This window comes from Gordonia polyisoprenivorans, from assembly GCF_017654315.1.
Classification (GTDB): domain Bacteria; phylum Actinomycetota; class Actinomycetes; order Mycobacteriales; family Mycobacteriaceae; genus Gordonia; species Gordonia polyisoprenivorans_A.
This window is the reverse complement of the sequence record NZ_CP072203.1, coordinates 2,359,265-2,415,149: the sequence shown is the minus strand read 5'-3', so window position 1 is coordinate 2,415,149 and position 55,885 is coordinate 2,359,265. Positions and strand designations below refer to the sequence as shown.

General features: G+C 67.7%; 56 protein-coding genes and 2 pseudogenes (2 of these 58 cut by a window edge). 18 read left to right on the top strand and 40 right to left on the bottom strand.

Annotated features, from left to right (window positions below; genetic code table 11):
* The 3 genes from J6U32_RS10825 to J6U32_RS10815 all read right to left on the bottom strand — a co-directional run.
* Nucleotides 1-1,097, bottom strand: the 5' portion of a protein-coding gene (locus J6U32_RS10825) for an acyl-CoA dehydrogenase family protein (protein ID WP_208795405.1). The gene continues 67 nt to the left of window position 1, outside the view; only the first 1,097 of its 1,164 coding nucleotides appear in the window; it begins with the start codon at nt 1,095-1,097; the stop codon falls past the left edge of the window.
* On the bottom strand, nt 1,097-1,945 hold the full coding sequence (locus J6U32_RS10820) for an NUDIX hydrolase (RefSeq protein ID WP_208795403.1): 849 nt from the start codon (nt 1,943-1,945) through the stop codon (nt 1,097-1,099). Before J6U32_RS10820 ends, J6U32_RS10825 begins: the two co-directional genes overlap by 1 nt.
* Nucleotides 1,946-2,017: 72 nt before the next feature.
* Entirely contained in the window at nt 2,018-2,818 is an 801-nt protein-coding gene (locus J6U32_RS10815; protein ID WP_208795401.1) for an LLM class flavin-dependent oxidoreductase, read from the bottom strand.
* 110 nt (nt 2,819-2,928) lie between these two features.
* Between J6U32_RS10815 and J6U32_RS10810 the strand changes: the two genes are divergently transcribed.
* Together J6U32_RS10810 and J6U32_RS10805 are read left to right on the top strand one after the other, a co-directional pair.
* Entirely contained in the window at nt 2,929-3,399 is a 471-nt protein-coding gene (locus tag J6U32_RS10810) for a PaaI family thioesterase (protein WP_208795399.1), read from the top strand.
* A gap of 182 nt (nt 3,400-3,581) precedes the next feature.
* The gene (locus J6U32_RS10805; RefSeq protein ID WP_208795397.1) at nt 3,582-4,598 is read left to right on the top strand and encodes an alpha/beta hydrolase; all 1,017 of its coding nucleotides are present in this window, start codon (nt 3,582-3,584) and stop codon (nt 4,596-4,598) included.
* A gap of 29 nt (nt 4,599-4,627) precedes the next feature.
* Here the strand turns inward: J6U32_RS10805 and J6U32_RS10800 are convergent, their stop codons facing one another.
* From J6U32_RS10800 to J6U32_RS10790, 3 genes are read right to left on the bottom strand one after another with little or no spacing between them, the layout of a single operon-like run.
* Nucleotides 4,628-5,938 (bottom strand): acyl-CoA dehydrogenase family protein, encoded by a 1,311-nt coding sequence (locus J6U32_RS10800; protein ID WP_208795395.1) that lies wholly within the window; start codon nt 5,936-5,938, stop codon nt 4,628-4,630.
* A 50-nt stretch (nt 5,939-5,988) separates the two neighbouring features.
* The gene (locus tag J6U32_RS10795) at nt 5,989-6,777 is read right to left on the bottom strand and encodes an SDR family NAD(P)-dependent oxidoreductase (protein WP_208795393.1); all 789 of its coding nucleotides are present in this window, start codon (nt 6,775-6,777) and stop codon (nt 5,989-5,991) included.
* The gene (locus J6U32_RS10790) at nt 6,774-7,826 is read right to left on the bottom strand and encodes a phosphotransferase family protein (RefSeq protein WP_244332796.1); all 1,053 of its coding nucleotides are present in this window, start codon (nt 7,824-7,826) and stop codon (nt 6,774-6,776) included. The genes J6U32_RS10795 and J6U32_RS10790 overlap by 4 nt, the downstream gene beginning before the upstream one ends.
* Nucleotides 7,827-7,929: 103 nt before the next feature.
* Between J6U32_RS10790 and J6U32_RS10785 the strand changes: the two genes are divergently transcribed.
* Nucleotides 7,930-8,538 (top strand): TetR family transcriptional regulator, encoded by a 609-nt coding sequence (locus J6U32_RS10785; RefSeq protein WP_244332794.1) that lies wholly within the window; start codon nt 7,930-7,932, stop codon nt 8,536-8,538.
* A gap of 222 nt (nt 8,539-8,760) precedes the next feature.
* On the top strand, nt 8,761-8,976 hold the full coding sequence (locus J6U32_RS10780; protein WP_208796061.1) for an SDR family NAD(P)-dependent oxidoreductase: 216 nt from the start codon (nt 8,761-8,763) through the stop codon (nt 8,974-8,976).
* A gap of 223 nt (nt 8,977-9,199) precedes the next feature.
* Here the strand turns inward: J6U32_RS10780 and J6U32_RS10775 are convergent, their stop codons facing one another.
* The 5 genes and pseudogenes from J6U32_RS10775 to J6U32_RS10760 all read right to left on the bottom strand — a co-directional run bounded on the left by J6U32_RS10775 (nt 9,200) and on the right by J6U32_RS10760 (nt 12,581).
* Nucleotides 9,200-10,051, bottom strand: coding sequence for an SDR family NAD(P)-dependent oxidoreductase (locus J6U32_RS10775; protein ID WP_208795387.1), 852 nt, complete (start codon nt 10,049-10,051; stop codon nt 9,200-9,202).
* 75 nt (nt 10,052-10,126) lie between these two features.
* Nucleotides 10,127-11,278, bottom strand: a complete 1,152-nt coding sequence (locus tag J6U32_RS10770) for a thiolase family protein (RefSeq protein ID WP_208795385.1) — start codon at nt 11,276-11,278, stop codon at nt 10,127-10,129.
* Nucleotides 11,275-11,697, bottom strand: a complete 423-nt coding sequence (locus J6U32_RS27355) for a Zn-ribbon domain-containing OB-fold protein (RefSeq protein ID WP_244332792.1) — start codon at nt 11,695-11,697, stop codon at nt 11,275-11,277. The genes J6U32_RS10770 and J6U32_RS27355 overlap by 4 nt, the downstream gene beginning before the upstream one ends.
* 303 nt (nt 11,698-12,000) lie before the next feature.
* Nucleotides 12,001-12,054: pseudogene (locus J6U32_RS27845) on the bottom strand (acyl dehydratase); the annotation flags it as partial.
* A gap of 74 nt (nt 12,055-12,128) precedes the next feature.
* Nucleotides 12,129-12,581, bottom strand: a complete 453-nt coding sequence (locus J6U32_RS10760) for an FAS1-like dehydratase domain-containing protein (protein WP_208795382.1) — start codon at nt 12,579-12,581, stop codon at nt 12,129-12,131.
* Nucleotides 12,582-13,072: 491 nt separating this feature from the next.
* Here J6U32_RS10760 and J6U32_RS10755 point away from each other — a divergent pair.
* Nucleotides 13,073-13,879 (top strand): annotated as a pseudogene (locus J6U32_RS10755) (IS256 family transposase); the annotation flags it as partial.
* On the opposite strand, the gene J6U32_RS27345 reads toward J6U32_RS10755, so the two are convergent.
* On the bottom strand, nt 13,850-14,011 hold the full coding sequence (locus J6U32_RS27345) for a hypothetical protein (RefSeq protein ID WP_244333054.1): 162 nt from the start codon (nt 14,009-14,011) through the stop codon (nt 13,850-13,852). The pseudogene J6U32_RS10755 and the gene J6U32_RS27345 overlap by 30 nt on opposite strands.
* Before the next feature lie 188 nt (nt 14,012-14,199).
* Here J6U32_RS27345 and J6U32_RS10745 point away from each other — a divergent pair, with 188 nt between their 5' ends.
* Nucleotides 14,200-14,616: a pyridoxamine 5'-phosphate oxidase family protein gene (locus J6U32_RS10745; RefSeq protein ID WP_208795380.1), complete on the top strand. Its 417-nt coding sequence runs from the start codon at nt 14,200-14,202 to the stop codon at nt 14,614-14,616.
* 604 nt (nt 14,617-15,220) lie between these two features.
* Here the strand turns inward: J6U32_RS10745 and J6U32_RS10740 are convergent.
* Complete coding sequence (locus J6U32_RS10740; RefSeq protein ID WP_208795378.1) at nt 15,221-15,502, bottom strand: ketopantoate reductase C-terminal domain-containing protein; 282 nt, start codon at nt 15,500-15,502, stop codon at nt 15,221-15,223.
* A 243-nt stretch (nt 15,503-15,745) separates the two neighbouring features.
* Here J6U32_RS10740 and J6U32_RS10735 point away from each other — a divergent pair, with 243 nt between their 5' ends.
* Nucleotides 15,746-16,564, top strand: a complete 819-nt coding sequence (locus J6U32_RS10735) for an SDR family oxidoreductase (RefSeq protein ID WP_208795376.1) — start codon at nt 15,746-15,748, stop codon at nt 16,562-16,564.
* A gap of 4 nt (nt 16,565-16,568) precedes the next feature.
* Here J6U32_RS10735 and J6U32_RS10730 read toward each other — a convergent pair whose 3' ends face one another.
* The gene (locus J6U32_RS10730; protein ID WP_244332790.1) at nt 16,569-17,720 is read right to left on the bottom strand and encodes a serine hydrolase domain-containing protein; all 1,152 of its coding nucleotides are present in this window, start codon (nt 17,718-17,720) and stop codon (nt 16,569-16,571) included.
* 69 nt (nt 17,721-17,789) lie between these two features.
* Here J6U32_RS10730 and J6U32_RS10725 point away from each other — a divergent pair, with 69 nt between their 5' ends.
* Nucleotides 17,790-18,398 carry a TetR family transcriptional regulator gene (locus J6U32_RS10725; protein WP_208795374.1) on the top strand — a complete coding sequence of 203 codons (609 nt, stop codon included), beginning with the start codon at nt 17,790-17,792 and terminating at the stop codon, nt 18,396-18,398.
* Between the two features lie 76 nt (nt 18,399-18,474).
* Here J6U32_RS10725 and J6U32_RS10720 read toward each other — a convergent pair whose 3' ends face one another.
* A complete protein-coding gene (locus J6U32_RS10720; protein ID WP_208795372.1) occupies nt 18,475-19,680 on the bottom strand; it encodes an amidohydrolase family protein in 1,206 nt (401 codons plus the stop codon).
* A 217-nt stretch (nt 19,681-19,897) separates the two neighbouring features.
* On the opposite strand from J6U32_RS10720, the gene J6U32_RS10715 reads away from it, so the two are divergent.
* Together J6U32_RS10715 and J6U32_RS10710 are read left to right on the top strand one after the other, a co-directional pair.
* The gene (locus J6U32_RS10715) at nt 19,898-21,145 is read left to right on the top strand and encodes an acyl-CoA dehydrogenase family protein (RefSeq protein WP_244332788.1); all 1,248 of its coding nucleotides are present in this window, start codon (nt 19,898-19,900) and stop codon (nt 21,143-21,145) included.
* Nucleotides 21,142-22,314, top strand: a complete 1,173-nt coding sequence (locus J6U32_RS10710) for an acyl-CoA dehydrogenase family protein (RefSeq protein WP_208795370.1) — start codon at nt 21,142-21,144, stop codon at nt 22,312-22,314. The genes J6U32_RS10715 and J6U32_RS10710 overlap by 4 nt, the downstream gene beginning before the upstream one ends.
* 48 nt (nt 22,315-22,362) lie before the next feature.
* On the opposite strand, the gene J6U32_RS10705 is transcribed toward J6U32_RS10710, so the two are convergent.
* From J6U32_RS10705 to J6U32_RS10655, 11 genes are all read right to left on the bottom strand, one after another.
* Nucleotides 22,363-23,274, bottom strand: a complete 912-nt coding sequence (locus tag J6U32_RS10705) for an enoyl-CoA hydratase (RefSeq protein WP_208795365.1) — start codon at nt 23,272-23,274, stop codon at nt 22,363-22,365.
* Nucleotides 23,271-23,852, bottom strand: a complete 582-nt coding sequence (locus J6U32_RS10700) for a nuclear transport factor 2 family protein (protein WP_244332786.1) — start codon at nt 23,850-23,852, stop codon at nt 23,271-23,273. The genes J6U32_RS10705 and J6U32_RS10700 overlap by 4 nt, the downstream gene beginning before the upstream one ends.
* Before the next feature lie 8 nt (nt 23,853-23,860).
* Nucleotides 23,861-24,661 carry an enoyl-CoA hydratase/isomerase family protein gene (locus J6U32_RS10695; protein ID WP_208795363.1) on the bottom strand — a complete coding sequence of 267 codons (801 nt, stop codon included), beginning with the start codon at nt 24,659-24,661 and terminating at the stop codon, nt 23,861-23,863.
* On the bottom strand, nt 24,658-25,650 hold the full coding sequence (locus tag J6U32_RS10690) for an LLM class flavin-dependent oxidoreductase (protein WP_208795361.1): 993 nt from the start codon (nt 25,648-25,650) through the stop codon (nt 24,658-24,660). Before J6U32_RS10690 ends, J6U32_RS10695 begins: the two co-directional genes overlap by 4 nt.
* 27 nt (nt 25,651-25,677) lie before the next feature.
* Nucleotides 25,678-26,322, bottom strand: coding sequence for a PaaI family thioesterase (locus J6U32_RS10685; protein WP_244332784.1), 645 nt, complete (start codon nt 26,320-26,322; stop codon nt 25,678-25,680).
* Nucleotide 26,323: 1 nt separating this feature from the next.
* A complete protein-coding gene (locus J6U32_RS10680) occupies nt 26,324-27,439 on the bottom strand; it encodes an acyl-CoA dehydrogenase family protein (RefSeq protein WP_208795359.1) in 1,116 nt (371 codons plus the stop codon).
* A 551-nt stretch (nt 27,440-27,990) separates the two neighbouring features.
* Nucleotides 27,991-29,169 carry an acetyl-CoA C-acyltransferase gene (locus tag J6U32_RS10675; protein WP_208795357.1) on the bottom strand — a complete coding sequence of 393 codons (1,179 nt, stop codon included), beginning with the start codon at nt 29,167-29,169 and terminating at the stop codon, nt 27,991-27,993.
* 1 nt (nt 29,170) lies between these two features.
* Nucleotides 29,171-30,100 (bottom strand): SDR family NAD(P)-dependent oxidoreductase, encoded by a 930-nt coding sequence (locus tag J6U32_RS10670; RefSeq protein WP_208795355.1) that lies wholly within the window; start codon nt 30,098-30,100, stop codon nt 29,171-29,173.
* Nucleotides 30,101-30,156: 56 nt separating this feature from the next.
* Nucleotides 30,157-31,272: an acyl-CoA dehydrogenase family protein gene (locus tag J6U32_RS10665; RefSeq protein ID WP_208795353.1), complete on the bottom strand. Its 1,116-nt coding sequence runs from the start codon at nt 31,270-31,272 to the stop codon at nt 30,157-30,159.
* A 2-nt stretch (nt 31,273-31,274) separates the two neighbouring features.
* Nucleotides 31,275-32,039, bottom strand: coding sequence for an enoyl-CoA hydratase/isomerase family protein (locus tag J6U32_RS10660; protein ID WP_208795351.1), 765 nt, complete (start codon nt 32,037-32,039; stop codon nt 31,275-31,277).
* 1 nt (nt 32,040) lies between these two features.
* Nucleotides 32,041-32,535: a MaoC family dehydratase gene (locus J6U32_RS10655; RefSeq protein WP_208795349.1), complete on the bottom strand. Its 495-nt coding sequence runs from the start codon at nt 32,533-32,535 to the stop codon at nt 32,041-32,043.
* A 128-nt stretch (nt 32,536-32,663) separates the two neighbouring features.
* Here J6U32_RS10655 and J6U32_RS10650 point away from each other — a divergent pair, with 128 nt between their 5' ends.
* On the top strand, nt 32,664-33,884 hold the full coding sequence (locus tag J6U32_RS10650) for a CaiB/BaiF CoA transferase family protein (RefSeq protein ID WP_208795347.1): 1,221 nt from the start codon (nt 32,664-32,666) through the stop codon (nt 33,882-33,884).
* On the opposite strand, the gene J6U32_RS10645 is transcribed toward J6U32_RS10650, so the two are convergent.
* The 7 genes from J6U32_RS10645 to J6U32_RS10615 all read right to left on the bottom strand — a co-directional run bounded on the left by J6U32_RS10645 (nt 33,854) and on the right by J6U32_RS10615 (nt 40,329).
* Complete coding sequence (locus J6U32_RS10645) at nt 33,854-34,276, bottom strand: hypothetical protein (RefSeq protein WP_208795345.1); 423 nt, start codon at nt 34,274-34,276, stop codon at nt 33,854-33,856. The two genes, J6U32_RS10650 and J6U32_RS10645, sit on opposite strands and share 31 nt — an antisense overlap.
* Nucleotide 34,277: 1 nt before the next feature.
* Nucleotides 34,278-35,462, bottom strand: coding sequence for an acyl-CoA dehydrogenase family protein (locus tag J6U32_RS10640; RefSeq protein WP_208795343.1), 1,185 nt, complete (start codon nt 35,460-35,462; stop codon nt 34,278-34,280).
* A 14-nt stretch (nt 35,463-35,476) separates the two neighbouring features.
* The gene (locus J6U32_RS10635) at nt 35,477-36,721 is read right to left on the bottom strand and encodes a CaiB/BaiF CoA transferase family protein (protein ID WP_338837488.1); all 1,245 of its coding nucleotides are present in this window, start codon (nt 36,719-36,721) and stop codon (nt 35,477-35,479) included.
* On the bottom strand, nt 36,718-37,878 hold the full coding sequence (locus J6U32_RS10630) for an acetyl-CoA C-acetyltransferase (RefSeq protein ID WP_244332923.1): 1,161 nt from the start codon (nt 37,876-37,878) through the stop codon (nt 36,718-36,720). The genes J6U32_RS10635 and J6U32_RS10630 overlap by 4 nt, the downstream gene beginning before the upstream one ends.
* Nucleotides 37,879-37,946: 68 nt before the next feature.
* On the bottom strand, nt 37,947-38,411 hold the full coding sequence (locus J6U32_RS10625) for a MaoC family dehydratase (protein ID WP_208795339.1): 465 nt from the start codon (nt 38,409-38,411) through the stop codon (nt 37,947-37,949).
* Nucleotides 38,408-39,148, bottom strand: a complete 741-nt coding sequence (gene fabG / locus J6U32_RS10620) for a 3-oxoacyl-ACP reductase FabG (RefSeq protein WP_208795337.1) — start codon at nt 39,146-39,148, stop codon at nt 38,408-38,410. The genes J6U32_RS10625 and fabG overlap by 4 nt, the downstream gene beginning before the upstream one ends.
* Nucleotides 39,148-40,329 (bottom strand): acyl-CoA dehydrogenase family protein, encoded by a 1,182-nt coding sequence (locus J6U32_RS10615; RefSeq protein ID WP_208795335.1) that lies wholly within the window; start codon nt 40,327-40,329, stop codon nt 39,148-39,150. The genes fabG and J6U32_RS10615 overlap by 1 nt, the downstream gene beginning before the upstream one ends.
* A 76-nt stretch (nt 40,330-40,405) precedes the next feature.
* Between J6U32_RS10615 and J6U32_RS10610 the strand changes: the two genes are divergently transcribed.
* Genes J6U32_RS10610 through J6U32_RS10600 form a run of 3 tightly spaced genes read left to right on the top strand, consistent with a single transcriptional unit; the run spans nt 40,406 to nt 43,263 of the window.
* Complete coding sequence (locus tag J6U32_RS10610; protein ID WP_208795334.1) at nt 40,406-41,626, top strand: acyl-CoA dehydrogenase family protein; 1,221 nt, start codon at nt 40,406-40,408, stop codon at nt 41,624-41,626.
* Nucleotides 41,627-41,679: 53 nt separating this feature from the next.
* On the top strand, nt 41,680-42,522 hold the full coding sequence (locus J6U32_RS10605) for an enoyl-CoA hydratase-related protein (RefSeq protein ID WP_208795332.1): 843 nt from the start codon (nt 41,680-41,682) through the stop codon (nt 42,520-42,522).
* Nucleotides 42,523-42,525: 3 nt separating this feature from the next.
* Entirely contained in the window at nt 42,526-43,263 is a 738-nt protein-coding gene (locus tag J6U32_RS10600; RefSeq protein ID WP_208795331.1) for an SDR family oxidoreductase, read from the top strand.
* A gap of 977 nt (nt 43,264-44,240) precedes the next feature.
* Here the strand turns inward: J6U32_RS10600 and J6U32_RS10595 are convergent.
* From J6U32_RS10595 to J6U32_RS10585, 3 genes are read right to left on the bottom strand one after another with little or no spacing between them, the layout of a single operon-like run.
* On the bottom strand, nt 44,241-45,902 hold the full coding sequence (locus J6U32_RS10595; RefSeq protein ID WP_208795325.1) for an AMP-binding protein: 1,662 nt from the start codon (nt 45,900-45,902) through the stop codon (nt 44,241-44,243).
* Nucleotides 45,902-46,522: a PaaI family thioesterase gene (locus J6U32_RS10590; protein ID WP_208795323.1), complete on the bottom strand. Its 621-nt coding sequence runs from the start codon at nt 46,520-46,522 to the stop codon at nt 45,902-45,904. The genes J6U32_RS10595 and J6U32_RS10590 overlap by 1 nt, the downstream gene beginning before the upstream one ends.
* A 16-nt stretch (nt 46,523-46,538) precedes the next feature.
* Complete coding sequence (locus tag J6U32_RS10585) at nt 46,539-47,360, bottom strand: enoyl-CoA hydratase-related protein (protein WP_208795321.1); 822 nt, start codon at nt 47,358-47,360, stop codon at nt 46,539-46,541.
* Between the two features lie 143 nt (nt 47,361-47,503).
* Here J6U32_RS10585 and J6U32_RS10580 point away from each other — a divergent pair, with 143 nt between their 5' ends.
* From J6U32_RS10580 to J6U32_RS10565, 4 genes are all read left to right on the top strand, one after another.
* Nucleotides 47,504-48,481: an NAD(P)H-dependent flavin oxidoreductase gene (locus J6U32_RS10580; protein ID WP_208795319.1), complete on the top strand. Its 978-nt coding sequence runs from the start codon at nt 47,504-47,506 to the stop codon at nt 48,479-48,481.
* Nucleotides 48,482-48,558: 77 nt separating this feature from the next.
* The gene (locus tag J6U32_RS10575) at nt 48,559-50,094 is read left to right on the top strand and encodes an acyl-CoA synthetase (protein WP_208795317.1); all 1,536 of its coding nucleotides are present in this window, start codon (nt 48,559-48,561) and stop codon (nt 50,092-50,094) included.
* Between the two features lie 828 nt (nt 50,095-50,922).
* Entirely contained in the window at nt 50,923-51,684 is a 762-nt protein-coding gene (locus tag J6U32_RS10570) for a crotonase/enoyl-CoA hydratase family protein (protein ID WP_208795315.1), read from the top strand.
* A 51-nt stretch (nt 51,685-51,735) separates the two neighbouring features.
* Entirely contained in the window at nt 51,736-52,905 is a 1,170-nt protein-coding gene (locus J6U32_RS10565; protein ID WP_208795314.1) for a thiolase family protein, read from the top strand.
* A gap of 86 nt (nt 52,906-52,991) precedes the next feature.
* On the opposite strand, the gene J6U32_RS10560 is transcribed toward J6U32_RS10565, so the two are convergent.
* The 4 genes in view from J6U32_RS10560 to J6U32_RS10545 are tightly spaced (at most 58 nt apart) and all read right to left on the bottom strand, a layout consistent with a single transcriptional unit that may run on beyond the window.
* Nucleotides 52,992-53,765 carry an SDR family oxidoreductase gene (locus J6U32_RS10560; protein ID WP_208796056.1) on the bottom strand — a complete coding sequence of 258 codons (774 nt, stop codon included), beginning with the start codon at nt 53,763-53,765 and terminating at the stop codon, nt 52,992-52,994.
* Between the two features lie 58 nt (nt 53,766-53,823).
* The gene (locus J6U32_RS10555) at nt 53,824-54,636 is read right to left on the bottom strand and encodes an acyl-CoA thioesterase (protein ID WP_208795312.1); all 813 of its coding nucleotides are present in this window, start codon (nt 54,634-54,636) and stop codon (nt 53,824-53,826) included.
* Nucleotides 54,633-55,370 carry a phosphotransferase family protein gene (locus J6U32_RS10550; protein ID WP_208795310.1) on the bottom strand — a complete coding sequence of 246 codons (738 nt, stop codon included), beginning with the start codon at nt 55,368-55,370 and terminating at the stop codon, nt 54,633-54,635. Before J6U32_RS10550 ends, J6U32_RS10555 begins: the two co-directional genes overlap by 4 nt.
* Before the next feature lie 3 nt (nt 55,371-55,373).
* A protein-coding gene (locus J6U32_RS10545) for an alpha/beta fold hydrolase (RefSeq protein WP_208795308.1) crosses the window boundary here: on the bottom strand, nt 55,374-55,885 show its 3' portion. The gene runs 349 nt beyond the window's last position; only the last 512 of its 861 coding nucleotides appear in the window; its start codon lies off the right edge, out of view; its stop codon occupies nt 55,374-55,376.

Sequence of the window (55,885 nt, the reverse complement as noted above, 5' to 3'; positions counted from 1 at the left end):
ACCCGCTGCAGCTCGAGCGAGCCCTGTGCCACCTCGTAGAACTTCGCCTGGCGGTAGAGCCGCTCGACGGCCATCTCCTTGCTGAGACCGTAGGCCCCACACACCTGCAACGCGGCACTGGTCGTCTCCGTGGCGGCGCGCGCGGTCACCAGTCGCAGCGCGGCGATCGCTCCGGCGAGCTCAGCCCCCTCATCGAGACGACGAGCGGTGTCGTAGAGGGCGGCTCGTGCCGCGAGCACGGACGCACTCATGTCCGCCAGAAGCGCGCGAATGGTCGGGAACTTATCGCCGATCGCCGTGCCGCGGTGGGTGCGCTGCAGGGCGTATCGCGTCGCCTCGTCCAGGGCGCGCTGCGTGACACCGACGTTGAGGGCCGCGATCCGCAGCTTGCCGAGCGCCTCACCAGCGAGCATGACGCTGAAGCCGTCGCCCAGGGCGCCGACGAGGCCCTCTGCCGGGACCCGCACACCGTCCAGCCGCACCGGCCGGGCCTCAGCGGCGCCGTATGCGAGCACCTCGACCGCGTGCTCGGGCTGCCAGCCGGGCTGTTCGGTCTCGACGAGGAAAGCGCAGGACGCCCCGGACTCGTCGACAGCGAAGACGAGCGCGATCTCGGCGACGCCCGAGTACGAGATAAACGCCTTGGCGCCGTCCAGCACCCAGCCGTCGCCATCGCGCCGGGCCCGGGTGGCGAGCTGCTTGGGGTCCGAGCCGGTCTGCGGCTCGGTGAAAGCCCACGAGGCCACAACGTCTCCGGCGATCAGGCGCTTGGCCCACTTCTCTCGCATCGCCGGTTGACCGTGGTCGAGCAGCGCTCGCGCGACCTGGATCGTGGTGCCTGGGTAGAGGGCAGCGACCGCCGATGTGTAGGCGACCTGCTCCAGCGCGACGATGAAGGCCAGCACGGGCGCCCCGCCACCGCCCTCTTCCTCGGGGAATGAGAGGCCGATGAGGCCCAGGTCGCGGACATCGGACCAGGTCTCGGGCGAGAAGCGCTGCGTGCGGTCGAGCTCGGCGTCTCGCTCGGCGAATCGGCGCCAGGCCTGCCGGCGCACGCTGCGTGCGAGCTCTTGCAGCTCCGGTTCGAGATAGCTCATCAGGTCTCCTTCTCCACCGTCTTCGCAGTCGCCATGTCGGCGTCCTCGACGGTCGTCAGCCAGTGCCGGCCGTTGATCTCGACCAATCGTGGCTGGATCGTCGGTATCCGCCGCCCGGCTCCGGCCACCGCGCGCGCGACGCCCTCCGGGCCCGCCGCGGCGATCAGCTCCAAGTTGTGTCGGGTCGGCGTCATCATCGCGATCACGCCCTGGTCCGCTCCGGTGACGGCGTCGGCGAGGTCGATCCAGAAGGACACGTCCGCCTCGGTGCTGTGGGTGTGCGCGAGCTCCTGCTCGGGCAGGACGGCAATGAAGAAGCGGGTGTCGAAGCGGCGTGGCTCGAACTCGGGCGTGATCCAGTGCGCCCATGCCCCGAGCAGGTCGGCACGCAGCACGAGCCCCCGCGCGGCGAGAAACGCTGCCATCGTGATCTCGCCGGTCTCCAGCGCGCGGCGCGCCTCGGTCCACTCCGCGCCGGCACAGACACCCAGCACCGAGTCGGGACCCGGTCCTGCGAACAGGATGCCGGTCTCCTCGAAGGTCTCGCGCACGGCCGCGACGACCAGCGCACGGGCCTGGTCGGGGTCGCAGTCCCATCGATGCGCCCATTCCGCGGGCGCCGGCCCGACCCACGGCACCGGTTCGCCGTCGGTGGGCTGGACGGAGCCGCCGGGGAAGACGTGCATCCCGCTGGCGAAGGCCATCGATCGCTGCCGACGCATGAGCAGCGCCTCGAAGCCGGTATCGCCCTCACGGAGCACCATGAGGGTCGCCGCGTCGCGGGGTGCGGCAACGGTGCCGTCCCAGGACTCCAGGTATGCCATCAGACGGTCAGGCAACGGTCGCATTGCTCTCCTCCACCAGGGTCGCCAGGTACGCCCACTCCTTCGCGGGCGTGCAGCCCGACTCGACGAGGACGTTCAGGACCACTTGATCCGCGCCCGCTGCGAGATTCTCCTCGACCCGAGCACGAACGTCATCGACATCGCCGTAGGCCACGAGGGCATCGATGAGCCGCTCGCTCGGGCGCCGTCGAGGTCAGCCTCCTCGAATCCCGAGGGGAGCAGATTGGCCCGATAAGCGGGCAGTCGCACCGGGAGGAACTGACTGGCGAGAGCCCGGGCGTCGTCCGTGGACCGCCCGAGCATGACCTTCACCTCCGGGATGAGCCACTTGTCAGGCCCGAGGACCTCTCGCGCCCGCGCGGTGTGCGAGACGGGCGAGCTGTCGGTGTGCGCACCGTCTGTCAGCTCCCGGGCCAGCTCGAGCATTCGCGGTCCGAGCGCGGCGATGACACGGGGCAGCGGCGGGGCCTCGTGGTCCCGATACGGGCTCGCGTCCATGTTCTCGACGTAGCCACGAAGCCGGTGCAGCGGCGACAGCTCCGGCGCGTCCGCGCCGCCGCGGCGCTTCGCGACGATCGGGTGGCTGACACCGACGCCGAGGAGGAAGCGCTCCGGATGCGCCTCGCCGAGCAGCTGCTGCGCGGCCCGCAGTGCGAGCGGATCGCGGGCCCACACTTTCGCGATGCCCGTCGCAACAACCAGGTCGGAGGTGGCGGAGAGGCACAGCGCTGCGAGCGACACGACCTCACGGCCGAAGAATTCCGGGAGCCACAGTGTGCCCCAGCCGTCACGCTCGGCACCTACCGCCTCGCGGGGCGCGGCCCACGGCACGTCGTCGAACGACGCGCTCCAGAGCGCCACCCTGTCCAGCTTCATCCGCATTCCTCCGCGCCCGGCGAACCTAGCCATCACTTCGCTAGATGATATACCTGTTTACTGAAGTCGGGCCAGAAACATTGCGCCCGCAGGACATCGAGGAGAGTGCCGTGTTGAGTCCCGAGGAGGCCCAGGCCCAGGCGCTGTGGTTTCAGGAGCACTGGAGCAAACACGTCCCGTTCAACGTCGAGATGGGCCTCGATATCGTGAAGTGGGAACCTGGCGTGGTCCGGGCGCGCCTGCCGTACGCCGACAAGCTGTCGGCCCACGACGGGATCTTTCACGGCGGTGTGCTCTGCAGCGCGATCGACACGATCGGCTCGGGTGCCGTCGTCGCCGGGCACGACTTCAACCTCGGCAACCGGTTCACCACGGTGGCGCTGAACGTGCAGTTCATGGCCGTGGCCAAGGGGCCTGAGGTGATCGTCGAGGGCACGTGTATCCGTCGCGGACGCCGGCTCAACTTCGCCCGCGGCCAGGTGCTCAGCCTGGAGGGCGAGATCCTCGCCGAAGGGACGCTGACCGTCAACGCATCGGGCCAACGACCCCGAGTGGGGACCATCGAGGGAACGGCTCACTAACCGGTCGGGCGCCGCGCACCCTTGCCGGTGATGACTACCACTCGGCCCTCGCACAGCCCGATCACGACGAGCTCCTCAGACCACGTCGGGTGAATTATTTATTGCACTAACTTGAATGATTGTCCCTTTTCTATCAGCATGGCCCGTCGTCACAGCGGCGGCACAGGAGAGACGGAGTAGCGATGCGTTCGTACGACTTGAAGATGGATGTCACCGGGACGACGGGTCTGCCGGGTCAGCTGAGTACCGCGGTCACGGTCTACCTGCCGGACCGGATCGACAGCCCACTGGCTGTCCTCTTCGGCTTCCCGGGGGGCGGCTACGGGCGCCGCTACTACGACATCCAGAGCCTGCCCGGCTACAGCCAGGCAGAGCACCACACGAAGCAGGGCTTCGCCTTCGTGGCTTGCGACCACCTAGGGGTCGGCGACAGCGACCAGCCGGACACTTTCGCCCTGACATACGAGAACCTGGCGGCCGCGAACAACGCCGCGGCTCGCAGCGTCGTCGCCGGGCTTCGCGAGGGCACACTTGTGGACGGTATGGGGCCGACCGAGGTCTCGACAGTGGTCGGAATGGGCCAATCGATGGGCGGCTGCCTGCTCACCGTCCAGCAGGCCAACCACGGCACCTTCGACGGCGTCGCCTTCCTCGGATGGAGCGGGACCTTCACCAACTTCCCCGCGCCGGACGGAGGCAGGATCATCTACCCAATGCCGCAGCGGGGTACCGATCTGCGGCCGATCGCTCATCAAGTCCTCGGCGGGGTCGGCCCGGATGATTCTGAAGCCCGATTCTGCTTCCACTGGCCAGACCAGGAGCCGGAGCTGGTGGAGGCGGACCTCGCCACGTTCAAGCCCTATACGGGTGTGGTCCGCGGCGACGAGACAACGCCGTGGGGCAGCGGGACAGTCCCTGCGTGCGCCATCACGATGATGACCGACGGAGCGGTGGCGAAAGAGGCCGCTGCCATAGACGTCCCGGTGATGGTCGCCTGCGGAGAACGGGACGTTGTGCCCGATCCGTGGGCCGAGTCGAGCGCATTCCGTGGATCGTCACAGGTCTCGCTGCGCGTTGTGCCGCGCATGGCCCACATGCACAATTTCGCGCGAACTCGCAAGGAGCTGTGGGACGCCCTCGCGAACTTCGCGCAGGGCGTCCGCCCGAGGCAGTCGGCAACTGCCGACACCGCCGTCTGACCCGCCGGCCGCGGGCCAGACCGGCGTCCTCAGCCCGCTTGCTCCGCCGCCACCTGCTCGGCGAGCGCGTCGGCGTACTTCGCCCGGGCGGCCTCCACCCGGCGCGGCAGCCACTGTGACGGAAGCCCGTCCGCGGCCGGGCTGTGGTCGCGCAGGATCAGCCGCGCCGCGGAGCTCAGGTGGGACTCGGTCGGGCCATCCCAGATGGCGTACCCGGGTGCGAGGGACCACATCTCCCCGAACGGCATCTCGTTCGACAGACCGAGCGCGCCGTGCAGATGCATCGCCCGCTCGGTGACGTCGTGGGCGACCTTTGCAGAGAGCACCTTCGCGACCGCGATGTCGCGCCGCACCTCTTGCGAGTAGCCCTTCCCCTGGTCGATGCGCCAGGCGGTGCGCAGCACGAAAAGCCGGAACTGCTCGATCTGCGCGTAGCTCTCGGTGATCGCCTGCTGCACCAGCTGCTGCTCGGCGAGCGGACGCCCGCGCAGCGTGCGGCTCAAAACGCGCTCGCAGGCCATGTCGAGGGCGTACTGAGCCTGGCCGATCGCACGCATGGCGTGGTGGATGCGGCCGCCCGAGAGTCGGGTCTGCGCGATCTCGAAGCCCTGGCCCGGCTCGCCGAGGAGGCTGTCCGCAGGTACTCGCACGTTGTTGTAGGTCAGCAGCGCATGATCCATCGCCTCCGGCGCCTCGTTCATGTACTGCGTGCGACGAGTCATCTCGATGCCAGGCGTGTCACGCGGCACCAGGAACATCGACATCCGCCGGTACGGGTCGGAATCCGGATCGGTCACCGCAATGACGATGAGAAAGGCGGCCTCCTCCGAGTTGGAGGTGAAGAACTTCTCGCCACTGATCAGCCAGTCGGTGCCGTCCCGGACGGCAGCACAGCGGAACCCGAGCGGATCGGCACCACCTTGCGGCTCGGTCATCGAGAACGCCGAGAACAACTCGCCGTCGAGCAGCGGCTGCAGATACTTCGCGCGCTGCTCGACGGTGCCGTAATGCGCGATGATCTCGGCATTGCCGGTGTCCGGGCCCTGCACGCCGAAGATCGTCGGGCCCCACGAGTACGGCGAGATGATCTCGTTCATCAGGCTCAGCTTGACCTGCCCGAAGCCACGGCCGCCGAGCTCAGGACCGAGGTGGCAGGCCCAGAGCCCTCGCGCCCGGACCTCGTCCTTGAGCGGGTCGATGACCTTCTTCAGCCACTCGGCCGGGGCCTTGTGGTGGTGGTGCGGCCAGACGAGATCCAACGGCGCGATCTCCTCGCGCGCAAACCCCCGCATCCACTCCAGCTGCGTCTCGAATTCGGGTTCCGTACTGAAATCCCACATTGGCCAACCGCCTTCTTCCCTCGTCGTGTGGTGTCGTGTCTCGGAGTCCGTCAGGACATTTGCCGATATGCGCCGCCGTCGACCCGGATCAGCGTTCCGGTGACATAGGCGCTGCGCTCGGAGGCGAGCCATAGGGCAGGGCCGACGAAGTCGTCGGGGACACCGAACCGGCCCATCGGCGCCAGTTTGATCGCCGCCTCCCGCATCTCCGACGGCCAGACCGCGGCGATGTCGGTGTCGACCGCACCCGGCAGTATCGCGTTGACCCGCACCTTCGGCGCAAGCTCGCCGGACAAGGCGACCGTGAGGGCGTTGAGCCCGGCCTTGGCCATCCCGTACACGATCTCGTGGGCTGCCGGCCGGAGCGAGCCGATCGTGCTGATGTTGATGATCGCCCCGCCGCCCTGTTCGGCAATGTGCGCCCCGAGCCGGACCGAGAGCCGGAAGGGACCCTTGAGATTCACCCCGAGCACCTTGTCGTAGTAGTCCTCACTGATCGTCGTGATGCCCTCGTGGAATGGCGACATGCCGGCGTTGTTCACCAGGACGTCGCAGCGGCCGAAGCGCTCCAACACCTGATCGGCCAGACGCTCGGAGTCCTCCCACTTCGCCGCGTGATAGGCGACCGGAAGGCAGCGCACGCCATATGTCTGCTCCAGCTCCGTGGCCAGCGCAGCACACCGGTCGAGCTTGCGACTCGCGATGACGACGTCGGCGCCCGCGGCGGCGAAGCCGGTGGCGATCGCCCGCCCGATGCCCCGACTGCCACCGGTCACGACCGCGACCTTTCCGGCGAACTCGGCCGGCACGGGGACACCGTGGGCCAGGCCCCGGGTCATGCGCGCTCACCGCGCGCGAAGGCCGCAGCGGCCCGGGTAAGACGAGGCACCAGCTCGCCCATCATGTTGTCCGCCTCGGGTACGCCGGCCTCGAGCTTCCGGGCGTAGGTGCCCTCGAGGATCACCGCGAGCTTGAAGAGCGCCAGGCACTCGTAGTACGGCAGAGCGGACAGGTCGCGGCCGGATCGCTCCGCGTACCGCTGCGCCATCTCGGCACGCGTCGGGTAGTGATCGGTGCCGCCCGCCTGGAGCTGGAGGACGGGCTCCTCCCCCGGGTTCGTCCACCGCGCGAGCAGGTGGCCGATGTCGAGCAGCGGGTCGCCGATGGTGCCGGTGTCCCAGTCGATCACCGCCGCGAGCCGGGCCGGGCGGTCGGGTGCGACCATGACGTTGAACGGACTGTAGTCCCCGTGCATGATCGCCGGTGCGCTCATCTGCGGACGGTTTCGCTCGAGCCAGTCGGTGACGAAGTCGAGCTCAGGCAGATCGCGTACACGGTAGCGCTCAAGCTGCGCCAGCCAGCGCGGCACCTGCCGTTCGAGGAAGCCGTCCGGCTTGCCGAGATCCTGCAGGCCGGCCTTCTCCCAGTCGACCTCCGCGAGGTCGACGAGTGCGTCGACGTACGCCATCGCCAGGTCGCGCCGCAGCCCCGGGTCTGACGCGAACGGCTCGGGCAGCACGAATCCCGGCGTGAACCCCAGGATCTTGTCCATGATCAGGAACGGTGCGCCGATGATGGCGGGGTCCTCACCGAGCGCACGGGCGACCGGATGTGGGACCGCCGAGCCCTCCAGCGCCTGAAGGAGCCGGTACTCCCGGGTCATGTTCGAGGCGCTCTTGTCGTTGAGCACCGCCGGTGGACGGCGGAGCACCCAGACCGACTCCCCCCGGCGCAATTCGAACAGGGCGTTCCCGATCCCGAGATCGGTCCCCAGCGGCGCGGCGGTCAGGGGCACCGAGGGATCGCCCAACCGGTCGCCCAGCCAGTCCTGCAGGGCATTCAGGTCGAGCGTCGGACGGTTTCGATCGGTGGTCAGCGGCTCAGTCACGGTAGGTCCTCCAAAGTTGTCAGTCCATGACACTATTGTCTTACACCGACCAATGCAACACTTACTGTCGGATATGATCGCGACACCACGACGAGAGGAAGCCGTGCCCTCGAGCGAAATGACCCCCGAGCCGTTGCGCGCCCGTCGCCGCCGGCTCCTCCGGGACGAGCTGGAGCGGATCGCCATCCGGCTGTTCCTCGAACGCGGCTTCGATGCCGTGTCGGTCGACGACATCGCCGCGGAGGCAGGAATGTCCGGGCGCACGTTCTTCCGGTACTACGCCACCAAGGACGAGATCCTGCGGCGCTACCAGTCAGGACTGACCGACGCCCTGCTCGATGCCTTCACCGTCCAGCCCGCCGACGTCGGCGCGCTCGCGGCGCTTCGCGCCGCGTACGCGACCACCTCCGCCGTATCGGAGGACGAGCGCGAGCGGGTACGCGCTCTGGGACGACTGCTCGCCACCGCACCGGCGGTACACGCCCGCTCGGTCGGCGAGACCCTGCTCGACGACCGCCTTCTCCACGAATACGCTCGGCGCTCTGGCACGCGCGCGGGGGACCTGCGCAGCGCGGTCGTCATCGCCGCGGTATCTGCCGCTGCTCAGGTCGGATGGAACCGGTGGGTCACCGGCGACGATCGCCGCGACCCTGCCGCGTCCGTCACGGCGGCGATCGACGCGCTGGGCCTCGACGAGCGCAGCGGCCCCTGAACGCGCAGTCTCGATCCGCCATACATTGAAGTAACCCAATTCGCTAGATACGCGGCATCACGTCTGGGGAGGGTGTTGATGGGCCTGTCGGACGGCAGGGTCTCACTGATCGCAGGGGGCGCTTCGGGCCCGGGGCGCCGCTGGCCGGGCACTCACTGGTGAGCTCGGTCCGTCGGCGACGCACATCCACCTCGACATCTCCAGCCACGTCGATCGGGACGCATTGATCATCCATGCGCGCAGCACGTTCGGCGACTTGACCGTCGGATCCAGAGTGCCGCCATCGTCCATCACAAACTCATCGAGGACAGTCGCCACGAAGTGTTCGAGCGGGGGCTGGCGGTGAACCTGCTCGGCCCCTACCCCGGGGTGCGCGCAGTCCTGCCGGGGATGCAGCGGTCCGGCGGCGGCGCGATCGTCAACCGCGGATCCGGGTGAACTCGATCCACCCCGGCGCCATCGACTCCCCGATGCTGCGCGTCGGCGATCAGGAGATACCCGCGCCACAAATCCCGGTGCCGCGGTTCGTCCGTCCGACGAGGTGGACCGGACTGCACTTTTCCTCGCCTCCGACCATGTGAGGCCCACAACACGGCGCCGACGTTCCCGTCGACGGCGGCGCGTCGAGTAGCGATAACCCGCGATAACCCTCGCTGTGGCGTCAGCTGCCCAGCTGCTGCCGTAGAGCGGCGGTGTCCTCGCGAAGGCGTAGCACCATGTCCGTGTCGTCGAGGCGCTTGATGGCGAACTCACGGATATGACCTCCCGCGGTGTGCAGGACACGGCCGGTGATGTCCGCGGCGGAATCGGTGCAGAGTCCGACGATCACCTCGGAGACCCGCTCCGGCGAGAGGTCGAGTCCTTCCGGAACTCCCTGCGCGTCGAGGAAGGGCGCGGACATCCGTGTCCGCGCACCCGGGGAAAGCGCGTTCACCGTGATGCCGTGGCCGCGACCGGCGAGGGCTCCCGACATCGTGGCGCCCCAGATCGCGGATTTGGCCGTTGCATAGGCGATCCCGGTGGCCAGGTCGGCGTGCAGCGCAGCCTCGGAAAGGGTGCTAACGATGCGCCCCCAGCCCTGATCCTTCATGTGGGGGAAGGCAGCGCGCATCGTTGCGACGGTGCCGACGGTATGCGTGCGCAGCTCGCGGTCCAGCGCTACTTCGGTGATCTGGTCGAGGGGGACGGTGCCGAGGATGCCGGCGTTGTTGATCAGGATGTCGAGGCGACCGAACTCGTCGATCGCCTTCTGCACGGCGGCGGCACCGCCGGCGAAACTCCCCACGTCTGAGGTGTCCGCGACGGCCCGGGCACCGAGGTCGCGCAGCGATGCCGCGACCTGTTCGGCCTTGGTCGGGTCGGGGTTCGCACCGGCCATGTCCACGCCGGTGTCGTTGACCACGACCGAGGCGCCCAGGCGGGCGAAGAGTGTGGCGTGCGCACTGCCGAGATCACCGGCGGCGCCGGTGACCAGAACCACCCGGCCCTTGAAAGCTGAGAGGGCTGTGTCCATGAGTCCTCCGTGGGTCGGTCGGGGCGAGAATGGACTCCGGCCGCAGTCGCGGGTGGCGACAGCGGCCGGATCGGATCAACGAGACAGGATCGTCACGGCAGACGCGCCCGGCGCACCGTACAGGTGGGCATAGCCGACCTGGGGGTCATTCTGCACTTGCCGCGCGCCCGCCAGCCCGCGGAGTTGGAGCACCAGCTCACGGATCTGACGCAGGCCAGATGCGCCGATCGGCTCGCCGTTGGCGATGAGGCCGCCGTCGGTATTCACCGGCAGCCGCCCGCCGATCTCCGTGAGACCATCGGCGATCCACTGCTCCTGTTCACCATCGGTGCAGAAGCCGTTCTCTGCCAGGTGGAGGATCTCGGAACCGGCGTCGGTGTCCTGGAGCTGCGCGACGTCGACGTCTGAGGGCCCGATGCCCGCGGCCTCGTAGGCGGCCTGCGAGGCGGCCACGGTGGGGGACGGCGTGATCTCCAGCGGCAGCGAAGGCGACTGGATCTCGAACCCGCCCTCGATCCGGGTACGGAGTTCAGAAGCCCGCAGGTAGATCGGCGTCTCCGTGTAACGGTGCGCGATATCGGCGGCGCACAACACCACGGCTGCCGCACCCTCGTCGGGGTTGCAGTACATGTACTGCGTGAGCGGGTAGTTGACCACCGGGGCGTCGAGGATCTCCTGGACCGGGATCGGCTTCTGCCGCCATGCCTCGGGAGTGATCGAGCCGTTGTGCAGGTTCTTCGCTGCGACCTTCGCCAGGGTCTCCTGCGAGATGCCGTGCCGGTGCATGTAGCGGTTGATCTTCATGCCGAAGAAGTGGGTGGTGAGGAACAGGCCGGTCTGGCCATACCACGACGGCAGCCCGACCGACGCGGTGTCGCCCCCGAACGCCCCGCGCGGGTGTTTGTCCATGCCGATTGCGACCGCGATGTCAGCCTCGCCAAGACGGATCGACTGCGCGGCGACCTGCAGCGTGGTGCCACCCGTGGCACAGCCGTTGAAGACGGCACGGACCGGGATGCCGGTCAGGCCTAGCCAGCCCACGATGGCGTCCGGGTTGGACACCTCGTGGCTGCCCACCGCGGCTACCTGGACGTCGGACCAGGAGATGCCGGCGTCGGCGAGCGCCTGCTGGGTCGCCTCCGCGCCCATCTGGAGGCAGAGCTTGTCGCCGTGCCGACCGAACGGGTGAAGACCGACCCCGATGATCGCGACCTCGGGTGTACTCATCGGGCAACCTCCTCAGAGTTGGCGGCCGGAGCGAACGCGTAGGTCAGGACCTCCGTGCCGTCGGGGCGCGTGGTGTAGGGAATCAGCTTGAGCTCCATCGGCAGCCCGAGCTCGAGCTGGTCGACGGTGCAGTCGGTGAGCCGGCCCTCGACGATCAACTCACCCTCGAGCTCGACGTAGCCGACCAGATAAGGCTGGAACGTTTCGAGCGTGTCGTTGCCGTCGTACGGCGTCGGCGGGCGAAAGTTCTGCGAGGTGAAGCTCCACAAGGTGCCCAGTCGCTTGAGCAGGTGAGGCGTGCCATCCGGCTTCGGGGGGAAGGAGAGCTCGCCATTCCTCTCGGATGCGATCAGGGCGGGATACTCGTCCGGTCCGGACGGCATGGTGAACAGCCCTTCGGTCACCGGTGTCTGCGTCATATCTCCTCCGCTGCTGTTGGTGATCGTGGTCAGGCGCCGACCGCACAGGTGGCGGAGCCCGCGAGGACGACGGCGCCGCCCTGGTTGATGGTGGTGAGTTCGAGGGTCGTCTGACCGTCCACGAGATCGGTGACGGCGATAGTGGCGCCGAGGGTGTTGCCCGGCCAGACCTGGGCGGTGAAGCGGACGCCGATCCGGGTCAGCTGGTCCTCGCCGAACCAGTCGGTGACCGCGCGCAGCGCGCCTCATGGTCAACGTGCCGTGGGAGAACACTCCGGGAAAACCAGGGACGTCGCGAGCGAAGGGCTCGTCGGTGTGCAGCGGGTTGTAGTCGTCCGAGCCACCCGCATACCGCACGATGCGCGTCCGGGTGGAATTTTCCACCAGAACGACCGTGCGCGAGGCGCCGACATCGAGGCCGGCGAACGCCGTCACTGGTTTCCTCCCATCGCCACCGTCCCGACGCCGACGGACGTCGAGGAGACGACCGGCGCACCGCTCTCCTCCACGTACTCGGTGATCAGCTCGGAGAAGTGCAGGGTGCCGGCGCGTCCGACCTTCTCCCCCGTGCGGCCATCGCGCGACGTCGCGGGAAGCACCATCCCGACCCGCACGGGCTGACGGAACTCGTAGTGCTGCTCGGCATAGAGGCCGTTACCGCAGGACGCCTTGAATCCGTGGCCGGCTCCGGAGCCGAAACACTCCTCGTCCGGCGTGGGTCGCAGGAGGTACGTGGGATCGAACTGGGCTGAGGCCTGGACGAAGGTAGCGGGCACCGAGAGGGCCGACGACGTATCCGCGTCCCGCTCGGCGTCGTCGTGACCGAGGGCGCGTCGCAACATCGAGACATGCCCAGCCTCGACCGGAAATCGCTCGACCGCCATCCTTACCTCCTTTGGTGCGACACCCCAATTTATATCAAAGATATACCTATTGCTAGCCTTTCGGCCTAGCTCTGGCACAAACACCGTCGTCACCCCGACAGCGGTGCGCCCGGCGGGCAGCAGCTCTATGCGATCACCGAGGAAGCAGCGGCCGCGCCGCACCGGCGTGACCGGCGCCCGCAGCGACCCGACCTCGGCCGGAACCGGGCGCAGGAACTCTACGCCGAAGGAGAGCATCCGACCGCCGTTGCCCATGGCGCGAGACGGCGATCGCCGCGGCGGCCAGGAGAACTCCGTGCACGATGCCCCGACTGTTGCCAGCCTCGAGCCGAATCGGGATGTCCGCTCCACCCTCCGGTCAACACGAGGCCGTCGAAGAGAGTGCCCAGATCAAGCAGCCCCGGCCCTACGTTCGCCAGGCCACACTCCTCAATGCCAGCGACGGGCTGATCGCCATCGTGCCGGCAGTTCGCGCGACGAGACGCCCTTCCCAGAAAGAAGCTGCCGCGTTCGGCGACCGCGACGTCACCGCTGATTACGTGTACATGTGGGTCGACGGCATCCACCTCAAAGTCCGTCTCTAGCAGGAAAAACTGTGCCTGCTGGTGATGATCGGGGTGCGCGCCGACGGCTGTAAGGAGTTGATTGCACTCGCTGACGGGTACCTCGAATCCAGCGAGTCGTGGGCTGATCTGCTGCGCTCGTGTAAACGCCGTGGGATGGCTGCACCCACGGTGGCGGTCGGGGACGGCGCTCTCGGGTTCTGGACGGCGGTCCGGGAGGTGTTCGGCGAGGCACGCGAGCAGCGGTGCTGGTTTCACAAGCAGGCCAATGTGCTTGCTGCTCTGCCGAAATCGGCGCATCCGAACGCGATCAAGGCGATGCAGGAGATCTACAACGCCGAAGATGAAGCCCACTCCCGCGCCGCAGCGCAGCAGTTCGAGAAGATGTACGGAGCGAAGTACCCGAAAGCGGCTGCCAAGATCATCGATGACCTCGACGTGTTGCTCGAGTTCGACCGCTATCCGGCCGAGCACTGGGTGCACCTGCGGACCACCAACCCGATCGAGTCCACCTTCGGGACTGTTCGGTTGCGCACGAAAGTCACCAAAGGTCCCGGGTCACGCGCCGCTGGTCTGGCGATGGCTTACAAGCTGATCGAAGCCGCACAATCGAAGTGGCTGGCGGTCAATGCCCCGCACCTGGTGCAGCGCGTCCGTGATGGCGCCACCTTCGACAAGGGGAAACTCGTCGACCCCGACACCACCTCAGCCGACCACCATGGGGAGGCCGCCTGAAACCTGCTCATCCACAGGTCTTGACAATATCTCGATCCCGAAGTCCTTCGCGATCTGTTTCAACGGAGCCTCGCCCTTACGTGCGACTGCCACGACGTCGTCGCGGAACTCCTTGGGATAGAGCTTCGGCATGGCCGACATCCTTCCAGCGAGGTCCTTCCAGCGAGGAACGAATCCCCACAGGTCAGGTGTCAAGTAAAGCCTGGGGAGTCCCCGTCACCGCTGCCAATCACGCTGTCAGCCGACAGAAAACAGGTGCTGCGTTTCCTGATTGGGAGCGGCTCACAGGGACGTCGCTGATGAAATGGCACACTTGTTCTGTGCCAGATTCTCCTTTGTCAGAAGCCGCCCTTGAGTTCCTCCGTAAGCCCAACCCGGCGGTGATGGCCACCGTCACCTCGTCGGGACTGCCAGTGTCTGTCGCTACCTGGTATTTCGTTGAAGACGACCAGTCGCTCATGCTGTGCATGAATGCCGACCGGGCCCGTCTGAAACACCTCAAGAACAACGGGCACGTGGCACTGACCGTCCTCGCCGCTGACGATTTCGGCACCCATATCTCGCTGCAGGCCCACGTTGAATCGATCGAACCCGACACCGGCCTCGCCGACATCGACCGGCTCTCGCGCCACTTCCTCGGAAAGGACTACCCCGCCAGAGACAGACCTCTCGTCACCGTCCACGCAACCATCGACAAGTGGTTCGGGTGGTCAGAGGGTCAAGCTGCGAAGTTCTAACATATCCACAGTGGGACACATCCGGATTAGCGAGCGCGACAGGACCGCCGTCCAGCAGTGCGCCCGGCTCTTGCGTCGCGACGGCAAACAAGGTCGGCGCGCCCAGTGGTCACTGGCGCGCCCTGCCCACCACTCCCTGAGTTCGCATTACCCGTTGCAAGACACAGCGTTCCCCGAAACATACGACACCCACCGAACGGGACCGGACATGATTTCGACGAGCAACGTCGCCAAGCGGTGACTCGGAAGGAGCCATCGACTCCCTCGACCGCAATCCGCCGCAACATCGCCGACACAGTCGGCTGCAGCCACCATCGTTCCGGGCCGTGTTGTCTCAGATCACCTGTCACGCAGATCAATCGGCACGTGGTCATCGTCGCTGGTCGACGACTCCCAGAAGCCTGTCACTGCTACCAGGTAGGTTGTCACCGACAGGGACGTTGAGCGCCAATGGACCATTCCTATCGAGACGCGGACGCTCCGAAAGCTCCTGACCGTAGCGCAGGACACACTCTCTGCGATCGCGTCGGCTCGTGGTCGGCGCCCTGAGGGCGTCCGCATCGAACCCCTCGCTTGCGTCAACGGCGAAGAAGGGGGCTTGGGATTACCCGGGTCCGTCGCTGGTCGCGAGGAGCATGGTGATCGTGTCGCTGATCGGTGTGGCGATGCCGTGTCTGCGTCCGATGCGGGAGATGACGCCGTTGCGGATGTCCCATTCCAATGGCCGGCCGGCTTCTCGGTCGGTGAGGATCGAGTTGCCCATATCAGCGGGGAACACTTGGAAGCGAGCCAGGACCGTGTCGGGGGTGTCCTTGTCGAGGGCCACACCTTGCCCGCGTGAGACCGCCAGGCATTCGCGCAGGTACGCGCAAGTGAGCTCGTGCACGAGAAGTCCCCGCTTCCGGACCTAGACCGCCGCCAGCGAGCTGTGGCGAATGACTGAGTCGAATAGTGGCGCCCCCCAGCGCGGCGGTGACGTCTTCACTGGCACCACGTCGGATTGACTGCACGTTGGACTCGACTCCTAATAGCACCGAACAGGTGCACCGAACTCGACCCTTGATAGATAACTCATTAAACTAATAGAATCGTCAAGTCGATCATTCGCGTGCCACCGAGGGAGCACTGTATGCAGATCCAGGGGAAGTCCGTCGTGGTCACCGGCGGCGGGAACGGCATCGGACGCGCGCTCGCCCTGCGGTTCGCGGAACGAGGCGCCCGTGGAGTGGTCGTCGCGGACCTCGACGGCGACTGGGCCGCACAGACCGCGGCTCACATCGAGGCCGCCGGCGTACCCGCGCTCGGCTTCTCCGGCGACGTCGGCAACCCCGAGCAGATCGACGCCCTGGTCGACGCCGCCGAGACTGCGCACGGACCGGTCGACATCTTCTGCTCCAACGCCGGCTACACCGACCCCGTCGGCGAGCTCGTACAGACGATCGACGCGTGGCGCCGCATTGTCGACGTGAATCTGATGGCCCACGTCTGGGCCGCTCGCCGGGTCGTGCCCGGCATGGTAGAGCGCGGCGAGGGATATCTGCTGCAGACGATCTCTTCAGCGGCGCTGATCACCGGGCCCTCGGCGGCTGGCTACACCACGACGAAGCACGGTGCGCTGGGGTTCGCGGAGTGGCTCACACTCAACCACGGAAGCCAGGGGCTGCGCGTCACCTGCCTGTGTCCGAACGCCGTCTACACCGGCATGTTCGGGCGCGATCCGGAGGACGACTCGGATCTTCCGGACTCGGGAGCCATCGGCGAGATCCTGACCCCCGAGCACGTCGCCGAGATGACGATCAGCGCCATGGCGGGCGCGGAGCCCTTCCTCGTCCTCCCCCACGCCCGGGTCGCCGACTCGTTCCTGCGCAAGGCGCAGGACTACGACGCCTGGCTCGACCGGACTCGCGGCCGCCTCCAGAGGATGACGGCCGCGAGCGAACGATCGTGACCGATCAGGCCACGACGTCCGCGGCCAGGTTGTTGATGTTGGTGATCATCGCGACACCACGTGGGCTGTAGTCGTAGCCCGACATCGGGTAGCCATTCGAGAGCAGCGCGAACGAGACGCCGCTGTCGGGGTCGCCCCACGCCCCCTGATATGCCGCGCCGCTGTGCCCGAAGGTGCGCGGCGACCCAACGGAGGGCAGCCACATGTCGGGCGATTCCCCTGCGACCATGACGAAGAGCCCGACGCTGGCCGGCTTGGTGCCGCCGCCGTAGATCTGGGCACCGGCCGGCACTGCGGTGATCTGTGGCCGGATCGCCTCGGCGATGATCTCCGGCGTCCAGAGCCTGGCCTCCAGAACGGCCTGATAGAAGAGCGCGAGATCCCCCGCCGACCCGACCATGGCGTGCGCCGGCTCGCCGGCTGCGATCACCTCGGGTCGGTCGAAGAACCAGGGGCCCCACGGATCGGCCTCGGCCGAGGAGCCGTCGGTGCACACCATCGGCGCCACTGTATCGGCGAGCCGCTCGACCGGTGTGGCGAGCTCGAACCCGAGTCCGAGTGGTTCGGCCAGCTCCTGCTGGATATAGTCGGGCAAGGTGCGGCCGTCGGCTCGCTCGACCAGCTCGGCGATGAGCCAGGCCGCCGAGGTCATGTGGAACTGAAGCTGCGAGCCGGGCTCCCAGTCCAGACGCCACTTCGCGAACGCCTTGATACGCTCCGCGCGGTCAGTCATTTTGGGGAAGCCGAGCGGCGCGAACGGAATGCCGGCGGTGTGGGTCAGGACGTGGCGGACGGTGATCCGGCCTTTGCCATTGGTGTCGAACTCAGGGATCAGAGAAGCGATCGTCGCGTCGAGATCGACGCCACCCTCCCCGATCAGCTTCCACAGTGCACTGGCGACGATCGGGCGCCCCACCGACTGCATGAGGTAGCGCTGCGATGACGCACCGAACGACTCGAAGTGGGCCAGCTTCCCGTTCCGGGCGACGGCGAGCTGGGCCGACGGTAGCCTGCCCGACTCGACCTCGAGGCGGACACGGTCCACGAGAATACGGAGCCGGCCGGGGTCGATGCCGACTGCTGCCGGGTCGACGACGGTCTGCGTGGCGGGCGAGTCTCCGGGGGTTGCGGCCCGGTTGAGGGACGTATAGGACACGAAGGTTCTCCGATCTACGACCTGCTACTCTCAGATTGAGAGAAAGTCTCATGGATTGGGGGGTGCCAGATGGGTACTTCGGCCAGTGAGCCGCGGCTCGGGCTCCGCGAGCGCAATCGTGCCCGGACGTACGCGGAGATCACCGACGCAGCCCTTGAGCTGTTCGAACGTCAGGGCTTCGACGCCACGACGGTGGACCAGATCGCGAGTGCGGCCGGGGTCTCCCCCGCCACATTCTTCCGCTATTTCGCCACCAAGGAGGACGTGCTCTTCACCGACGAGGACGCATCGGCCGCCGAGTTGGTCGCCGACGTGGCTGACCGCACCGACCGGCGCACGTCGTCGGTGTCGGCCCTGACCGAACCGATCGTGGCCTTCGCCGAGAAGATGCCAGGTCCGACCAGCCCCCACAGCCGCGAACTCACCACGCTGGTCATGACCACGCCGAGTCTCGCAGCGCGAAGCCTGCGGATACGGCTGCGCTGGGAGCGCGACGTAGCGGTGCAGCTCGCCAACGAGGATGGCCTCGCGACGCCGACGCTCCGCCACACTGCGGTGGCGTCCGCCGCCGTCTCCTGTCTGGCGAGCGGACTCCGGCACTGGCCCAACAGCTCGCCGAGCACACTCGCCCCGCTGGTGCGTGAGGCTTTCGAGCACGTGATCGGCCGAGTCGACTGAGCAACGTCCGATGGCACTCAGGCCGCCGACGACAGATGTCAGCGGCGGCCATAGGCTTGGCTCACAGCACGTCTCCTCAGAAGCCGAGGAGTCGCCTGCCGTTGTCACGCAGGAACAGGCGACGCTTTTCCTCGCCGAGGCCCTCGACCTTGGCATAGAAGTCGGCCGGCTCGCGCAGGCCCTCGGCGTGCGGCCAGTCCGACCCCATCACCAGGCAGTCCACGCCGCCGAGCTTCTCGGCGAGCTCTATCGTGTCGTCCTCCGGATAGGGCACGACCTTGATGTGCTGCTTGAAGATGTTGCTCGGACGGTCGCTGAGCTGACCACCGAGCCAGCGGCCGTTGCGCGCCATGCCACGACTCTTGTCCATGTGGCGGATGAAGTGCGGGATCCACTCGGCGCCGAACTCACTGACCAGGACGTTGATGTTCGGGAATCGGCCGAACAGGTTATCGAAGATCAGAGCCGACAGGGTGTCGGTGATGGGACGCTCGCCATAGGTGTTCTGCCACTGCCAGGCGGAGAACTGGAACGGCGGGACGAGACCCCAGCCCCAGTGCGAGGCAACCTCACTCTGGTAGTGGAACTCACTGATGTGGTAGGCGATCGTGGCGCCTGCCTCGTTGACACGCGACCAGAACGGGTCGAAGTACGGGTCCCCCCGGGAGCGTCCGTAGGCCGGCCCCGGAGACAGCATGATGAATTTCGCGCCGGCAGCGAGGACCCGGTCGAGCTCCTCCACCGCGCGGTCCAGATCCCGAAGGGACAGCATCGCGGGCGCGAAAATCCGGTTCTGATAGTTGAAGCCCCAGTCCTCGTTGATCCAGCGATTGAACGAGGTGATGTTGTCGTACAGCGGGTCAATACCGTCGAGGTAAGCCTCGGCCATCAGGGCCCAGCCGCCGGGGTACATGATCGTGTGCTCGATCTGCTGCTCGTCGAGTTGCTTGATGCGGGCGGCATGGTCGCGGTACTCCGCCTGGATCGGCTCGTAAAAGCGCTCAGCGTCGGTCGCCTCGCCCGAAGAACGGGCTTTGAGCATCTCTACGAGGGAACCCGGGACGTAGGCCTGGTCCAGATTATCGGCCTCCATCGCGTTGACCACGCGGTTATTCGCCAGCAGCACCTTCTTGCCGGACGCAGCCCTGGTCAGGTAGATCCCCGTGTCGACCTTGTCCTTCGGCAGGAAGCGGGTGAAGCAGTCTTCGGCCTCATACGAATGCTGGTCGAAGTCGACCAACTTGTACGGCAGCTCGCCGACGCTGTCCTCAATCAGGGCCATCGTTATCTCCATTTTCTCTTGCGTACCACCCGGGACCACAGGGCCAGAGCGATATACCATCTTGATATGAGAGACACTATCATAATAATCACCATCGCGGAAGCGATCACCCCTCCGGCCCGATCCGCCACCATGGCCTAATCCGCTAGTTAATATTACTATTACAGAGTCAATGCGACGACGTCGCATCACTCCAGTCCGACCCGAAGGAGACACCGTGGCCCACGACGCCCAGACCGGCTCCGGGGGCGCGCCTGATCTGGCGGCCTTCGCCGATGAGGCTCGCGCGTTCCTCGACGCACATGCCCGACGGCGCGACGGCGCCAATCAATTCGAGTGGGGCAAGGGCAGCGACTACGTCGGCTACTTCGGCGACCCGGAGGCCGACGAGCAGGCCGATGTCGCGGCGGCACGTGCCTGGCAGCGGGTGCGCTACGAGAACGGCTTCGGCTGGATCACCGGCCCGAAGGCGTATGGAGGGCGTGAGCTGAGCTCGCTGCACGACTTCATCTACGACCTCGTCGAGACGGAGTACGACGTCGCCGACACCGGCACGCTCAGTGTCATCGGCCTGGGTATGGTTGGCCCGACAATCCTGGCGCACGGCTCCGAGTACCTGCGCGAGACGTATCTGCCCGCGATGTATCGCGGCGACTCGATAGCGTGTCAGCTCTTCAGCGAACCGGCGGCCGGCTCTGACCTCGCCGGCGTGACGACGCGTGCCGTGCGGGACGCTGACGAGTGGGTGGTCAACGGGCAGAAGGTCTGGACGTCGGTCGCCCACCACTCCCAATTCGGCGAACTGCTGTGCCGGACAGATCCAGACGCGCCGAAGCACCGCGGCATCACCGCATTCGTGATGGACCTGTCGCTACCGGGCGTCACCGTCCGGCCGCTGCGCCAGATGACCGGTGGCGCGGAGTTCAACGAGGTCTTCCTCGACAACGTCCGCATCCCGGACTCACACCGGCTCGGAGAGGTCAACGCCGGTTGGAAAGTCGCGATGACCACGTTGATGAACGAGCGCGGCACCGTGGCCGCGGACAGCGGCGGTGCTGCAGCCGAGGCCATCCGGCCCGAGCGCTTGTACGCCCTGATGCAGCACCTCGAAGTCGCAGGCGACCCGGTCGCGCGTCAGGATCTCGCGTCGGTCGCGACCGATGTCCTGGCCGCTCGCGCGCTCACGGCGCGCGCGACCCGCCGGTTGAAGGCCGGCATGGCCCCAGGGCCCGAGGGATCGATCGCAAAGCTCAGTTTCGCGGCAAACCTCAGCCGCGGGGCACACTTCGCGACCGACCTACTCGGCGATCTGGCGACGGCCGACCACGGCGAATGGGGCACTTTCAACTGGAATCAACTCCTGCTGGGCGCGCCCGCATTGCGCATCCTCGGCGGCACAGAGGAGATCATGAAGAACATCATCGCCGAACGCGTGCTCGGCCTGCCGAAGGAGGCGACCAAGTGACGGAGACCATCAACCCCAACCGCGAGGTGATGAGCGACGAGGACCTACGGGACCTGCGCGAGAGCGTCCGGGAGGTCTGCGCTCGGCACGCCGGCACCGAGGAGGCCCGCCGCCTGCTCGACGGCGGCACACAGGAGTCGGCCATGCCGCAGCTGTGGAATGGACTCGTCACCGAGCTCGGGGTCGGCGGCCTGCTCGTCCCGGAGCGCTTCGGCGGCGTCGACGCGGGTTGGGCGGCCCTGCGCGTTGTGCTCGAGGAACTCGGCCGCGGCCTGGCCGCCGCGCCGTTCGTGCCGTCCAACGTGCTCGCGGCCACGCTGCTGCTCTCCGTTGGCGACGACGACGCGCGCGAGGCGTTCCTGCCCGGCATCGCGGAGGGCACGACGGTGGCCACCGTCGCCGTCGGTGAGGCCGGCTCCGGCTGGGACGACTGGACCCGGCCTGAAGCACCGGCCGGCGCCTCGGTGACGGCCGCCGCGGGACCGGACGGTTGGACGGTCTCCGGCCGCAAGCGGTCCGTCTCGTTCGGCGCCACCGCGAACCTCTTCCTGGTCACCGCGGCCACTGCGGAGGGACCCGGGATCTTCACGATCGAGCGGGACGCCAACGGGCTCACCACCACCGCACTCGACACCCTGGACGGGACCCGACCGGTGGCCGACGTCGCGTTCGCCGACACCCCGGCCCGCATGATCGCGCTCGGCGGACCGGCCGGAGACGCCGTCCGCCGGACGCTGGACCTCGGCGGGCTCGCGATCGCCGCCGAGGACGTCGGCGCGATGCGCGCCTGTCTGGAGATGTCGGTGGAGTACGCCAAGCTGCGCACCCAGTTCGACCGTCCGATCGGCAGCTTCCAGGCGGTCAAGCACAAGCTTGCCGACATGCTGGTCCGTGTAGAACTCGCCGAGGCCGCCGTCGAGGAGGCCGCCCTGGCGGTCGACAGCGATGCCGCCGATGCTGCCGCCGGAGCTGTGGTCGCACATGCCTGCGCCGCCGAGTCCTTCCGGCTGGTGGCGGCGGAGACGATCCAGACCCACGGTGGCGTTGGCTTCACGTGGGAGCACGCCGCCCACCTGTACTTCCGCCGCGCCAAGGCCTCCGCACTCGTCTTCGGCGGAGCGACCCGCTACCGGGAGCGGTTGCTCGCCCGGCTCGGCCTGATCGGCTGATCACAGTTCGAAATGCCGGAAGGGGCCGCTCACGCGTTCAGCGGTTACTCAGGGCCGGTCCTTGTGGATCGGCGTCGGCGGACCGACTACTCGCCAGTCGTCGGTCGCCGGCCCCGGGACAGCCACGGAGTAACCGTCCTCGTTCAACTCTCGCCAGTAGGCGTGGTTGAGCTGGTGCAGGCGAAAGGCGCCGTTGAGCGCGGTGGTGAACCCCATTGCGTCGACGGCCTGGTTCACCGAGTCCTTGACGAGGAGCGAGGTAACCGTGGGCAGCCGCGAGATGCGCCGCGCGAACGCGAGCGTGTCCTCGGCGAGCCTCTCGTTGGTGAAGACCTTGCTCACCATGCCGAGACGGTGGGCCTCGTCCGCGTCCAGGGAGTCACCGGTCAGCAGCAGCTCCTTGGCCTTGCGAGGTCCGAACTCCCACGGGTGCGCGAAGTACTCGACACCGCACATCCCCAGCCGGGTGCTGACCACGTCGGCGAAAACGGCGTCCTCCCCTGCCACGATGAGGTCACAGGCCCACATCAGCATCAGCCCGGCCGAGATGACGTTGCCCTGTACCTGGGCGACCGTGATCTTGCGCAGGTTGCGCCACGCCACGGTGTTCGAGAAGAAGTAGTGCCACTCCTGCAGCATTTGGTTCTCGACGCCGTGTCGGGTGCCCCCGTGGATGCCGATCGTCGGGTGAGCGTCCGGCCCTGGAGTCTGCTCCCGGACGCTGATCTCTGAGCCCATGTCGTGGCCCGCGGAGAAGCTCCTCCCCGCCCCAGCGAGTATGACGACGCGCACGACGTCATCAGCCTCGGCAGCGGTGAATGCCTCGCCGAGCTCGACCAGAAGGCCGCGGTTTTGCGCATTGCGAGCCTCGGGCCGGTTCATCGTGATCCGGAGAATCTGGCCGTCGTCGAACGCCTCGACAGTCAGGAAGTCGAAATCGGTTCGGTGTTGATAACTCATCGGCTCTCCTCGGAGCTGTTCTCGACAGGATGTGCGGTGTGGGTGGCGCCATCGCGCCAGAAGTGTGACCAACTGGGATCGATGGCGGGCAGCGGCGGTCGGTGACCGGATGAGCCCCAGCTGTCGAAGCCGACGGCCTGCGGTCGCTCGTTCGCATCAACGGCGTACCAGTGCTGCTCGCGTCGACGGGTGAACAGCCAATCGTCGCCGACGCGGGCGTACTCGTCGTCGTACCGGATCGCCATGACCACCCAGCGGTCGTCGATCTCGTGCTCGGCCCGACAGTAGACGCTGCCGGACGCCGTCGTCGGGCCGGTGCCGTCGTCGGCATCGGGCCCAAGATCGATCCGGTGGCCGCAGATCTGATGGATGGAGCGGTAGAACGAGCGCAGCTGTGGCTCGATGTAGGCGCGCAGCACTTCCCGGCCGCTGCCCTTCCGCCCCATCTCGACGTCGGGCACGAAAAGGTTCACCCAGTCGTCCAGGTTGCGTGAGTCGACAGCAATCGCGTACCGGATGGGCAGCTGTCCGATCACCAAGCGCGCCTCCATGCGGGCCAGCCGGGTCTCGATACCCATGGCTCCCCTCACGCGCCGGGCCGGTCGCGGTCGCCGAAGCCGACGGTTGCTCGATCGATGTCGCCGGCGAAGACCGCGAGCACCTGGGTGCGGTTCTCGAGCAGGACCGCCTCACGCAGGCTCGCGGCGGTGCCGGTCGATCGAAGCATCTCCTTGGTCAGCGCTACACCGAAGGCCGGGTTGGCCGCGACCGTACGGGCCAACTCGATCGCCGCATCGACGACGGTGCCCTGACCGGGCTCGACCAGCCGGTTCACGAAGCCCCAGTCGTAGGCCTCACCCGCATCGAGGCGCCGGCCGGTGAGCAGCAGTTCCGTGGCGCGGGCACGGCCGAGGGCCTGCGGCAGCATCCAGCTCAGGCCCATCTCCCCGCCGGATACCCCGATCCGGACGTTGGCGGCGGCGAAGAACGCCTGAGTCGATGCCACCCTCAGGTCGCACGCGGCAGCCAATGCGAAGCCGCCACCCACCGCCGGCCCGGGCACGGCGGCGACCACCGGGACGGGCAGCTCGTGCAGGCGCACGCTCATGTCGGCCAGACGCTGCTGTCCGCGATAGAGCTCGGCGGACCTCTGTTGGGTGAGATCGACGTTTTCCTTGAGATCGGCTCCGGCGCAGAAGCCGCGCCCGGTGCCGGTCAGAACGACGGCCCGCACGTCGGGAGCCGCCACGACCTGGTCCAGCGCCGCGTGCATCCCCTGTATGAAGGCGTCGTTGATCGCGTTGAGTCGATCCGGACGGTTCAGCGTGATCAGCATCAGCTCCTCGTCGATCCGATCGACGAGGACCGGATCGCTCGCGCCGCTCACGATGTCTCCGTCCCGGTACGCAGGAGCGGCGCGAGCTTCTCGCCGATCAGCCGGATGTTCTGCACGATCTGCTCGTGGCTCATCCCGGGCAGAGCACCCCAGAAGTAGACCTGGTCCACCGGCGCTCCCGCCGAGAAATCGAGGGTGAAGTCGGCGACCTCGGCGGGTGTTCCGTGCACGAAGTAGTCCTGGGAGGTGAAGCCCTTCGGCCGCCGGGTCCGGACAACCTCGACATCGACCGGCTTGAGCGGCGGCAGGTTCTCGTAGCCGATCCGTCCGTGCATCCGGTAGGAGTCGAGCTGATGGGCCAAGTGCTCGGAGATCATCGGCCAGTCGCGCTCCGGATCCTCGCTCGCCCAGGCCTGGACACCACCGCCCATCCGCCCAGAGGCGGGATCATGACCACCCTCCTCGAGACCAGCGCGGTAGTGCTCCCACAGTCGCGCGTCGGGCGCGAGCAGGTACTCCCCGAGACGACCGGCCCGGCGAGCGCCCTTCGGGCCGAGGTAGCCCATCCAGATCGGCAGCCGCTCCTGCAGCGGCCTCGGCGTGACCTTGCCACTCGCCCAGAGATCACGGATCTCACAGGCCCGCGCATCGTTGGTCGTGTACTTCCGAGTGATGTCCGCGCCGTATAGGTCGAACTCGGGGATCCGGTAGCCCGCGCCGATGCCGAGATCGAGCCGACCGCTGCTGAGCAGGTCGACGACCGCTGCCTGCTCCGCCAACTCGGCCGCGGCGTGAAGCGGGGCGATCACGATCCCCGTACCGAGGCGCACCCGCCTGCTGCGCACGGCAGCCGCTGCCAGCATCGTCAGCGGGGCGGGCAGATAGTCGTCGTCGAAGCCGTGGTGCTCGGTAACCCAGACAGAGTCGAGACCGACGTGCTCGGCCTCCTCGCACAGCTCGGGGAATGCGCCGTAGAGCTCCGCCGGATCACGCCGCCAGCGGGCGGGGTTGCGCATGTCGAAGTAGACGCCAACCTTCATGGATTCATACTCCGTTCCGGACAGTCACTAGGGCTGTCCCGGCCGCAGGACGACGAAGAGGCCCTCCGCCTCGGCGCACAGCCTCGCGCCGTCCGTGAGCGTCGCCCGGATGAGGCGCTTGCGGCCCTCTTCACTGACGAACTCGCCCACGAGGCGCAGCGGCTTCTCGATCGGTGTGATCGAGCGGTAGTCAACGTGGAGGTACGCGGTGCGCGCGACCGAACGGCCGCCGCTCTGGGCGAAGCGCCCGAGGATGTCGTCGAACAGCAGCGGCAAGGCGCCCCCGTGCACAGCGCCGTTGCCGCCGAGGAAGTGCCGGGTGAAGGTGATGGAGCACTCCACCCGGTTGTCGTCGGCGTACTCGACGACGGCCGGGGGGACGAGGAGTTGGCCACGCCCGGGCAGATCCTCGATCCGGCCCGAGAGCTGATGGAACTCGTCGGCGGCACTCAGGGCGAGCAGGTCGGTCACGCCGCGCAGCCCGTCGGTGACCCTCGCAACGGTCCGCGCGTCCGGAACGGCCGCTCCCAACGCGTCGAGGAGAAGCCGTGCCTGGCTGATCATCTCGACGTAGCCCTCGGGCACGGGCGGGACCACCTGCGGCTCCCACCAGTCGGGAAGAGAGCGACGGGCGGAGGGCGACTGCGGCGCTTCCCAGATCTCGGCACTCATCTCAGACCCCGATCCGATCCGCCAGGATCTGCCGGTGCAGATCGGAGTCGCCAAGCAGTGCCTGGGAGCTCCGGGCGTGCTTGAGGTAGAGGTGCGCCGGGTGCTCCCAGGTGAAGCCGATGCCACCGTGGATCTGGATGTTCTCGCCGGCTGCCGCCAGGTAAGAGTCCATACAGTGCGCCTTGACCATCGGCGCGACCACCGGACGGTCCGCCTGCCCCTTCGCGGCCGCCCACAGTGCGTAGTAGACGGCCGAGCGCGACGCCTCGAGCTCCATCAGCATCGAGGCGCACTTGTGCTTGATCGCCTGGAATGACCCGATTTTGCGGCCGAACTGCTCACGAGTCTTGGCATACTCGACCGCCATGTCCAGCACGCGCCCGATGCCTCCGAGGGAATCGGCAGCCAGCGCGATGCGGGTGTGGTCGAGCATCACCTCGATCGCCGTCTCCGTGGCGGCGGCGGACCCGATCCGCCGGGCCGGGACACTGTTGAAGGTCACCTTCGCCAGCGCGCGCGTGAGATCCATCGTCGCTGACTTCGTCCGAGTGAGGCCCACTGCGGTGCCCCCGACCTCGAAGACGCCGACGCCGTCCGAGGCCCGCGCGATCACCAGGTAGCTGTCGGCGGCATGCCCGTCGAGGACGTAGGACTTGCGGCCGTCGATGCGCCAGCCGTCGCCATCGCTGGTGGCGGTGGCCGTCACATCTCTGGTACTCCAGGAGCCGGACTCCTCGGCGAAGGCGACCGACACGATGACACTTCCGTCGGCGATGCCGGGAAGGAGCCGTCCACGCGCCGCCTCATCGTCGATGGCGAGCAGCAGCTGCGCCGACATCACGCAGGAGCCGAGGAACGGCGAGGGCAACAGCACCCGGCCCATCTCCTCGAGCACCAACCCGAGCTCGAAGAAGCTGAACCCGCCTCCGCCGTACTCCTCGGGGATCGCAAGACCCTGTAGCCCCAGCTCCTCGGCCATCCGCTTCCATAGCCGCACGTCATAGCCGGTCGGCTCGTCGAACCGCGCCCGCACGGCGCTATCCGGGACCTGGCTCCCAAAGAAGGTCCGCAGGACCTCCTGAAGCATGATCTGGTCGTCATCGAGAGCGAAATCCACGGCTCACATCTTTCCGGAAGGCGCGGTCCGATGGTTGCGAGCCGCAGCTCAGCTCCTGTCGAAACCGATAGACAATTAGCCCCTTTATATACCCTCGACCCGCCGCGACGCCAGGGTCACCCCCCCCCCCGACTCTGGACATGTGGGGTGAATCAGAGTCGTAGTCCAACCACCCATCATTCGGAAGGGACACCCGAGGTCGCCTCGAGCCAGGCGTCGAACTGCGGAGAAGGGGTCCAGACCGGCAGAAGTGCGTCGGCACGGATGCTGCACTTACCGAGTTCCACCGCGCCCCGATGAGGCCCCCGTCGCCCTGCGCGATCATCGGGCGGGCCGCCCCACGGAAGGCGGGCAACGTGCCGTCGAGATTGATCGCCATCCGAGCGCCAGACGGCCAGCTCGACGTCAACGAAGCGCGCGGGTTGCCGAAGGCCTCGCTCACCGCCACGTGGCGAAGCACGAGTCGAGCCGCCCGAGTACCTCCGCCACGCCGAGGCCGATCCCTGAGTCACCTCCCGTGACCAGGCCAACATGGCCCGTGAGGTCGAGCATCAGATCCGCTCGAGAAGGGTCGCGGTGCCCTGGCCGCCACCGACACACATGGTGATGAGCGCGTGGCGGCCATTCACGCGCTCCAGCTCGTGGAGCGCTTTGGTCAGCAGTACCCCGCCGGTCGCACCCAGCGGGTGGCCCAGCGCGATCGCGCCGCCGTTGACGTTCACCTTCGCCATGTCGGCCTTCGTCTCGTGCGCCCAGGCGAGCACCACGGAGGCGAAGGCCTCGTTGATCTCGACGACGTCGATGTCGTCCATCGTCAGGCCATTGCGCTCGAGGATCTTCTGGGTAGCCGGGATCGGACCGGTCAGCATCATGACCGGGTCATTGCCGGTGAGCAGCGAGTCCACGACGCGCGCACGCGCCCTGAGGCCGAGGTCCGCGGCCCGCACGGCTTCGGCGAGCAGAAGCGCCGAGGAACCGTCGGAGATCTGCGAGGAGGTCCCTGCCGTGTGCCGGGAGCCGGCCGCACGGTCCGGCATGTTCACCCTCAGGCCGGCCAGGCCCTCTGCAGTGGTCGGCCGAGGTCCCTCGTCGGTGTCGATCACACGGGTGCCGGTCTGCCGGCCCTCCTCGTCGACGACGGGCGCCTCGACGGGCACAATCTGGTCCGTGAAGCGATGATCTGCGATCGCGGCGGCGGCACGCTCCTGGGAGGTGATCGCGAACGCCTCGAGGTCCGCGCGCGAGAAACCCCAGGCCTCGGCGATCCGCTCGGCCGCTTCGAATTGCGTGGTGAGCTCGTAGTGTTCCTCGTACCGCGGTGTCTTCGCGGGGCCCAGCTCGGGCAGAGTCGAGGCGGTCATGGACACCTGGCTCATGATCTCGATGCCCCCCGCGACCGCGAAATCGGTCACTCCACCGGCGATGAGGCCGTAAGCAAGGGTGAACGCCTGCTGCGAGGAGCCGCACTGGGTGTGGATCGTGGCCGCGCCGGTGGCCTCGGAGAGACCAGCGGTGAGCCACGCGGTACGGGCGATGTTGCCCGACTGCTGACCGACCTGGCTGACACAGCCACCCAGTATCTGACCCACCTCCACGGAGTCGACGCCGGCCCGGCGGATCACCTCGGCGAGGACATCGGCGAACAGGTCCGGTGAAAGCTTGTGCGATAGACCGCCGCGACGCTTGCCGACCGCCGAGCGGACGGCCTCGACGATGACCACGTCACCCATGTCAGTTCCCTCCGATCCCGGAGCGCATCGGGGCTACACCCGGGGTGCGGCCGTTCTTGAAGAGCTCCTCGGACCGGGCACTCAACACTTCGACGGTCCAGGCGCGCTCGCCGGTGGAGATGTTGACCTCGAGCTCGATCGGGGTTTGCAGGTCGAGTTCGCCGGCGTAGCAGGCGAAGACTTTGGCGGAGATGTGACCGGCCTGCGGACTGGCGAGCCAAGCGACGACCGGGCTGATCGTCTCAGGGGCGCGGTTGTCGAAGGTACCCTCCTGCACACCCGGGTAACCCGTGAAGGTGCTGGTCGTCATGCGCGTACGGGCGCGCGGAGCGATCGCGTTGACCGTGACGCCGATCTTCTCCAGCTCGCGCGCCATCGTCATCGTCATGCCGACGATGCCGGCCTTGGCGGTGGCGTAGTTGACCTGGCCGGCCATGCCGAAGTAACCGGACTCGCTGCTGGTGTTGATGATGCGGCCGTAGACCGTTCCGTCGCCGCTCTTGGCCTTCCCGCGCCAGTACTCGGCGGCGAAGCGGGACGGGGCGAAATGGCCCTTGAGGTGGACGTTGATGACGGCGTCCCACTCGTTCTCGCTCATCTTGAAGCTCATCCGGTCGCGCAGGATGCCAGCGTTGTTGACCAAGATGTCGAGCTTCCCGAACGTGTCGACGGCCTGCCTCACCAGGCGCTCGGCGGCGGACCAGTCGGCGCAACTGTCGAGGTTGGCGACGGCATTGCCGCCCGCCGCCTTGATCTCGGCGACGACGTCCTCGGCCGGCGCGGCGTCGCTGCCGCCGCTGCCGTCGCCCCCGACGCCCGGGTCGTTGACGACGACCGAGGCACCCTCCTGTGCCAGGTAGAGGGCGTGCGCGCGGCCGAGCCCGCGGCCCGCTCCGGTCACGATCGCAACAAGTCCGTCAAGAGATCCCATGCCAGTCTGTCCTTCTTCTCAGGTGTACGTGCTTCGCAGGTGTACGTAGTGATTGCTCAGATGCCGATGCGGTCGGCGAGCAGCTGTCGGTGGAGGTCGGAGTCGCCCAGCAGCGTTTGGGAACTCTTGGCGCGCTTGAGGTAGAGGTGCGCCGGGTCCTCCCAGGTGAAGCCGATGCCTCCGTGGATCTGGATGTTCTCGCCCGCGGCGGCGAGGTAGGTATCGACGCAATGCGCCTTGACAAGCGGCGCCACGAGCGGCAGGTCCTCATGGCCGGTCGCCGCGGCCCACAGAGCGTAGTAGACGGCCGACCGGGAGGACTCGAGCTCCACCAGCATCGCTGCGCACTTGTGCTTGATCGCCTGAAACGAGCCGATCGCGCGGCCGAACTGCTCCCGCACTTTCGCGTACTCGACGGACATGTCGAGCACCTTGGCGTTGCCACCCAGGCACTCGGCCGCCAGCCCGATCGCGCTGAGGTCGGCCATCGCAGTGACAGCTGCCGCCGCGGTGCTCCCTGTGGCGATCAGGCGAGCCGGCGTCGACGACAACTCGATCCGGGCCAGCTTGCGGGTCAGGTCCATCGTCGGCATCGGAGTGCGGGCGAGACCCGCCGCATCGGAGGCGACGAGGAAGAGGGCCGGGCCCTCAGTCGTCCGGGCCGCGACGATCAGCATGTCGGCGTATGCGCCGTCCACGACGTACGCCTTGTGGCCGTCCAACGTCCAGTCCGGCCCTGCCGCTGTCGCCGCGAGCGTGACATCATCGAGAAGCCACGAGCCGCTGTCCTCGGCGAGCGCAACGGAGACGACGCTGTCTCCGTTCGCGATGCCCGGCAGCAGCTCGGCCTTCACCCCGTCGTCGCCGATGGCCCCGATGAGGCCGGCCGCCATCACACACGAGCCGAAGAACGGCGAGACAGTGAGGGCGCGGCCGAACTCCTCGAGGACGAGTCCGATCTCGACGAATGTAAAGCCGCTGCCGCCGTACTCCTCGGGGATCGCGATCCCCTGGATCATCAGCTCGGCGCCCATCCGCTTCCACAGCTCGCGGTCGTAGCCGCTCGGGTCCTCGAGCTGGGCTCGGACCGCGGTCTCGTCGGCATACTTGGCGAGAAAGCGACGCAGCTCGTTCTGCAGCGCCACCTGCTCCTCGGCGAGCGCGAACTCCATCGTCATCCCTTCCGAGCGCGGAATGTCTCTGGAACCGCGCGGTACTCGTCGGTGTCGTGTGACTGACTCTCGGCGGCGAGGCCGTAGTGCAGGGAGGTCACCGCGGCCATTCGGAGGTGCTGGTTGAGCACGCTCTTGGTGTCCTGCACCGCCTGCGGTGCGAGCGCAGCGACCTTCTTGGCGAGCGTGATCGCCTCGTCCATCAGCGTGTCCGCGGGGACGACCTCGGTCGCCAGACCGAGCTCGACGGCGACCTCTGGACTCATACGGTCACCGGTCAGGAGGTATCGCTTCGCGCGCAGCAAACCGGCGTTCAGCGGCCATGTGATGGCTCCGCCGTCGCCCGCGACGAGCGCAACCTGGACATGCGGGTCGGCGAGGAACGCCTTGTCGGAGACGAGGACGAAGTCGCACGCCGTGGCGATGGTGCAGCCGAGCCCGACAGCCGGGCCGTTGACTGCCGCCACGATCGGCAGGTGCACGCCGACGATGTCCTCGAACAGCTGGCGGCCGGTGCGCAGCGTCGTGCGACGCAGCCACAGGTCGTTGCCGAGCTTGTCGAAGTCCTCGATGTCGCCCCCGGCACTGAAGGCCCGTCCCGCGCCGGTGAGCACGATGACACGGGCCTCACGGTCGTTCTCGACCTCGCGCAGAGCCGCGGGAAGACCTCGGTGGAGATCGTCGTCGAACGCATTGAGTGAGTCCGGGCGGTTGAAAGTCAGGATGCGCACGTGCCCGTCTGCGTCGATGGTGACTGCGTCGTTCACGTCAGTTACCACCCTCCACGTAGTCGCGCCCGCGGATCAGACGGACCGGGGTGAACACCGCCACGATCTCGCCGCGCTGGTTTGCGACGTCACACCTCGTCGTGACGACACCGCGCTCGCCCTTGCTGGCCTTGCGACTCTCGGTGACAGTGACGATCACGTGCAGGGTGTCGCCGACGTACGTCGGGCCGTTGACCGTGAACTCCATGTGCATGAATGCCAGGCCGGTCCCGTGCAGGACATTGGTCTGCAGAATCAGCCCCTCGGAGACCATGTAGACGAACGCACCGGGCACCAGGCGCCCGGTGTACCCGCCGCCCGCCGCGTGCCGGGCGTCATAAAACAGAGGCTCGTTGAAGCCGCCGAGATTCACGAAGCTCATCAGATCGGGCTCGGTGATGGTGCGATGCGCGGTACGGAAGACGGTGCCGACCGTCATGTCTTCAAAGACGAGTCCTTGCCCCAGCAGGGGGATGCTCTCGGTTACGGTCTCCATGGTGTCCCCTTCCGGACGTTCGCTTGCGACCATCGTCCAATGATGCCCACTGGCGACAGGAAGCAGTTTAAAGATATACCTACTTCTACTATTGACGCGAGTAGGTACGCAACACAGAAGGAGCCACGATGTCCGTGAAGGCACTCGATGGGATCCGCATCCTCGACCTGAGTCGCATCCTCGCGGCGCCATTCGCCAGCCAGATGCTCGGCGATCTGGGGGCCGAGGTGATCAAGGTCGAACAGCCCGGCAAGGGCGACGACGCGCGCCAGTACGGCCCTCCGTTCCTGCACGACAGTCACGACGAGGGTATGTCGGCGTTCTATCTGAGCTGCAACCGCAACAAGCGCGCCGTCACCCTCGACTTCACCACCGGCCGGGGGCGGGAGCTGGCACTGGACCTGATCGCACAGAGCGACATCGTTCTGGAGAACTTTCGTCCAGGCGTCCTGGAGAAATACGGCCTGGGCTGGGACGACCTGCGCGAGCGCTTCCCCAGGCTGGTGATGTGCTCGGTGACCGGCTTCGGGCAGGACGGCCCCTACCGTCATCGTCCCGGCTACGACGGCATCTTCCAGGCCGTCAGCGGCATGATGAGCGTCTCGGGCGTACCCGACGGCCAGCCAGGCGCCGGCCCGATGAAATCGGGCCTGTCGCTCGTCGACATCCTCACCGGCCTCTACACCAGCTCCGCACTGCTGGCGGCTCTACGTCACCGAGACCGCACCGGTGAGGGCCAGCACCTCGACGTCTCGCTACTCGACTGCGGGGTGGCGAGCCTGTCGCACTTCGCGGAAAACTACCTCGTCTCCGGCGAGGTCCCGCAGCGACGCGGCAACGGCGGGTTCGGCGGCATCCCGTCCCAGGCCTTCGAATGCGCCGACGGCAAGCTGATCTTCATCGTCGCGACCACGAACCCGCAGTTCTCCCGCGCCTGCGAGGTGTTCGGGCGTCCGCTCATCGAGGACCCTCGGTTCAACTCAATCGCGGCGCGGATCGAACACCGCCTCGAACTGCTGGGGACCCTCGAGCAGATCTTCCTTGAGCAGCCGCGCGCACACTGGCTCGAGGCGCTCGAGGCGCTCGATGTGCCGGTCGGGCCGGTCAACACCATCGAAGAGACCCTCGCCGACGAGCAGGTGCGCTTCCGGCAGCTGCAGATCTCGATGCACGACGAGAGCCTCGGCGACGTCGCCGGGCTGCGGTACCCCATCCGGATGTCCGCCACGCCCGTCACCGAGTACACGTTCCCGCCACGCCTCGGCGAAGACTCCACGACGATCTACCACGAGCTGCTCGGCCTCGGCGACGAGGAGATTCAGCGGCTCGCTGCCGAAGGCGTCATCTGACGCTCGAGTGCGTCGCGCTGATCGGTGGTGAACCCCGCCGACGCCCCTCGGCCCGGCGCTATCCGGACGATGACGATCCGGATCGTGCCGGTGTCGGCACCGCCCTGGGTGACGTCCAACCGGAGGGCGAGCGAGCTGTTGCCGATCCGTTCCAGCGTGACGTCGTAATCGAGCGTGGTGCGGAACATTTCACGGCGGAAGTCGGAGGTGAGGTTGGCGACAGCGAAGTTCGGCATCCGGAGATCATCGCGACCAGTCGCGTCGAGCACCGTGGTCCAGGCGTCGTAGGCGGGCTCGAGCACGTCGAGCCATGTCAGGTGTTCGCCCGGCTGTCCGGGCACGCCACCGTATCCGGACCGCCGGGTCATGTCGAAGGAGACGCGTCGGCTCACCTCAGTCACGTCGCGGCTCGCGCGGCAGGCCGAGGGTGCGCTCGGACAGCACGTTGTACTGGACCTGCGTGGTGCCGCCGTAGATCGTCTCGGCGCGGCTGGCCAGGAAGATCTGCTGGAGCCGGTTGAGCTGGTAGTCGTCGCCGGTGAGCTCACCGGCCGCGCCCATCGCACGCATCGCGGTCTCTCCCATCCGGGTGTGTGCGGTGCTGGCGAACACCTTGCTGATCGAGGCCTGCACGGTCGGGTCGCCGCCCTTGCCCTTGATGCCGGTCATCAGGCGCAAACCGTTCCACTCCATGATCCGCGCATCGGTCCATGCTTTGACCAGGTCGCGGCGCAGCACAGGGTTCGCGATGCCCCCGTTCCCGACCGCCGCACCGATAATCTGGTCGACCTCGTGCTTGATCCGAAGGTGCTCTGCGAGCAGCGTCGTGCCGCGTTCGGTGCCGAGCGCTCCCATCGCCACCCCCCAACCCCCGTCGACCGGTCCGACGACCATGTCCTTGGAAGTGCGCGCCCCGGTGTAAAAGACCTCGCAGAACTCCGAGCCGCCGAGGATGTTGCGGATCGGCCGCACCTCGACGCCCGGCTGGTCGACCGGTACGAGCAGCATTGAGATGCCCCGGTGACGCGGAGCGTCGGCATCCGTACGGCACAGCACGTACATCCAGTCGGCATAGATGCCGGCCGACGTCCATACCTTCTGGCCCTCAATGACCCACTCGTCACCGTCGAGATGGGCCTTGGTACGGAGCCCGGCGAGGTCGGAGCCCGCACCGGGCTCGCTGAAGCCCTGACCCCACATCTCCTCGACCGCTACGATCTTCGGCAGGAAGCGGGCCTTCTGCTCCGGGGTGCCGAAGTGCAGCAGGGTCGGCCCGAAGAGATCCTGTCCCTGCGTCGTGGCCCGGAACGGCGGGTTCGCGCGGGCGTACTCGAGCTGGAAGACGAGCTGCTGGTCTACGGTGGCCTCGCGGCCGCCGTACTCCTTCGGCCAGCCCAGGCAGAGCCAGCCACCGGCAGACAGCTCCTTGTCCCAGGCGACGCGCACGTCCCACGCCTCGTCGTCCCACGAGAATCCGACACCCTTATGCGCGGCGAAATCGCCGACGAGGTGCTCGTCGAACCAGGTACGGATCTCCTCTTGGAAGTCCTTCAACTCCGGGCTCAGGGTCAGGTCCATGGTTGTTTTCCCTCTCAGGCTGTGGTCGACGAGTCGGACGGGGGCTGGCCGACGATACCGTCGGAAATCAGGCGGTCGATCCGGGCGCGGTCGAGTCCGAGCTCGGCGAGGATCGACTCGGTGTTCTCCCCGATGTCGGGGATCCGGTCCATCCGCAGCTCCCAGCCCGGGGAGACTGGCGGCGGCAGCAGCGAGCGCAGCGGCCCGACCGGCGAGTCGACCTCACGCCAGCGGTCCCGAGCGGCCAGCTGTGGATGGGCGAGCACCTCTTCGGGGTAGTTGACCCGGCCGCAGGCGATGCCGGCGCCATCGAGCAGTTCCAGGGCGGCGTCGGTGGCCATTGCACCCAGGACCTCGGCACAGATGCGTCGGACCTCGTCGCGGTGCGCTGTACGAGCCGTCCCCGTCGCGAACCGCTCGTCGTCGACGAGGTCGGGACGCTGCAGCACACGGGTGGCCAGGCGCGCCCACTCGCGGTCGTTCTGGACCGCGACAACGACCTTGCGGCCGTCGGCGGTATCGAAGGACTCATACGGGGACAGCGTCGGGTGGCTGATGCCGTTCGGGACGTGGCGCCGGCCGCTGAACTGAGTGAAGTAGAGGCTGTAGCCCATCAACTCGGCGATCGAGTCCATCAGGCTGATCCCGATCGCGCGACCCAGCCCGGTGCGCTCTCGCTCGTAGAGCGCCGCGAGCACGCTGCTGTAGGAATAGAGCCCCGCCGCGAGGTCAGCGATCGCGATGCCGGGCTTGGCCGGGCTGTCGGGCCAACCTGTGGTGGCGATCGAGGCGCTCTCGGCCTGGACGATGAGGTCGTACGCGCGGCGACGCTCGTACGGGCCGCCCGTGCCATATCCGGACAGGTCGACGGCGATCAACCGTGGATGCTGCTCGAGCAGGCTCGCCGCGTCGAGGCCCATGGCCTCCGCAACACCGGGCGCGAAATTCTGCACCACTACATCGGCGCTGGCGACCAGGCTGTCGAGGATTTCGCGGCCGGCAGGCGCCTTGAAGTCGAGCGCGATCGACTCCTTGTTGCGGTTGACCCACACGAAGTGGCTCGCCATGCCGTGGACCTCGGCGTCGTAGTAGCGGGCGAAGTCGCCCTCGGGGACCCGTTCAACCTTGATCACGCGTGCGCCCATGTCCGCGAGATGGCGGGTCGCAAACGGGGCGCTGACCGCCTGCTCGAGCGCGATCACGCAGATCCCGTCGAGCGGCAGCGCACCGCTGTCGCCATACATGGTTCCGGTCGTCACGCTCGCACGGCCTCGAAAACCGCGGCGAGGCCCTGGCCTCCGCCGATGCACATCGTCTCCAAGCCATACCGGGCGTCGCGACGGTGCATCTCGTGCGCGAGTGTCGCCAGGATCCGACCACCGGTCGCACCGACCGGGTGACCGAGCGAGATGCCGGAACCGTTGACATTGAACCGCTCGAAGTCGGATTCCGTGAGGTTCCACTCCTCGGTGCAGGCGAGCACCTGTGCGGCGAAGGCCTCATTGAGTTCGATGAGGTCCATGTCGGACAGCTTGAGGTCAAGACGGTCGAGCGCCTTTTCGACCGCCGGCACGGGGCCGATGCCCATGGTGCGCGGCGGGACGCCGGCCACACCCCAGCTCGCCAAGCGGACCAGCGGCCGGAGACCTTGCTTGTCGGCGATCTCCCGGGTGGTGACCAGGCAGATCGAGGCACCGTCGTTCTGACCGCTGGCATTGCCCGCGGTCACGGTCGACTCGGGGTCCTGGCGACCGAGCATCGGGCGCAGTGCGCCGAGCGTCTCCATCGACGTGTCAGCGCGGGGATGCTCGTCACGGGTGATCGTGGTGAGGTTGCCCTTCCGATCGGTGATCTCGACCGGCACGATCTCGTCGTCGAACCGACCGGCCTCCTGAGCGGCGACGGCCTTCTGATGCGAGCCGAGCGCGAAGTGGTCCTGCGCTGTACGGGAGATCTTGTACTCGCGACGGAGGTTCTCCGCGGTCTCGAGCATGCCACCCGGCACCGGGTGCAACTGCCCGCCGGCGGTGACCCGCGCGCGCGCCAGACGGTCGTAGAACTCGACCTTCTCGTCGCTGGGACCCCAACGCAGCGTGGGCGAGTAGAACTCGACCTGGCTCATGCTCTCGGCGCCACCGGCGAGCACGACATCGCATGCGCCGGTCTGCACCTGCATGACCGCGTTGATCACCGCCTGGAGGCCCGAGCCGCAGCGGCGGTCGACCTGGATGCCCGGTACATCCACCTGGAGACCCGCATCCAGCGCGGCGACGCGCCCGATCGCCGGCGACTCCCCACTCGGGTAGCACTGGCCGAGGATGACGTCGTCGATCCGTTGGTGCGCCAGCCCGGTGCGCTCGACCAGCCCCTTGATGACGGTCGCGGCGAGCGTGGTGGCGCTCAGGGTCATGAACATTCCGCCAAAGCGGCCGACCGGAGTGCGCACGGGTGAGCAGATGACGACGTCACGGCCCGTTGAAGTCGTCACAGGAAGTACCTACCCACTGTCTCGACCACCAGTGCTGGCTTCTCCTCGCCCTCGATCTCGATCTCGGTGCTCACCGTGAGCTGCACCGCCGGGCCCTTCTTCTCGACGCCGACGAGCGTCGAGGAGGCGCGGACGCGGGAGCCGACCTTGACCGGGTTGGTGAAGCGCATCTTGTTGGTACCGACGTTGATCGCCATTTTCGCGTCGATCTTGTAGATCTGTCCGACGAGCACGGGCAACAGCGAGGCGGTGAGCCAGCCGTGCGCGATGGTGGCGCCGAAAGGGCCGCCCTTGGCGCGCTCGGGGTCGACATGGATCCATTGCTGGTCACCCGTGGCATTGGCGAACTCGTCGATGCGCACCTGCTCGATCGTCAGCCAGTCGCTGCTGCCGAGGAACTCGCCGACGTGGGCCTGCAGCTCATCGGTGCTGCTGTAGATCGTGGGCTGCGACTCACTCACATGTACCTCCCGCCGGTGACCTCGAGCACGGTCCCGGTCATATAGCTGGACAGATCACTGGACAGGAACGCGGCGACGGCGGCCACCTCGGCCGGCTCGCCCGCACGTGCCATAGGGATCTCTGTCATCTTGGCGTCCCACGCCTTCTGCGGCATGGCCTCGGTCATCGCCGTACGGATAAGACCGGGCTGGATCACGTTCGCCCGCACCCCGTAGCGGGCCAATTCCTTCGCGGAGGCCTTCGTCATACCGACGATGCCCGCCTTGGCTGCGCTGTAGTTCGTCTGACCGAAGTTGCCGACCTTGCCGGAGATCGACGACATGTTCACAATCGCCCCGGACTGCTGCTCGCGCATCGCGGCACCGGCCGCCTTCGTGCCGAGCCAGGTGCCGACGAGGTGGACGTCCATGACGAGCCGGAAGTCGTCGAGCGACATCTTCGCCATGGTGGCGTCGCGAGTGACGCCGGCGTTGTTGACCATCACGTCGATCGAGCCGAGACGCGCCACTGTGCCGTTGACAAGCGCCTCGACATCGGACTCGCTCGTCACGTTGCAGCGCATCGCGACGACGCTACCCTCGGCGAACGACGCGGCGGCCTTCGTCGCGGCGTCCTCGTCGAGATCGGCGATGACGACCCTTGCACCCTCAGCGACAAATCGGGTGGCGACAGCCAGGCCGATGCCCCGGGCGGCGCCGGTGACTACCGCAATCTTGCCGGCGAGCAGCTCGCCCATCAATAGCTCCTCAGACCCATGCTTCGGGCGATGCCATTGCGCTGAATCTGGCTGGTGCCGCCGGAGATCGGCGCCACGATCGACTCGCGCCAGCGGAAACTCATCACACTCTCGGTGGAGAATCCGTGGCCTGCGCAGATCTGCATGCCGAGCCGAGCGGCGGCGACATAGGTCTCCGAGCCCTTGAGCTTGGCCATCGCGCCCTCGCGGGTGCAGGGCAGACCCCGGCTGTGCATCCAGGCCGCACGGTACGCGAGCAGCCTCGCCGAATCGACTTCGACCTGCATGTCGGCCATCCCGTGGGCGAGCGACTGGAAGGTGCCGATCTGGCGCTCGAAGGCGGTTCGCTCCTTGGAGTACTCGAGCGTCTCGTCGAGCGTCGACTGCGCGACGCCGACATAGCCGCCACTCATCAGGACACGCTCGAGCTCGAGATTGGAGAGCATCACCTTCCACCCCTGATCCTGCTCGCCGACGAGCGCGCGCTTCGGCACCACGACGTCGGTGAAGTACACCTCATACGTGCCGAGAATGTGGCGGGCCAGCGTCGGCACCTGGCGCAGCTCGACGCCCGGTGCGTCGGCCGGGATGAGCATCAGGGAGATGCCGTCGTGCTTGCGGTCACCCTTGGTCGTACGGACGTAGGTCATGATGTGCGTACCCGGGAGACCGGCGCCGGTGCACCACATCTTCTGCCCGTTGACCACGAAATGGTCGCCCGTGTCGACGGCCCGGCAACGCAACGCCGCAGCGTCCGACCCGGTGTCGGGCTCGGAGATGGCGACCGCGAGGCGCGACTCGCCGGTGAACATCTGGTCGCGGATCATCGCCCGCTGCTCGTCGGTGCCCCACTTGGCCACCGTCAGCCCCGGGATCAGGGTGCCGATATAGCACATCGCGATGTCGAGACTTGCGCGACCGAGCTGCTCGGCGATGAGCACCAGCTCCATCGCGCCGCCGCCGTCGCCGCCGAGCTCCTCGGGGAAGGCCAGGCCGAACCAGCCGACGTTCGCCATCGCCTTGAACAGTTCAGCGGGGTAGGCGTTCGCCTCATCCCATTCCTTGGCCTGACGAGGCGGACACTCCCGTTCTACGAACTGCCGCGCCGTCGCTTGTAGCGCCGCATGTTCGGGCGCGAGTTCAAAATCCATAGTGCCGCTCCTAACGTTTAGATGATACAACTATAAATGGGTCAGCACCCTTAGAGTCAACAACCAGACGCCGAGCGAGTTCGAAGGCCTGAACAGGAAGATCACGATGGACATCTCCTATCCCGCCGAGACCGACCAGTTCCGCGAGGAGATCCGAGCCTTCCTCCGCCGAGAGCTGCCCGACGGCTGGGCCGGGTTAGGCGCGCTCGACGAGGACGCCGCGAAGGAGTTCACGGCGTGGTGGCGCACCCGGTTGGCGTCGGTCGGCTATCTCACACCCAGCTGGCCCACCGAGTACGGCGGCGCCGGTCTCTCCCGCCTGCAGCAGGTCGTCCTCTCCGAGGAGCTGGCCGGTGCCGGGGTGCCGTTCAACGGCAAGAACGACAACTTCAGCATCAAGATGATCGGCAACCTACTACTCCGTTTCGGCACGGAGGAGCAGAAGAGTCACTTCCTGCCGCGCATCGTCAGCGGCGAGGATCGTTGGTGCCAGGGCTTCTCAGAGCCAGGAGCCGGCTCCGACCTCGCCGGGCTGCGCACTGCTGCCCGGCTCGACGGCGCCGAATGGGTGATCAACGGCCAGAAGGTCTGGACCTCCGACGCCCGCACCGCGAACTGGATGTTCGTGCTGGCCCGCACCGAGCCGGGCTCCACCCGACATCACGGCATCTCGATGCTGCTGGTTCCCGTCGAGCAGCCCGGCATCGACATCCGCCCGATCAAGATGATGACCGGCGGTGACAACTTCAACGAGGTCTTCTTCGACGGCGCCCGCACGGCCGCCGAGAACATCGTGATCGGCCCCGGCGAGGGCTGGCGTGCGGCGATGGCGCTGCTCGGCCTCGAGCGCGGCGACGAGGCCGCGACCAACCCGATCTACTTCAAAGCCGAGGTCGATCGGCTGATCCAGCTCGCCCAGGAGCGCGGGCGTTCGGACGATCCCGTCGTGCGCGACCAGCTCGCCCGGGCGTACACCCGCGGCGAGATCATGCGCTACCTCGGCCTGCGCACGCTCACCGGCTGGCTCAAAGGGGAGGTCCCGGGCCGCGACTCCTCGATCTCCAAGCTGTACTGGAGCGAGCACCACAAGACGACCACCGATCTCGGGGTGACATTGCTCGGCGCCGAAGCGCTCGCGCCGACCGGCCGCTGGCCCATCCGGCATTACCGCGCCGATGACCCGACGGCGCCCAACACCGCGGCGTCATGGGTCGGCACCTGGATGACCGCCATCTCCGGCACCATCTACGCCGGCACCTCCGAGGTGCAGCGCAACATCCTCTCCGAGGCCGTGCTCGGCCTGCCGAAGGAACCCCGTCCCAGCTGAGCTGCTCCCCCACTGCCCGATCCGATCCCACCCGACCCCATCCGGAGGCTCACATGACCGACACAATCGACACCGACTCCCTTGTCCTGCGCGAGGTCAAGGACGGCGTCGCCGTCCTCTCCTTCAACCGCCCGGATCGCGCGAACTCTTACTCGGTGTCCATGGAGATCGAGTACTACCGCAAGCTCGACGAGTGCGAAGCTGACCCGGAGGTGCGCGTCATCATCGTCACCGGTAGGGGCAAGACCTTCTGCCCCGGCATGGACTCGGACACCCTGTCCAGCCAGGCCAACGAGGGCGGCGCGTCGACCAACCCGCACAAGCGAGTACCTGTCACCTACCCGCGCAACATCCGCAAGCCGGTCATCGCCGCGATCAACGGCGCCTGCGCAGGCATCGGCCTGATCGTGGCGATGAACTGCGACCTGCGCTTCACCACCACCCGCGCCAAGATCACCACCTCTTTCAGCCAGCGGGGAATCATGGCCGAGCACGGACTGGCCTGGATCCTCCCTCGCGTCCTGGGCCCGTCGAAGGCGCTCGACCTGCTCTTCACCTCGCGCATCGTCCGGGGCGAGGAGGCCCTCCGGCTCGGGTTGGTCGACAGGGTCTTCGAAGCGGACACCTTCATGGACGAGACCATCGAGTTCGCCCGCAACCTGGCGAAGCTCTCCTCGCCGGTGGCGATGGGCATCATCAAGCAGCAGGTGTACGAGGCGCTGGACAGCACCCAGGAGGAAGCCCGCGTCATGGCGATCCGCTGGTGGTACGACACGCTGCGCGGCCACTCCGACTTCCGCGAGGGCATCAACTCCTTCCTGGAGAAGCGCGAGCCCGACTTCTCCCCGTGGGACCCCGAGACGCACCGCGCCCCGGCCCCGCTGCCGGCGGACTGATCCATGCCGACCGCCATCGTCACCGGCGGTACCCGCGGTATCGGTGCCGCCATCACGCGCCGGCTCGCGCTTGATGGCGGGCACGTCGCGGCGATCTACCGATCCGACGACGCGGCCGCCGAAGCCTTCGCAGCCGCCGCGGTGGCTGAGGGCCTCGACGTCTCGGTCCACCGCGCCGATCTGGGCGACGCGGGGGCCTGTGGTCGCGTCGTGGCCGAAGTCGTCGAACATCACGGCCAGGTGTCGCACTTGGTCAACAACCACGGGATACTTCTCGACGCGCGCGTCGTCGACACCTCCGTCGAGATGTGGGACCAGATCCTCGACGTCAATGTCAGGGCCGCCTTCCTTCTCACCCAGGCGCTGTGGTCGGCGATGGAGACCGAGGGCTACGGGCGCGTAGTCAACATCGGGTCGGTGACGGCCACCAGCGGGAACGGCAAGGAGGCGGCGTACGGCGCCTCGAAGGCCGCCCTCATCGGCCTGACCCGGTCGCTGGCCCGCGCCGGGGCGCACAAGGGCATCACGGTCAACTGCGTTGTGCCCGGTGTCTACGAGACCGACATGACCAACGGCATGAGCGATGCCGATCAAAACGCGATCGCCGCGATGATCCCGGCCCGCCGTCGTGGTCGGCCCGAGGAGCTCGCCCACGTCGTGGCGATGCTGCTGCACCCCGATGGCGGATACGTCACCGGAGCCGTACTCCAGGCCGATGGCGGCCTGGGCATGGGTGCATGAGCGCAAGCGCCGAGAATTCTCATCGCCGTTGACGACTACGTCCACGCGGTCGGTCCCGAGAAGAGAAGGTCTGGAACGAGAGCCACTACATCGACTTCTACGACGCGAAGAATGGGCTCGGCGGCTGGCTCCGGATCAGGATGCGGCCCAAAGAAGGTCACGCCGAGGTCTCGTCCTGCCGTTCTCTTCCCGATGGCTGCAGCGCGTTCACGTTTTCCCTCTCCCCGGTTGCCGAGAACGGCCTGGTCGTCGACGGCCAGGAGTGGCAGATCGGCGACCCGTACCGCTCCACCGCGTCACCTACCGTGGCGTTCTGTCACTGTTTGACGACCTGTGGATGCTCACCGATCCGAAGGCGGCGTTCGTGACCGCCCCGACCGCAGAGGCGGCGATCGACCCTCACTTCCACTTCAGGTCGACTCCACCGGCCTCGACAACGTGATGGGGTCGGACCAGCGCCACATCGACCTGATCTTCCTGCCGGGTCAGGCTGACAGGCACTACCAGCATCTGGGCCGGGTCACCGGCACGGTTCGATGGGCAATCAGACCCTCCGGGGGCGGAGACGACCGCTCCTGGGGGCCGCGCAACTGGGTGGCCAAAATACCTGCGCTCGCTGATCGCGGCGTCCGAGGACGGCACCTCGTCTTCCTAGGGGTTGGCGCGATGCACCGTCCCTCGATGCCGCCCTCGAGATCGAGAACCGGACCCAGATCCTCGCCCACGGATCCGACGACGCCGCCGAGGCCCGGCGCGCGCTCCTCGAGAAGGGGACGCCGGTCTGGACGGGCCGCCAGCGGGGTGACCACATGATTGTAGGTCGCGCGTTGGCGGCGAGGCGGCTGTCGTGACCGCCGCTTTCAGCCCGGCTGGAGCATCGGTGGTGGTTGCGGACCTCGACCGCGACGGCGGCAATGACACGGTGCCTCAGATGAGGGCGCCAAGCGGCTGAGCTGCCCTGCGACCGCGTCCGCCGGTCACTGGGCGCGGTCGCGAAGCTCCTTCTTCAAGACCTTCATACTCGCGTTGCGGGGCAGCGCGTCGACCAGGATCGCGCGGCGTGGGCGCTTGAAATTCGCGATCTGGTCGGCGGACCAGGCGAGGAAGTCGGCCTCGGTCAACCCGGTGCCTGGCCGCGGGACCACGAAGGCCACCGCGACCTCACCCAACCGTGCGTCGGGTGCCGCCACGACTGCGATGTCCTGGACATCGGGATGCCTGCGCAGGATCCGCTCGACCTCGGCCGGATACACATTGAAGCCGCCGACCAGGATCATGTCCTTCTTGCGGTCGGTGATCCGGATATAGCGCTGCTCGTCCATCGTCGCGATGTCGCCGGTGCGCAGCCAGCCGTCGGAGTCGATGGCCTCGGCCGTGCGCTCGGGCTCTTCCCAATAGCCACGCATGATGTTGTAACCGCGCGCGAGTAGCTCGCCGGGCTCCCCGGTCGCGACATCGCGACCCTCGTCGTCGACGATGCGGACCTCGATGTCGAGCGCCGGCCGGCCGACGGTGGTGGCGATCTGTTCGATGCTGTCAGCACCCGGGATCGCGGCACTGACGAGCGAGGTCGCCTCGGTGAGGCCGTACCCCCCATGAATGAGCTCGGGCCGCAGCTCCTCTTGTGTGCGGACCAGCAGGTCCGCCGGGACCACGGTCGAAGAGAGCATCACGTTGCGGATGCTGCTCAGGTCGTACGAGGAGCGCTTCGGCGAGTCCAGGATCGACTGGAAGATCGTCGGCGGCCCGAACAGGATCGTGACCCTCTCCCGCTCGACGACTTGCATGACGCCATCGGTGTCGAAGACCTGGGCCGGGATGATCGTCACGCCGTGCACGAGACAGGCCATCCAGCCCGCCTTGTAGCCGAAGGTGTGGAAGAAGGGCGGCACGATCAGGTAACGGTCGCCGGGTTCGAAGCCCATCAACTTGGAGTAGCCACCGTGTGCGCGCAGCGACTGACCGTGTGTGAGCTGCACACCCTTGGGGTGCCCGGTCGTGCCCGAAGTGAACATGATGTCGGAGAGCGAGTCCGGCGTGACCACATCCACGGCCGCAAGCGCGTCCGCCTCGCTCACGGTCGACCCGTCATCCAGGAAACGCTCCCAGGAAAGCTGTTGCGGGCGGACCTCGCCGTCGATCACGATCGTGCGGGCCGGCCGCAGGACCTCGAGTTCGGGGTCGGCCGCCTGGAGCATGGCGGTGTAGTCGGTGCCGAGGAAGTCGGCCACGACGAACAGCGCGCTGGCACCGCTCTTGCGCAGGACGTAGGCCGCCTCCTCGCCCTTGAAGCGGGTGTTCACCGGCACAAGGACACCGCCCGCGCCCAGGATGCCGAGCGCCGCCGTCACCCAGCGCGCGCAATTCGGCGCCCAAACCGCGATCCGATCGCCCGGCCGCACGCCCAGAGCGATCACGCCGCGGACCGCGTGGATCATGTCCTGCTCGAGTTCAGCAAAAGTGCGCCGACCGTCCTCACCCACTATCGCCTCGAGGTCCGGATGACGCTGCGCGGTGAGACGCAGTGCGTTCGGGATGCTGCGACACTCCAGGTCGTACCGCTTGCGCGCGTCCGCGGGGAAGTACCACCACGGATCAGTCGCCGGGTCTCCGCCCGGCGTGTACGAACAGGCGCTCATCACAGCTCCGTCCGGCTCGGGACCACGCCGGTGCCGGTCGCCTCGGGGACGACGACGCCGGCGGGTCGCAGCAGTTGCGCGCGTACGGTCCGGAAAGTACTGCCTGGTCTGACGAACCCGGTGCGACACTCCAGATGCCCGAAGTCCGGTACCGCCGGGCGCAGGAACCGCGCGGTGAGAGTGAGTCCCTGCCCGCCGCCGTCGCCGAGGAACGCGTCCTGCACGCGCATCGCGATCCCGAGGAGCAGGCCGCCGTGCACGCTGCCCCGGTTGTTGATCATCGCCTCGTCGAGGATTACCCGCGCCTGTGCGACGTCGTCCGTCGCCGGCTCGACGATCACCGGTCGCGGTCGAACCGTAGCGTCGCCGACTCGACCGCGACCGGGGCGGCGATCTCGGGACCCGGTGGCCATGACTAATGGACTGACGCGACCGCCGGGCAACCAGGTGAGATCGTTCAGCGGCAGGTGCGCGGTGAGGTGGCCCGGCCCCACCGGCTGCGGCTGCGGCCCGAGCCCGCACTCGACCGGGGACTCCCGCAGGTGCTCAACGAGGTGATCCAGCTCCGCCGGTGTTCGCAGTGACGCCTCCGACACCGGCATCTCTTCGGTGATCCACATCGATGTCTTCCGCCGCTCAGTCGAACACCGGGTCGCGACCCTCGCGGGCCGCGGCAACGGCCTCGCGCTGGTAGCCGCTGCCGATGTTGGCGAACATCTCGGTGCGTTCGGCGATGAGCGCCGCCTGGTCGAGCTGGGGACGACCCGCACGCAACAGCCGGACGATGCTCGCGACCGCCTCGGGATTGCGCCCGGCGATCGTCCGGGCCAGCTCCAGCGCCGCCGCGCGCGGATCCTCAGCGAGCCTGGTGGCCAGTCCGATCGACAGCGCCTCCTCGCCGCTGACGCGGCGGCCGGTCGCACACAGCTCCATGGCGTGGTCGAAGCCGACCAGCGCGGGGAGCAGTTGCGTCCCGCAGCTGTCGGGCGCGAGACCCCAGCGGATCTCGAACGCTCCAAGGGTCGCGTCCGGCGTCACGATCCGGATGTCGGCACCGAGGGCGAGCTGCAGGCCGAGGCCCACTGCCGCGCCCTGTACCGCCGCGATCACCGGGACGAGCATCGTGGTCCACGCGAGCACTGCCCGCTGTCCGCGACCGAGGGCGAGACCGTCCACGTCAATGATCTCGGCGGCCGTCTCGTCGGCGTCCGCCGGTCGCCACTCGGCCGACCGGCCATCGGCGCGCATCAGGTCGAAACTCGACGTGTCCATCCCACCACAGAAGGCGGCGCCCTCGCCGGAGAGCACGATCGCCCGGATCGAGGGATCCTGTCGCACCTGCGCGGCAGCCTCCAGGATCCCGACGAACATCCCCTCGTCGACGGCATTACGGCGATCTGGTCGGTTGAGCCGTACCTCCGCCACGCCGTCGGTGATCGATACCGTAACCCTGGACATCGCGCTCCTCGCAGCCAACGCCTTGCGGCGCATTCCCGGCCTCATCTAATATCGTATTACTAGTAAGATAGTTTATCTTTAGCCGTGGCAGTTGCGCCAGCCCATCGAGGGGCCGCCAGGCACCGAGAAGGAAGTCATCAGCAATGTTCTCCAACCGCATCACGCAGACGTTCGGTATCGAACATCCCATCGTCCAGGGCGGCATGCAGTGGATCGGTCGCGCGGAACTGGTCGCAAGTGTCGCCAACGCCGGCGCGCTCGGCATGCTCACCGCGCTCACCCAGCCGACCCCGGCCGATCTCGGTGCGGAGATCGAGCGCTGCCGGACGATGACCGACAAGCCATTCGGGGTCAACCTGACCGTGTTGCCCTCAATCCGCCCGATGCCCCACATGGAGTTCGCCAAGCAGATCGTCGATTCCGGCGTCACGGTCGTCGAGACGGCCGGCTCCAACCCCGCTCCGTTCATGGAGCTCTTCAAGGCCAACGGCGTCAAGATCATCCACAAGTGCACCAGCGTCCGGCACGCCGTCAAGGCTCAAGCGGTCGGCGTCGACGCCGTCAGCGTCGACGGCTTCGAGTGCGCGGGTCATCCCGGCGAGGACGACGTCACGAACCTCGTCCTGATCCCGGCCGCGCGCGCCGCCCTCGACATCCCGATCATCGCGTCGGGCGGCATCGCTGATGGCCGCGGCCTGGCCGCCTCCCTGATGCTCGGCGCCGAGGGCGTCAACATGGGCACCCGCTTCATGGCCACCGTCGAGGCGCCGCTGCACGACAACGTCAAACAGACCATGGTCGACCTGACCGAGCGCGACACCGACCTCATCCTGCGCACCCTCAACAACACCGCGCGGGTGGCCCGGAACTCCGTCAGCACCGACGTCATCCGCATACTCGACCAGGGCGGCATCTTCGAGGACGTCCGCGAGCTCGTCGCCGGCGCCCGCGGCCGCACCGTATACGAAACCGGCGACCTCGAGGCCGGCATCTGGACCGCCGGCATGTCCGTCGGTCTGGTCAAGGACATCCCCACCTGCGCGGAGCTCGTCTCCCGCGTGGTCGCCGAAGCGGAGCAGCACATCGCCGCCGCGACCGCTCAGATCGCCGTGCCGGTGTGACCCATGCGTGCCGCGGCGTGAGTGTATTCACCTCACGTCGCGGCATCTGCCATCTCACCGCCGAGAAGAGGGGTCCCATGTATCCAGGCACGTTCGCCCAGACCGCACCCGCCCGGCCCGCCGTAATCATGGGCTTCAGCGGCGAGGTCGTCACCTACCGCGAGCTCGATGAAAGGTCCACCCGGTTCGCGCACGCACTCGACGCGCTGGGACTGCGGCGTGGCGACGCGGTAGCGCTGCTGATGGAGAACACGGCGCGCTATCACGAGATCGCCTGGGCCGTCCGGCGATCCGGGCTCTATGTGGTGGTGCTCAACCACCACCTCAACACCGCGGAGCTGGCCTACATCGTCAATGACTCCGGCGCCCGGGTGCTCGTCGCCGCCTCCTCACTGGCGACAACGGCGGGCGGCCTCGACGCCGAGCACACCCCAGGACTCGAGCAGCGCCTCGCGGTCGGGGGCGGGATCCCGGGCTTCTCCTCGTTCGAAGAGCTCGTCGCGACCATGCCGACCACACCGCACGCGGACGAGGAGGGCCAGGTCCTGCCGTACTCCTCCGGCACAACCGGGCGCCCCAAGGGAATCCGCCGCGAGCTCCCCGAGGGCGAGGCCTTTTCGGACGGCAACGACCACACGGTCAATTTCCTACGCGCCCTTGGGTTTGGAGAGAGCGACGTCTACCTCAGCCCCGCACCGCTCTACCACGCCGCACCGATCTACTGGTCGATGGCGGTCCACCGGATGGGCGGCACAGTGGTCGTGATGGAACGGTTCGAGCCGGAGAGGATGCTGGAGCTCATCGAACGGCACCAGGTTACTCATGCGCAGCTCGTCCCGACGATGTTCATCCGCGCGCTGCGACTCTCGGCGAAGGCACGGTCCCGCTACAACCTGTCCAGCCTCCAGCGCGTGGTACACGCGGCCGCCCCCTGTCCGGTCCCGATCAAGAAGCAGATGATTGAGTGGTGGGGACCGATCATCGACGAGTTCTACTCCTCCTCGGAAGGGACGGGCGGCACCTACATCACCTCACCGGAGTGGCTGGAGCACCCCGGCTCCGTCGGACGGGCAATGCTCGGAACACTGCACATCCTCGATGAGCACGGCAATCAACTGCCTCCGGGACAGACCGGCGAGATCTGGGCCGAGGGCGCGGAACCGTTCCGCTACCTCAATGACGAGAAGAAGACCGCCTCCCAGACCGACGCCCGCGGTTGGACCACCGTCGGCGACATCGGCTATCTGGATAAGGACGGATACCTCTACCTCACCGATCGCAAGGCGTACATGATCATCTCGGGCGGCGTGAACATCTATCCGCAGGAGGCGGAGAACGTCCTGGCCGCCCACCCCCGCGTCATGGACGTCGCTGTGTTCGGCGTACCTAACGCGGAGTACGGCGAGGAGGTCAAGGCCGTCGTGCAGCCGGTCGACTGGCACGACGTCGGCCCCGCGTTCGAGCGCGAGCTCCTCGAGTTTTGCCGGGGCCAGCTCGCTGCCTATAAATGCCCTCGCTCCGTCGACTTCGATGCCGAGCTGCCGCGTCAGGAGAACGGCAAGCTCTACAAGCGATCGCTGCGCGAGCGCTATTGGGCGACGACCTCGTCGTGACGACCCGTCGGCTCAGGTAAACCGGTGCACGCCGTCGATGAGACGGCCGGGCAGCAGGACGAGCGTTTCGGCCGTCTCGGCGAGGAGCTTGCCGAGACCGTTGAGCGCCTCGTTGTGCCGGTGGAGGGCGAAGCCTCGTCATCGCGGAAGCACTCGTAGATGAAGAACTCCTCGACGCCGCCGCCGAGCCAATGGACAGCCCACGCCTCGGTGCCGTCATCCTTGGCCGCCTCGGCGGCCATCCTGGTCGGCAGGCCGAGTATGTCTTCGACTCGACCTGCCCCGGCCGGGCCACGACGTGGATGCACGCGGCAGCGGGTCCCTTTCGTCGCATGGGACTCGGCAGTCCTCTGGCTCCTTCGTTGACGAGCGCGCCCAGGTGGCGGGTGCAGGTGAGAGAACGTGAGGATCCGGGCGCTGAACAGGGCGGCCCGTTCGGCGACCCAACGGACGGCGGCGCCGAACTGGGCCGGCCTCGCGCCTGCTGACGACGCGCGGCCTGGCTCCGCCCGAGAGGAGATCGACGCGATGGTGGCGAGCTACCCGGCCGCCCGAGCCGTGGTCACGTCTCCGTACACGATGCTTGGCGGTCGCTATGAGGAGCCCGCCGTCACGGTCGATCCGCGGGTGTCATGAGCACCCGGTGGACGCCCTGACACTCGACGAAGCCGGCTCCGCTCTGCGCGCCGTCGACAGCATCATTTTCGGCAAATTCACCACAGCGGAGCTCTCCGTCAGCACGCCCGACGCGGCCCCAGGACGGTGTTGGTACCACCCGAACCCTGTTTTCGGTATGATAATCTAACTGTTTAAGCCGAAGGGAAGAAGATGTCGGACGAGGTTCTGGTCGAGTACGCGGGCTCCACCATCATCATCACGATCAACCGCCCCAGCGCGAAGAACGCGATCAACCGCGCGGTGACCGACGGGGTCGCCGCGGCAATTGAGGAGCTCGAGGCCCGCGCCGACCTGACCGTCGGCATACTGACGGGAGCCGGTGGCACCTTCTCCGCCGGCATGGACCTGCGGGCGTTCCTCGCCGGCGAGGACCTAGAACACCCTCGCGGCCTGGCCGGCATCACCCTCCAACCGCCGTGCAAGCCGCTCATCGCGGCAGTGGAGGGCTGGGCCCTGGCCGGCGGCTGCGAGATCGCGCTCGCGTGCGACCTGATCGTCGCCACCGACGAGGCGAAGTTCGGCATCCCCGAGGTGAAGCGCTCCCTGGTCGCGGGCGGCGGCGGCCTCCTGCGCCTCCCCCGCCGCATCCCGTCGGCGATCGCGATGGAGATCGCGCTGACCGGTGATCCGCTGACGGCCGAGCAGGCGCACCGGTATGGCCTTGTCAACGAACTCACCGAGCCCGGTGGCGCGCTCGCCGGCGCCCGTGCGCTCGCCGACCGAATCGCTGCCAACGGCCCGCTGGCGGTGGCAGCGACGAAGGAGATCGTCAGCAAGGCGCTCGACTGGACGATCGAGGAGGGCTTCGAGAAACAGGGCCCGATCATGATGCCCGTCTTCGCTTCCGAGGACGCTCGCGAGGGCGCCACCGCCTTCACCGAGAAGCGCGCCCCGGTATGGAAAAGCCGCTAACCGGCGCAACCACCCCCATGACACGCCACACCAACGACCCAGGAGCACTCCATGACCGAAGCTGTGATCGTCGCCGGCGCCAGGACAGCCGTCGGCACCGCTTACAAGGGAACGCTGACCGAGACCACCCCTGAGGAGATGGCGCGCGTCGTCGTCGGCGCCAACGTCGAGCGCTCCGCGCTCGACCCGGAGCTGATCGACGATGTCATCATGGCCGAGTCCGGGTACGGCGGCGGCGCGGTCGCCCGCCACGCCGCCATCGAGGCCGGCCTGATCAATGCCGCCGGCGCGTCGGTCGGTCGGCACTGCGCCGGCTCATTGACCGCTGTCCAGTCCGCCGCCGGGTCGATCCGCTCCGGCATGGACCGAGTCGTCATCGCGGGCGGTGTGCACACCACCTCGCTCATGCCCCGCAGCGAGCGTCGCGTGCCGGGCACCACCGACTACGACGCGTGGGGCGCCCCGAGCCACCCGGCGACCCCTGAGGCGCCGAACCTCGACATGTCGATCACCGTCGGCTGGAACACCGCCCGCATCGCCGGCCTCAGCCGCCTGGAGCAGGACCAGTGGGCCGCGCGCTCACACGAGCGCGCGATCGCGGCGATCGATGCCGGCAACTTCGTCGAGGAGATCGTCGCGATTGACGCACTGCGCCCCGACGGCAGCACCGTCCGCTTCGAGGTCGACGAGCACCCCCGTCGCCAGACCTCACTCGAGAAGCTCGCCGGCCTCAAGGTCATCCACCCGGAGATCGAGGGCTTCAGCGTCACAGCGGGCAACTCCAGCGGCCTCAACGACGCCGCCTCGGCCGTCACCGTGGTGAGCAGCGACGTGGCCGCCGCCGAGAAGCTCGACGCCATGGCCACCGTCCTGTCCTGGGCCAACGTGGGCATCAACCCCGAGCGCACCGGCTTCGCCGTCGTCGATGTGATCCCGAAGGCGCTCCAGCGCGCCGGCCTCTCAATCGCCGACATCGCCCTGTGGGAGATCAACGAGGCCTTCGCCTCTGTCCCGGTCGCGGCCTGCAAGCAGCTCGAGATCAACGACGAGATCGTGAACACCAGCGGCAGCGGCTGCTCGATCGGCCACCCGGTCGCCGCCTCCGGCACGCGCATGCTGAACACCCTCGTCCGCGACCTTCGCCGCCGCGGTGGCGGCTACGGCGTCGCCGCCATGTGCGCCGGCGGCGGCCAGGCCGGCGCGCTGGTCGTGCGCGTCTGACGACGAGCATCTCGACCGACGAAAAAAGGTCGGCCCGGCAGCTGCCGGGCCGACCTTCTACCTTTTCGGAGGCCGATTTGCGACGATCAGCGGGGCGCGAAACGCTGGGCGCCATCGATGCGGACGGTCTCGCCGTTCATGTACGGGTTCGACAGCAGGTGGGTGGCCAGCGCGGCGTATTCGGCCGGCTCGCCCAGACGCTTCGGGAACGGCACTGCCTCGCCGTACTTCTTGAGAGCCTCCTCGCCGACCGACGCCATCATCGGCGTCTTGATCGTGCCGGGCGCGATGCAGCAGACACGGATGCCGACCGCGCTCAGGTCACGGGCGGAGGCGAGGGTCAGGCTGACGACGCCGCCCTTGGCGGCGGCGTAGGGAGTCTGGCCGATCTGACCCTCGTACGCGGCGATCGAGGCGGTGGTGACGATCGCGCCGCGCTCGCCGTTCTCGTCCGGCTCGGCCGTGGCGATCTTGGCGGCGGCGAGGCGCAGCACGTTGTACGTGCCGCCGAGGTAGATGTCGATGAGAGTCTTGAACCCTTCGTACGACGCGGGCGAACCGTCTCGACCGACGAGCCGCTCGGGCGTGCCGCCGAGACCACCGTGGGCGACGACCGCGTAGCGCAGGGCGCCGAGTTCGGCAGCAGCGTCGAGCGCAGTCTGCACCGAGTCGTCGTTCAGGACGTCGGTGCGCACGTAGCGCACCGCGTCGCCGAGCTCCTGCTCAAGCTCACGGCCTTTCTCGTCGTTGAGGTCCGCGATCACCACGCTCGCACCCGCCTTGACGAGGTCGCGCACCGAGGCGGCACCCAAACCACCCGCGCCGCCGCTGACGATCGCACTCGTACCGTCAAATCCCATGCCTACACCTACTCCTCTGTCTGCCCTGCTTCGCTGCACGGTCAACTAAATAATAGAACTATATCTCATTGTTCCGGGCCCATGCCTGAGCGCTGCCCGGACGCAGCAGGCCCGTCTGGGTCGCCGTTGCCAGCAGCACGCCATCCCGTGCGAAGATGCGCGCCTCACCATGGCCGAGGCCGGAGGACGTCGACGGCGTGGTGTGCTCGAACAGCAGCCAGTCGTCGACGCGCGGGCGCCGGTGGAACCACACCGAATGCGCGACCGTTCCGAGCGCTCGCTTGCGCAGGCCGAGATCGTGACCGTGCACCGAGAGTGTCGGCCACAGGATGCCGAGATCAGAGAGATAGAGCAGGAGGGCCTCGTGGAGCCGCGGCTCGTCCGCGACCGGGAGGATCTCGGGTCGCATCCAGGTCAAGAACCGGCCCTCACCCGCCTCGTCCGCCCGGATCAGGACACGCGGGCGGGAGATCTCGATGGCAGCTTCCTGCGGGGAGCCGGCCTGCGGCATCACCGTCTGATACTCGGGGCCGGCGGCGTCGCGATGGTGGAACGCGACGGTCGCGACCGCGACGAGTCGTTCGCCGTGGGTGACCTCGACGAAGCGGCGCGCGACCGTACGGCCGTCCTGAAGTGACCGGACGGCGAACCGCGGCAGGACGTCGAGCGGGGCCGCGCCGATGTACTCGATGTGCGCATAGCGCACCGTCATCGCCTCCGGCACCGCGTCATAGGCCGCTACCAGGGCGAGTGCGCCGACGTGGCCGCCGAAGCCTCGCGCCGGTTGGGCACTGGTCGCGTGGATCGGGCTCAGCGGCCGGCCGTCGGATCCGATGCGGAGGTCGTCGGTGATGGGTCCGGACGCCGTCATCCGACCAGCTCCGCGGAAAGCTCCTCGAGAATCCTCACGCAACGGCGATGCCAGGCGGCGCCGTCCCGGGGCTCCCCGATCGCACCAGAGACGATCATCGCGTTGCCGAACCGGAAATCCCGGTGGACGAGCACGTCGACGACCTCGAAGTCCCCCGCTCGCTCCCTGCGCTGGTTCGCGACATGCTCGGTCGCGGTCAGCGCCGGATCGCCTGTCGCGACCCACTCGGCGCGCCAGCGGCGCAGCTGGCGCGCGAGGTACGGCGTCGACCTGCGAAGGTCTCCCAGACCGACGACATCGAGATCCACGGCCTGGAGATCGGCGAGCAGATCGATCAGGTCGAACCCGAGGTCGGCCTGATGGGCCGGGCCGACCGACGTCGCGATCGCTACCGATTCCACCACCTCGCCGGGAGCCGGCGCCATCACGGAGAACGGCTGGGGGGCGACGGCGCGGTGGTCACAGACGGCAATCGCCCCGGGCGCTGGCACAGCGGTGTCCCGGAGAGCGGCGCAGATCCGCGCCTCCCGTACGACGTCGTGCGTGTCTCCGCCGGCCTGCTGCGCCGGTGGCTGTCGTACGACGACGCGCTGGCCCTCGGCGTCGATGCCGAAGGAGGTGATGTTCGACCAGCCGCCCGCCATCTGCTCGATCCGGACGGGGGGCAACATCCCCAACTCGCCGGCCAGCCAGGCCGTCAGGTCGAACGCCTCAGCCGACGCGGTGCTCTCCACGATCTACCGATGACCCGGGAGTACGCGCGTCTCGTCGAAGAACGCAAACGCTCGCAGGTGGTAGGCCCGAGCGACATGGTGGAGGCTGATGTTGTGACCACTCGCCACCTGCACCACAGGCACCACGCGAGTGGAGTCGCTGAACAGGGAGCAGCACTGGCGCAGCGTCTCTGCGTCGCCCGCAGAGGAGGCCTCGTGCTCCGCGCGGGTGATCTGAACCGGGACCCGCACCGACGGCGCCAGCTTGCGGGTCGCATATCCACACTCGATGGCATCGATGATCTCGGCGGCAGGAATCGGTCCCCCCACCTCGGTGTGCACCTTGAGCGCCTCCGGCACGAATGTGCCATCCGGCCCGTAGAACATCTGGCGTGCGTCGGCCAAAGACACGGCCGGAAGGAAGTCGACCTGCTCGAGCGACAGATTGCCGGCGGGCGACCCGTCGAACGAGAACGGCAGCCCCGAGATGTCGACGCCGCCGAGCGCGGACGGAGCATGGGCCGCCACGTGGAGCG

Excerpts from the sequence above, each read along its gene's own strand:
- J6U32_RS10820 (WP_208795403.1), bottom strand. The coding sequence starts at position 1,945 with ATGCGACCGTTGCCTGACCGTCTGATGGCATACCTGGAGTCCTGGGAC.
- J6U32_RS10815 (WP_208795401.1), bottom strand. The coding sequence starts at position 2,818 with ATGAAGCTGGACAGGGTGGCGCTCTGGAGCGCGTCGTTCGACGACGTG.
- J6U32_RS10805 (WP_208795397.1), top strand. The coding sequence starts at position 3,582 with ATGCGTTCGTACGACTTGAAGATGGATGTCACCGGGACGACGGGTCTG.
- J6U32_RS10800 (WP_208795395.1), bottom strand. The coding sequence starts at position 5,938 with ATGTGGGATTTCAGTACGGAACCCGAATTCGAGACGCAGCTGGAGTGG.
- J6U32_RS10795 (WP_208795393.1), bottom strand. The coding sequence starts at position 6,777 with ATGACCCGGGGCCTGGCCCACGGTGTCCCCGTGCCGGCCGAGTTCGCC.
- J6U32_RS10775 (WP_208795387.1), bottom strand. The coding sequence starts at position 10,051 with ATGGACACAGCCCTCTCAGCTTTCAAGGGCCGGGTGGTTCTGGTCACC.
- J6U32_RS10770 (WP_208795385.1), bottom strand. The coding sequence starts at position 11,278 with ATGAGTACACCCGAGGTCGCGATCATCGGGGTCGGTCTTCACCCGTTC.
- J6U32_RS27355 (WP_244332792.1), bottom strand. The coding sequence starts at position 11,697 with ATGACGCAGACACCGGTGACCGAAGGGCTGTTCACCATGCCGTCCGGA.
- J6U32_RS10760 (WP_208795382.1), bottom strand. The coding sequence starts at position 12,581 with ATGGCGGTCGAGCGATTTCCGGTCGAGGCTGGGCATGTCTCGATGTTG.
- J6U32_RS27345 (WP_244333054.1), bottom strand. The coding sequence starts at position 14,011 with ATGCCGAAGCTCTATCCCAAGGAGTTCCGCGACGACGTCGTGGCAGTC.
- J6U32_RS10735 (WP_208795376.1), top strand. The coding sequence starts at position 15,746 with ATGCAGATCCAGGGGAAGTCCGTCGTGGTCACCGGCGGCGGGAACGGC.
- J6U32_RS10725 (WP_208795374.1), top strand. The coding sequence starts at position 17,790 with ATGGGTACTTCGGCCAGTGAGCCGCGGCTCGGGCTCCGCGAGCGCAAT.
- J6U32_RS10720 (WP_208795372.1), bottom strand. The coding sequence starts at position 19,680 with ATGGCCCTGATTGAGGACAGCGTCGGCGAGCTGCCGTACAAGTTGGTC.
- J6U32_RS10705 (WP_208795365.1), bottom strand. The coding sequence starts at position 23,274 with ATGAGTTATCAACACCGAACCGATTTCGACTTCCTGACTGTCGAGGCG.
- J6U32_RS10700 (WP_244332786.1), bottom strand. The coding sequence starts at position 23,852 with ATGGGTATCGAGACCCGGCTGGCCCGCATGGAGGCGCGCTTGGTGATC.
- J6U32_RS10690 (WP_208795361.1), bottom strand. The coding sequence starts at position 25,650 with ATGAAGGTTGGCGTCTACTTCGACATGCGCAACCCCGCCCGCTGGCGG.
- J6U32_RS10685 (WP_244332784.1), bottom strand. The coding sequence starts at position 26,322 with ATGAGTGCCGAGATCTGGGAAGCGCCGCAGTCGCCCTCCGCCCGTCGC.
- J6U32_RS10675 (WP_208795357.1), bottom strand. The coding sequence starts at position 29,169 with ATGGGTGACGTGGTCATCGTCGAGGCCGTCCGCTCGGCGGTCGGCAAG.
- J6U32_RS10670 (WP_208795355.1), bottom strand. The coding sequence starts at position 30,100 with ATGGGATCTCTTGACGGACTTGTTGCGATCGTGACCGGAGCGGGCCGC.
- J6U32_RS10665 (WP_208795353.1), bottom strand. The coding sequence starts at position 31,272 with ATGGAGTTCGCGCTCGCCGAGGAGCAGGTGGCGCTGCAGAACGAGCTG.
- J6U32_RS10655 (WP_208795349.1), bottom strand. The coding sequence starts at position 32,535 with ATGGAGACCGTAACCGAGAGCATCCCCCTGCTGGGGCAAGGACTCGTC.
- J6U32_RS10650 (WP_208795347.1), top strand. The coding sequence starts at position 32,664 with ATGTCCGTGAAGGCACTCGATGGGATCCGCATCCTCGACCTGAGTCGC.
- J6U32_RS10640 (WP_208795343.1), bottom strand. The coding sequence starts at position 35,462 with ATGGACCTGACCCTGAGCCCGGAGTTGAAGGACTTCCAAGAGGAGATC.
- J6U32_RS10630 (WP_244332923.1), bottom strand. The coding sequence starts at position 37,878 with ATGTTCATGACCCTGAGCGCCACCACGCTCGCCGCGACCGTCATCAAG.
- fabG (WP_208795337.1), bottom strand. The coding sequence starts at position 39,148 with ATGGGCGAGCTGCTCGCCGGCAAGATTGCGGTAGTCACCGGCGCCGCC.
- J6U32_RS10610 (WP_208795334.1), top strand. The coding sequence starts at position 40,406 with ATGGACATCTCCTATCCCGCCGAGACCGACCAGTTCCGCGAGGAGATC.
- J6U32_RS10605 (WP_208795332.1), top strand. The coding sequence starts at position 41,680 with ATGACCGACACAATCGACACCGACTCCCTTGTCCTGCGCGAGGTCAAG.
- J6U32_RS10600 (WP_208795331.1), top strand. The coding sequence starts at position 42,526 with ATGCCGACCGCCATCGTCACCGGCGGTACCCGCGGTATCGGTGCCGCC.
- J6U32_RS10595 (WP_208795325.1), bottom strand. The coding sequence starts at position 45,902 with ATGAGCGCCTGTTCGTACACGCCGGGCGGAGACCCGGCGACTGATCCG.
- J6U32_RS10590 (WP_208795323.1), bottom strand. The coding sequence starts at position 46,522 with ATGTGGATCACCGAAGAGATGCCGGTGTCGGAGGCGTCACTGCGAACA.
- J6U32_RS10585 (WP_208795321.1), bottom strand. The coding sequence starts at position 47,360 with ATGTCCAGGGTTACGGTATCGATCACCGACGGCGTGGCGGAGGTACGG.
- J6U32_RS10580 (WP_208795319.1), top strand. The coding sequence starts at position 47,504 with ATGTTCTCCAACCGCATCACGCAGACGTTCGGTATCGAACATCCCATC.
- J6U32_RS10575 (WP_208795317.1), top strand. The coding sequence starts at position 48,559 with ATGTATCCAGGCACGTTCGCCCAGACCGCACCCGCCCGGCCCGCCGTA.
- J6U32_RS10570 (WP_208795315.1), top strand. The coding sequence starts at position 50,923 with ATGTCGGACGAGGTTCTGGTCGAGTACGCGGGCTCCACCATCATCATC.
- J6U32_RS10565 (WP_208795314.1), top strand. The coding sequence starts at position 51,736 with ATGACCGAAGCTGTGATCGTCGCCGGCGCCAGGACAGCCGTCGGCACC.
- J6U32_RS10560 (WP_208796056.1), bottom strand. The coding sequence starts at position 53,765 with ATGGGATTTGACGGTACGAGTGCGATCGTCAGCGGCGGCGCGGGTGGT.
- J6U32_RS10555 (WP_208795312.1), bottom strand. The coding sequence starts at position 54,636 with ATGACGGCGTCCGGACCCATCACCGACGACCTCCGCATCGGATCCGAC.